Origin of the sequence: Stenotrophomonas maltophilia group sp. msm1, from assembly GCF_032025805.1 — a bacterium.
Classification (GTDB): domain Bacteria; phylum Pseudomonadota; class Gammaproteobacteria; order Xanthomonadales; family Xanthomonadaceae; genus Stenotrophomonas; species Stenotrophomonas hibiscicola.
Genome location: NZ_JAVSKH010000002.1, coordinates 57,672 through 115,342 on the forward strand (window position 1 = coordinate 57,672; position 57,671 = coordinate 115,342).

The following is a 57,671-nucleotide window of genomic DNA, read 5'->3' on the forward strand; positions in this document are numbered from 1 at the left end:
TCATTGCACGCACGATGGCGCATGCGCAGTGCCGTATTCGTATTTGCTCTTTGAACGGAACCACATGAAAGACCTTCGCAATTCCGCACGTCGCAACACCCTCGCTGTCGCCTTGATTTCCGCCCTGGTCGCCGCCTCGCCGGCAATGGCCCAGGACAAGGCCACCAACCTGGACAAGATCACCGTCACCGGTTCGCTGATCCCGCAGACCCAGGTTGAGACCCAGACCCCGGTCATGACCATCAGCGCTGAAGCCATCCAGTCGCGCGGCTTCAACAGCGTCGCCGAAGTGCTGCAGCAGTCTTCGCTGACCACCGGCGGCATCCAGGGTGGCCAGACCTCCGCCTCGTTCACCCAGGGCGCTGAAGCCGCTGGCATGTTCGGCCTGAATCCGGGGTACACCAAGTACCTGATCAACGGCCGCCCGATGATGTCCTACCCGGCGCTGTACAACGGCGGCGACGCGTTCAACAACATCAGCGGCATTCCGATCGACATCGTCGAGCGCATCGAAGTCCTGCCGGGCGGCCAGTCCTCCCTGTATGGTTCGGACGCGATCGCCGGCGTGGTCAACATCATTCTGAAGGACCACATGGAAGGCGGCAGCCTGTCCGTGCGTGGCGGCACCTCCACCGAAGGCGGTGGCAGCAGCTTCCGCATCAGTGGCGCGCACGGCTTCTCGGCGCTGGACGACCGCTTCAATGCGCTGGTCAACGTGCAGATCGAAAGCAGCAACCCGATCTGGGGCTACCAGCGTGACCTGACCAAGCAGAACAACACCCACGGCTATACCGCACAGCTGCCGTCGAACGACTTCGCCGTCATCGACGCCAAGACCAATGCGCTGTACATGATGGACCCGGGCAACTGCGCCAATGTCGCCGGCCAGTTTGGCGGCACCACCGTGCTGGCCAACCGCCCGACCGGCCAGTCCTGCGGCTCGGTGTTCGGCGCCGGTTACAAGACCCTGAAGAACGGCAAGGACAGCGGCCAGTTCTATTCGTCGATGACCTTCGACGTGAACGACAACTTCCAGCTGTTCGCCGACGTGCTGTACAGCAAGGAAAAGACCGAGTACACCTCGGGCTCGAACTACCTGTGGTGGGGCACCAAGAGCACCATGGGCGGCTTCTACGACCAGGCGTCAGGCAAGCTGGTCAACCTGCAGCGCGCCTTTGCTCCGGAAGACATCGGCGGCGAAGGCTACAAGAGCATCCTGAACAACGACAAGAGCCGTGCCTACCAGGTCACCCTGGGCGGCAAGGGCGCAGTGGGCAACTGGGACTACAGCCTGAGCTTCACCCGCGGCGAATATCGCCTGGATGAAAGCAAGTTCCAGCGCTTCGGCAATGCCATCAACAGCTACTTCGCCGACAAGGTGCTCGGCCCGCAGCTGGGCACCAAGGATGGCTTCGGCATCTACAACACCAACTGGGGCGCGTTCTACTCGCCGATCTCGCCGGAAGATTTCGCTGGCTTCACCGGTTACACCACCAACCACAGCCGCACCTGGCAGAACCTGGCTCGCGCGCAGGTCACCAACGGTTCGCTGTTCTCGCTGCCGGGTGGCGATGCGGGCCTGGCCGTGGTCGTCGAAGGCGGCAGCGAAGGCTGGGACTACAGCCCCGACCAGCGGCTGCTGGACGGCGACGTGTGGGGCTCGTCGGCTGTTGCCGGCAACGGCCATCGCAGCAACTATGCGGTGACCAGCGAACTGCGCATGCCGCTGCTGGAGTCGCTGACGGTGACCGCTTCCGGTCGCTATGACGCCTTCAAGATCGCCGACAACACCGTCGACAAGGCCACCTACAGCGTGGGCGTGGAGTTCCGTCCGATCGAAAGCCTGCTGTTCCGCGGCAAGTACGGCACCGCCTTCCGCGCGCCGACCCTGCCCGACGCCTTCCAGGGTCGCAGCGGCTACTATGCTGCCAACTCGACCGACTACTACCGTTGCGGCGAGCTGGGCTACACCCCGGGCAACACCGACGCCTGCCGCTACGCCGACAGCGTCTCGGTCTATTCCGAGCGTGCCGGCAACCCGGACCTGGAGCCGATCACCGCCGACGTCTGGAACGCGGGTATCGTCTGGGCACCGATGGCAAACCTGTCGATCTCGGCCGACTACTACAACTGGAAGATCGAGAACGAAGTCGATACGGCCAGCACCGACCAGCTGCTGCTGGCCGAGTACTACTGCCGCAACGGCCTGCCGAATGGCTCCTCGGCCACCTGCCAGAACGTGGCCGACTGGGTCGTGCGCGATTCGGCCGGCAACCTGAGCTCGCTGTACACCCCGAAGATGAACGTGGCCCGCCAGAACCTGCAGGCCGTGACCGTCGGCTTCAAGTACCTGCAGGACATCGGCCGCTTCGGTTCGCTGCAGTTCTCGGGCAACTACACCAACATGCTGAAGCGTGAAGTGCAGGCGCAGCCGGGTGAGGACTTCCAGGACCTGCTGGGCAACCCGAAGTCGATGTGGAACTACGACAGCTACGCCAAGGTCCGTTCCGACGCGTCGGTGGCCTGGTCGCTGGACAAGTGGACCACCACGCTGTACGCGAACTACATCGGCCACACCCCGAACTACCTGGCAGGCCTGAACGGCTACGAGTACACCCACGCCGCATCGGGCTACAAGGCAGGCAAGTGGGGTTCGTACACCACCTACAACCTGAGCGTGAACTACCGTGCGCAGGATGACCTGACCCTGTCGCTGATGGTCAACAACGTGTTCAACAAGATGCCCGAACAGCAGGCCCACAGCTACCAGGGCACCTCCGGCACGCCGTTCAACAACTACCTGTACAACGTCTACGGTCGCACCGTGTACGTGCAGGCCAAGTACGACTTCGGCAAGTAATCCCGTCGTTTTCCGGGTTTGATTCCGGACCAGGCCCCGCTTCGGCGGGGCCTTTTTTTTGGTCGCTCTCCCACCGCGGAGTTGGAGACACCCGATTCGTGGTTCCTGGCAGGCGCTTTGCCAGCGCCCTGCGCCAGGAGCAACCGGCATCTGCAGGTGGCGCCTCAAGCAGGGGCCAACGGCCCACCACGCGCTTGCGCCGCCGCGATCGGTGCCCGAGGAATCGGCTGAATGAACCGTTATGCCAGCCCTTCCGCCCCCGCTGGAAAGCAACTGTTGCGGACTACTGAAAGGCCTGTTTGCGCAAAGGGACCCGACTCCCCACATTCAGCTACGCGTCATCCAGCCTTTACCTGCAAATCACAACTGATACTAAGTGACTGTAATTATTGCACTTTCATGTACTTTTGGAGTGACTTCAGAGACATTGCGTGACATTGGCATGCATTTCTCGTTAAGACCGTGTTAGGTTCCATGAACAACGCCCGTTATCTGAACTCAGATGTAACGAACGGACGGAACGGCACGCTTCACTTCAATAGGGGATCCATCACGATGACGTACAACCGCTCACCTGGCCGCCACCCGCTGACCAGCGCCCTGCTCGTCGGCCTGCTGGCCGCGACTTCGGCGCCCGCCTTCGCGCAGGAAGCCTCCTCCAACCCGGTCGATCTGGACCGCGTCAGCGTGACCGGCTCGCGCATTGCGCGTACGGGCTTCGTGACCTCTTCGCCGGTTACCGCCATCACCGCAGAAGAAATCCGCCAGACCGGCGCGCTGACCATCAGCGACCTGATGAACAAGATGCCGCAGCTGGCACCGTCGTTCACGCTGGGCAACTCCACCCGCTACATCGGTACCGCTGGCCTGGGCCTGATGGACCTGCGTGGCATGGGCTACGACCGCACCCTGGTGCTGGTCAATGGCCGCCGCCATGTCGGCGCCAACCCGGGCAGCACCTCTGTTGACGTCAACACCATTCCGGTGGAGTGGATCGAACGCGTTGAAGTGATCACCGGTGGTGCCTCGGCCATCTACGGCGCGGACGCCGTGGCCGGTGTGGTCAACTTCATCATGAAGAAGAACTACGAAGGTTTTGAAGCCCGCGCCCAGAAGGGCATCGCGGGTGAAGGCGGCTTCAACCGCGGCTTCGTGTCGGCCACGGCGGGCACCAACTTCGCCGACGGCCGTGGCAATGTCGCCGTCGCCGTCGAGTACAGCGAGCAGGGTCGTTTCGGCCGTGGCGACCGTTCGATCGGTCAGCGCTATGACGTGACTGTGCCCAATCCGAACTTCGACAGGACCAAGCCGCCGAGCGAGAGCAACCCGCAGACCGTCTTGGCGCGTCCGGGTGGCAACTACTCCACCTCCTACGGCGGCACCTTCGACCTGGGCGGCAAGTTTGATTTCACCAAGCCGGGCACCTACAAATACCGCTACCACTTCAATCCGGACGGCAGTTTCAGCCGCAACCGCTTCGATGGCCCGGTGGTCAGCCCGAGCACCTGCGTCAACTGTGATTTCGCCGATCTGAACGCCGTTGCCGACCTGCAGCCGAAGTTCGACCGCGTCAGCGTCAACACCGTCGCCCACTTCGACCTGACCGACAAGCACCGCCTGTTCTTCGAAGGCAAGTACACCAAGACCGAATCCACCTTCTTCGGCCAGCCCGCTTTCGACAGCACCCTGCGCATCCGTCGTGACAACGCCTTCATCAGCCCGGAACTGGGCGCGCTGATGGACGCCAACGGTGTCAACCAGTTGCAGATGGCCCGCTTCAACGTCGATGCCGGCCGCCGTGGTGAAGAGGTCAAGCGTGAGACCAAGCGCTTCGTCCTGGGCATCGAAGGCATGTTCGGCGACAACTGGAGCTATGAGGCTTCGGGCAACTATGGCGAGACCGAGATCAACCGCGTCAACGTCAACAACCGCATCAACGAACGCTGGCAGGCCGGCCTGGATGCCGTCCGCGATCCGAGCGGCAAGATCGTCTGTCGTGTCGACCTCGACCCGAATGCCACCAACATCAATGCAGGTGGCCGCAAGTACAACCGCGACCTGATCGGCTCGGGCTGCATTCCGTTCAGTGTTCTGGGCAACGGTGCGGTGTCGCAGGAAGCGGCCGACTGGTTCAACACCCGTTCGCACTACTTCGGCAAGCTTCAGCAGACCGTGTTCAGCGCATCGGTCAACAACAACGCGCTGTTCTCGCTGCCGGCCGGTGACGTCGGTATCGCGGCCGGCGTGGAATACCGCAAGGAAAAGAGCCTGGAGCGCACCGATCCGCTGGCGGCCTCCGGCGCGACCTTCCTCAATGCCATCAACGGTGGCGGCGGCTCGTACAACGTCAAGGAAGTGTTCGCCGAAACCAACATCCCGCTGCTGGCTGACATTCCGGGCATCCGCCGCCTGTCGCTGGACCTGGCCGGCCGCTATTCGGACTACAACACCATCGGTTCAACCAAGACCTGGAACGTCGGCCTGGATTGGGAAGTGATCCCGTCCTTGCGCGTCCGCGGTACCCTGGCCAAGGCCATCCGCGCTCCCAACATCGGTGAACTGTACGACGAGCAGTCGCAGAACTTCGCCACCATCAACGATCCCTGCAACACCAACGCCACCAACTCCAACCGTCCGGCCACCGCTGGCGATCCGGCACTGCGCGCTGCCAATTGCGCTGCGCTGGGTATTCCGGCCAACTGGGTTGACTCCTACAGCGCCAACCGTCCTGGCCTGAGCGGCGGTAACCCGGACCTGAAGCCGGAACGCGCCGAGTCCACCTCGATCGGCTTCGTCTGGCAGCCGGAGTTCTTCGAAGGCTTCGGCATGTCGGTCGACTACTGGCGCATCACCCTGAAGGATGCGATCGGCTCGGTCACCGCGCAGACGCTGGCCACGCGCTGCGTCGACTCGCCGGGGGGCATCAACAACGCCTTCTGCGACAAGATCAAGCGCGCCCCGATCGGCGGCGCAACCGGGGCCAACGGCGCCGAGTTCCCGGCGTACAGCATCTACGACTGGACCGCACTGGCCGAGAACCTGGCCAAGAGCCGTCGTACCGGTATCGACCTGGAAATGAACTATGACTTCGGCATGTTCGGTGGCCACACCAACCTGCGCCTGGTCGGTACCCGCCTGCTGGAATCGCGTGAATGGGAGTTCCAGGACTTCCCGAGCGACTACAAGGAACGCTCGAACTACGTGACCAATCCGCGCTGGCGCGGTCAGTTCACTGCCAAGTACACGCTGGGCAACTTCCGCGCCAGCTGGGACATGGTGTACATCCATCGCAACCTGCGCGTGTTCCCGGAGAGCTACAACAGCAACCCGGGTTCGCAGAGCCCGATCTGGAACCCGTCGTACACCTACCACAACATGCAGATCGGCTACAAAATGGCTGATTCCGGTGTCGAGGTGTACCTGGGCGTGGACAACGTGTTCGACAAGGATCCGCCGGTCAACTACTTCGGTGCGGACCTCGGCTCGGCCTACTACGACAACGTTGGTCGCTTCATGTATATGGGCGTCAACTACAAGTTCTGATCCGTCCGGACTTGATGCAATCCGCAGACCCGGCTTTTGCCGGGTCTGCTTTTTTGTACCCGCAATGCCCCCCTTGCACCCGGCCATGACCTTCGACACCCTTGCAGGTCTGGCCGGCGGCGTATCGTTCGGCCCACGGCCGTCCCACGGCCTTTCCCTGACTCACTCGGCCTGGAGGCCATCAAAGTGACCCGTACTCCCAAGATCGTGCTGCTGACCCTGGCCGTTTCGGCCGCGCTGGTCGGCTGCGGCAAGACTGAAACCCCGGCCAAGGACGCCACCGCCTCCACGCCGGCCGCGGCCGAAGCCACCAACTACACGCTGGACGAAAGCAAGCTGCCGGCCTACAACGCTTTCCAGCCCAGCGATCTGGATACCACCAAGGACGCCTGCGGCGCCTTCGGCGACTATGTGAACAGCAAGTGGCTGGCCGCCAATGAAATTCCGGGCGACCGCACCAGCTGGGGTGCGTTCACCATCCTCGACGAGCGCTCGGTGGCCGTGCAGCACCAGCTGGCCGAACAGGTGGCGCAGGTCAAGAATCCGAACCACATCGAGAAAATCGTCGGCGACCTGTGGGCCACCGGCATGGACGAGGCCAAGATCAATGCCCAGGGCATCGAGCCGCTGAAGGCCGACTTGGCCGCCATCGACGGCCTGCAGGACAAGGCGGCCATCGCCGATTACCTGCGCACCAGCGCGGCCAGGGGCGACAACGTCCTGTTCGGCTTCGGTGCCGAAGCGGACTTCAAGAACTCGGCCGTGAACATGGCCTACGCCAGCCAGGGCGGCCTGGGCCTGCCGGACAGCACCTATTACACCGACGCCAAGAATGCCGACAAGCTGAAGGCCTACCAGGCGCACGTCGCCAAGGTGCTGGAGCTGTCCGGTGTCGCCGCTGCCGACGCCGCCAAGCAGGCCGAGGACGTGGTCAAGTTCGAGACCCGCCTGGCCAAGGCCTCCAAGTCGCGCGTGGAGCTGTCGCGCAACGTCGAGCTGTACTACAACCCGGTCACCCTGGCCGATGCCGACAAGCTGACCCCGAACTTCAGCTGGACCGAGTTCTTCAAATCGCAGGGCGTGGCCGCGCCGGAGAAGTTCTCGCTGGCCATGCCGGCCTTCCATGAGGAAGTGAGCAAGGCGCTGGGCGATACCGACCCGTCGGTGTGGCGCGCCTACCTGCGCTTCCACACCGTGGACAGCGCCTCGCCGTACCTGGCCGATGCCTTCGTGCAGGAAAACTACGAGTTCTACGGCAAGACCCTCAACGGCCAGAAGGAACAGAAGCCGCGCTGGAAGCGCGTGCTGGGCACCATCGAAAACGATGCGGGTGAAGCCTTCGGCCAGCTGTACGTGAAGGTTGCCTTCTCGCCGGAAGCCAAGGCGAAGATGGAAGAACTGGTGAAGAACCTGGCCGCCGCGCTGAAGGAGCGCATCCAGGGCTTGAGCTGGATGAGCGAGGAGACCAAGGCCAAGGCCATCGCCAAGTGGGAAACCTTCACCCCGAAGATCGGCTACCCGGACAAGTGGCGTGACTGGTCGGGCCTGCAGACCCAGCGCGACAGCTTCCTGGGCAACGTGCGCGCGGCCAACGAGTTCAACTACAAGTTCAACCTGTCCAAGATCGGCAAGCCGGTGGACAAGACCGAGTGGGGCATGACCCCGCAGACGGTCAATGCCTACTACAACCCGCTGCAGAACGAGATCGTGTTCCCGGCCGCCATCCTGCAGCCGCCGTTCTTCGACCCGAAGGCCGACGACGCATTGAACTACGGCGGCATCGGCGCGGTGATCGGCCACGAAATGACCCATGGTTACGACGACCAGGGCGCGCGCTTCGGGCCGACCGGCAACATGGAAGACTGGTGGACCGCCGCTGACAAGAAGAACTTCGAAGGCCTGACCGGCAAGCTGGTCAAGCAGTTCGACCAGTACAAGGTCGACGGCCAGGCGGTGAACGGCCACCTGACCCTGGGTGAGAACATCGCCGACCTGGGCGGCCTGGCTACCGCCTACGATGCCCTGCAGAAGGCCAGCGCCGGCAAGGAAGACCCGAAGGTGGACGGCTTCACCCGCGACCAGCGCTTCTTCTTCAACTGGGCCACCGTGTGGCGTACCAAGTACACCCCGGAGAACGCCAAGGTCCGCCTGGCGACCGACCCGCACGCCCCGGCACAGTTCCGCGCCATGGGTGCACCGTCGAACCTGCCGACCTTCGCGGCCGCGTTCCAGTGCAAGGCCGGTTCGCCGATGGCCCGCACCGGCGAGCAGCAGGTGGTGATCTGGTAAGTCCTGGCTGACGCTGTTGCAGACCTGCAAAGGCCCGGGAATTCCCGGGCCTTTGTTTTTCCGGGGTGTCTACGCATGGCGTGGATCTACTGATCCCGGCGCTCCCGGTAGCTGCCGACCTTGGTCGGCGAATGCACCGCGACGCGTGCATCCCGCGCCCATGCCTGGCTTGCTATAGTGCGCGCGCCCTCAATCCATCACGGATTCGTTCCACATGCCCAACTTCCGTCCGCTTGCCATCGCCCTGGGCATCAGCCTGGCGACCCTGGTCCCGACTCACGATGCGTTCGCCGCCAAGAAGAAGGCCGCACGCGCTCCGGCCGTCAGCGCCCAGTGCAGCGACTTCTACGACGCCACCAATGCAGGCTGGCTGAAGGCCAACCCGGTGCCGCAGACCGGCGCCGTCACCGCGCTGGGACAGCTGGTTGACCGCAGCCGCCAGCAGCAGCGTGAACTGCTCGACGCCGCGATGAAGTCGCCGCAGGGCAATGTGCAGAAGCTGCTGGGCGACTTCTGGGCCAGTGGCCTGGACGAAGCCGCCGTGGAAGCAGACGGCTCCAATCCGATTGCGCCGCTGCTGACCCGCATCAACGCCATCAAGAAGGCCAAGGATGTGCCGGCCTCGATCGCCGCGCTGCACCAGGTCGGCATCCCGGTGGCCTTCAACTTCGGCCCGGACGTCGACCTGAAGGCGCTGGATCGTCACATCGGCTACTTCATGCAGGGCGGCATGGGCCTGCCGGATCCGGCGTTCTATACCCGCACCGACGCCGACACCGTGGCGCTGATGGGCCGCTACCGCAACTACGTCAAGCAGATCCTGGCGCTGACCGGTACCCCGGCCGCCAAGCTGGATGCCGAGTCGCAGGCGGTGATCGCGCTGGAAACCGAACTGGCACGCAATGCGCAGTCGCTGGCCGGCATCAACAACCCGTTCAACAACTACGCGCCCATCTCCACCAAGGAGCTCAACAGCCGCTACCGCAACCTGCAGCTGGATGCCTTCCTGAAGGCACAGGGCGTGGACGATGACCTGGTCTCGCTGGCCGACCCGGGCCTGTTCAAGCAGCTCGATGGCATGGTCACCAAGCTCAAGCCGGAGCAGTGGAAGGCGTACCTGCGCTGGCGCGTGGGCGACTCGATGGCGCCGTACCTGTCCAAGGCCTACCGCGACGCCGAATTCGAATTCCGTGGCCGTGTGCTGCGTGGCCAGACCCTGCCGCCGCAGCGCTGGGAATCCGTGCTGGATGCAATCAATGTGGCCGCCGGCCCGATGGTCGGCCGCGAGTACGCCGCCCGCTACCTGTCGGCCGAAGATCGTCGCCAGGCCGCATGGATCGTCGACAAGGTGCGCGAAGTACAGATCGAGGCGGTAAAGAACAGCAGCTGGATGAGTGCCGAAGCCAAGACCGAAGCGCAGGCCAAGCTGGCTGCGCTGAAGATCGAGATCGGCACTCCACTGCGCGACCTGGACTACAGCGTGCAGCCGATGGGCCGCGGCTCGTTCGGTGGCAATATGCTGATCGCGTCGACCTGGCGCCACCGCGAGGAAATGAAGCGCATCGGCAAGGGCAACGCCGACCGTCGCTGGGACGTGCTGCCGCAGCAGCCGTCGCTGGCCTATGACCTGGCGCAGAACCGCCTGATCGTCACCGCCGCGATCCTGCAGGGCCCGGTGTTCAACGCCAAGGCCGACGCCGCCGACAAGTTCGGCAGCTTCGGTGGTCTGGTCGGCCATGAACTGACCCGTGCGATCGATGCCAAGGGCGCGCTGGTCGATGCCAAGGGTGAGCTGCGCAGCTGGTGGACTCCGGCCGACAAGACCGCCTGGACCCTGCTCGGCAATCGCGTGGCCGCGCAGTACAGCGCCTACGACTTCCCGGGCGTGAAGGGTGCCAAGGTCAACGGCACGCTCACCCAGGAAGAGAACCTGGCCGACATTGCCGGCCTGGAACTGGCCTGGGCCGCATACACCGCGCAGGAGCCGAAGGCCAAGCCGGCACAGCAGCAGGGCTTCTTCCGCGCCTGGTCGACGTTGTGGGCGCAGCAGCTGTCGCCGAACGAGGCCGCGCGCCGCCTGACCGCCGACATCCGCGCGCCGGGCCTGTGGCGCAGCAATGGCACGCTGGCCAACCTGCCGGCGTTCGGTGCCACCTTCAGCTGCAAGGCCGGCCAGCCGATGCAGCGCAGCGAATCCGAGCAGATCAAGGTCTGGCGCTGAGCCAGCCGTCACGCTGGGGATGCAGAGGGCGCCTTCGGGCGCCCTTTTTTTTGCGGATGCAGCACGATCCCGGGTTAACACCGCCCGTGCTATCGCTGCGCCTTCGTCCGCTGCGGAGCCCGACCATGGCACACAAGAACACGATCTGTATCTGGTACGACAACGGCGCGCTCGAGGCCGCCACCTTCTATGCCAACACCTTTCCCGACAGCGCGGTGAGCGCTGTCCACCACGCCCCGGGCGACTACCCGGACGGCAAGGAAGGCAACGTACTGACGGTCGAATTCACGGTCTGCGGCATCCCCTGCGTCGGCCTCAACGGCGGCACCGCGTTCAAGCACAGCGAAGCATTTTCTTTCCAGATCCAGACCGAGGACCAAGCCGAGACCGACCGCCTGTGGAACGCGATCGTCGGCAACGGTGGCCAGGAGAGCCAGTGCGGTTGGTGCAGGGACCGATGGGGCGTTTCCTGGCAGATCAGCCCACGCATGCTGATCGAAGCGGTGACCAGCCAGGACAAGGCACTGGCCAAGCGCGCCTTCAACGCGATGATGCCGATGAAGAAGATCGACATCGCCACCATCGAAGCGGCAATCAAAAAAGGGGACGGAGGGGATTAAGTCGTTATTCCCCATTGTCTGTGACCCAATGCGAATTGCGACTTAATTCTCTCCGTCCCCTTTTTCCGAGGTGCTGATGTCCTGGGATGCGATCATCATCGGTGGCGGCCACAACGGCCTGGTCTGCGCTGCCTATCTCGCACGCGCTGGCAAGAAGGTGCTGGTGCTGGAACGTCGTGGCGTTCTCGGCGGCGCGGCGGTCACCGAGGAATTCCACCCCGGGTTCCGCAACTCGGTGGCGTCCTACACGGTGTCATTGCTGCTGCCGAAGGTGATCGACGACCTGCAGCTGCATGCGCATGGGCTGCGCATCATCAATCGCCCGGCCAACAACTTCCTGCCATTGCCGGACGGCCGCTACCTGCTGTCCGCACCGGGCCGCACCCAGGTCGAGGTCGCGAAGTTCTCCGAGCGGGATGCACAGCGGCTACCCGAATACGAAGCGCGCCTGGAGATCTTCGCCGACGTGCTGCGCGCCTGGGCCCTGCGCGCGCCACCGGACCTGGGTGTAGTAGGCGGTTGGCGTGCGCTGCCCGCGCTCTGGCAGATGGGCCGCCTCGGCCGCGAACTGGCAACGCTGGATGCTTCGCTACGCCAGGAACTGCTGGACCTTTTCACGCTGTCGGCCGCCGAGTACCTGGACCGCTGGTTCGAAAGCGAGCCGATCAAGGCCCTGTTCGGCTTCGACGGCATCGTCGGCAACTACGCAAGCCCGTATACACCGGGCAGTGCCTACGTGCTGCTGCACCACGTATTCGGCCAGTGCAATGGCATGAAAGGTGCGTGGGGCCATGCGATCGGTGGCATGGGCGCGATCAGCCAGGCCATCGCCGCCGCTGCACGCGCGGCTGGCGCGGAACTGCACGTGGACGCCGGCGTGCGACGCGTACTGGTTGAACACGGCAGTGCCGTGGGAGTGGAACTGACCAACGGTCAAATCCTGCGTGCACGCGCGGTGATCGCCAACGTCAATCCGAAGCTGTTGTACGAGCAGATGCTGGCCCCGGCACAGGTACCGGACGCGACCCGCGAACGCATGGCGAACTGGCGCTGCGGTTCCGGCACGTTCCGGATGAACGTGGCGCTGTCGCGGCTGCCGGACTTCCGCGCCCTGCCCGGGCCCGGCGATCACCTCAGCGCCGGCATCATCATGGCGCCCAGCCTGGAGTACATGGACCGCGCCTGGCTGGATGCGCGACGCGACGGCTGGTCACGCGAACCGATTGTGGAGATGCTGATTCCCAGCACGCTGGACGCTTCGCTGGCGCCGCCCGGCCGGCATGTGGCCAGTCTGTTCTGCCAGCACGTGGCACCGGTGCTGTCCGATGGACGTCACTGGGATGATCACCGTGACACGGTGGCCGATCTGATGATCGCGACCGTCGACCGGTATGCACCGGGCTTCGCCGACAGCGTGCTTGGCCGACAGGTGCTGTCACCGCTGGACCTGGAACGCACCTTTGGCCTGGTCGGCGGTGACATCTTCCACGGCGCACTGAGCGCCAACCAGCTGTTCTCGGCACGGCCGATGGTCGGCCAGGCCGGCTATCGCGGCGCCCTGCCCGGGCTGTACCTGTGCGGTTCGGGCACACACCCCGGCGGTGGCGTCACCGGTGCGCCGGGGCACAACGCGGCACAGGTAGTGCTGCAGGATCTCTAGAGGCGTACCGACCAACGGTCGGCACCTACCGCGTCAAATGATCCTGGCGAGGTGTGCCAACCAAGGTTGGCACCTGCAGCGTCAAATGATCCTTCGGATCATTTGACGCTGCGCAGATGGTTCGGGCGCTTCGGTGGACCCGGCGGGCGGCGCTTGTTGAACGGCGGTTGCCCGCGCCAGTAGCGGATCAGCAACCAGCCGAACAGCATGCCCCCGAGGTGCGCGAAGTGGGCCACGCCCGGCTGCCAGCCGGTCATGCCCAGCACCAGTTCGCCCACGCCGAACAGGATCACGAACGTGCGCGCCTTCATCGGGATTGGTGGGAACAGCAGCATCACCCGCTGGTTCGGGAACAGCATGCCGTAGGCCAGCAGCAGGCCGAACACGCCGCCAGAGGCACCCAGCACCGTGGCCGGGTTCTCCAGCAGCGTACCCACCAGCAGCTGGCAGACACCGGCACCGGCCACGCAGACCAGGTAATACAGCAGGAAGCGCTTCTCGCCCCAGGTCTGCTCCAGCGGCGCACCGAACATGAAGACCGCCAGCATGTTGAAAAACAGGTGGCCGAAGCTGCCATGCAGGAAGCCATAGGTCAGCAGCTGCCACGGCTGGAAGTTGCCGCCCGGCGAGAACGCATCGAAGCCCTGCTGCAGCGGTTGCAGCATGAACGGCTCGAAGGTCTGCATGCCGAGCAGGAACGGCTGCTGCAGCAGGAACAGGATCGCGTTGGCGATCAGCAGGGCCTTGGTGACGGTTGGCAGTCGCGGGAACATGGGAGCACCGGCATGGAACGACCTCCATCATAGCCGCAGCACCGCGCCTTGTTGGCGACCCGCAGGTCCGGCCTGTTCAGTCGCCAGCGGCGCTCAGCCCGGCCCCCATACGGCAGCATCCAGCGCTACCGTCGGATCGGTCGTGGGCATCCGCACCCGGCCGTTCTCAACCACCACGCCCTCGGCACGCAGCCGCTGCGATTGCTCACGCCAGCCCGCCGACCCTTCTTCCATGGCAATGCGCCCATCCGAGCGCAGCACGCGGTGCCAGGGCAGGTCCGGGTCGTCGTTCTGGCCCAGGATGCGCGCGGTCAGGCGTGCTCGCCCGGGCAGGCCCGCGCGCATCGCCACCTGTCCGTAGCCCATCACCTGCCCGGCCGGGATCGCGCGGATCACCGCCAGGATGCGCGCACGCGCCTGCTCCGGCGTCAGCGCCGCAGGCGGGTCACCAGCAGAACGCCGATCAGCACCAGCACGGTACCGGCGATCTGTGCCGGCCCCATCGGTTCGTCGAGCAGCCATAGGCTCATCACGATGGTGGAAACAGGGCCCAGCATACCGACCTGCGCGGCAAGCGACGAACCCACGCGCTGCACCGCCAACATGATCGCCAGCACCGGCAGCACCGTACAGACAGTGGCATTGACCAGCGACAGCCACTGTACCGGCGCCGGTGCCTGCCACAGCAGTGGCAGCGGATGGGTCACCGCGAAATGCAGCAGCACCAGCACGCTGGCCACGCAGCTGGCATAGGCGGTCAGCCGCACTGCACCGATGCGCGCGACCACCTGCCCGCTGCCGAACAGGTACAGCGCATAGCTGAGCGCACTGCCCAGCACCAGCAGGCTGCCGACGATGATCTGGCCGCCCTCGCGCTGCAGGTCGTGCCCGAAGGCCAGCAGCACGCCGAGGTAACTCAGCACCAGCGCACCGATCTGCCAGCGGCCCGGCCGCTGGCGCGCCAGCAGCACGTTGATCAGCAGTACCAGGGTCGGGTTCAAGTACAGGATCAGCCGCTCCAGGGTCACGCTGATGTACTGCAGGCCCTGGAAGTCGAGCAGGCTGGACAGGTAGTAGCCGGTGAAGCCCAGCCACAGCACGCGGGCGCGATCAGCCCAGGACAGCGGCTCGGCCCGGCGTGCGGCCCACAGGGCCATCAGTACGAACAGCGGCAGCGCCATCAGCATGCGCAGCGCGAGCAGCGTGGTGGCATCGACGCCATGGCGCAGGCCGAGCTTGACGATGATCGCCTTGCCCGACGCGGCAATGGCACCGATCGCGGCGAGGCCGATGCCGCCCAGCGCAATGCGTGGGGAAGCCGTAGCGATGCGGGAAGCGGGAGTGGACATCAGGACGACGGCGGGCCGCGCAGGTCGGCCCGGTAAGACGTGGGGACGCCCATTGTCGCACGGGGGCGCCCGCTGCCCTGTAGAGCCAAGCCCGCGCTCGGCTTCGCCAGGCCGGGGCGAAAGGCAGCCGAGCAGGGCTCGGCGCCACAACGGCCCGGCTCAGCGCATCAGCACCACTTCTTCGGCCGAGGTCGGGTGGATCGCCACGGTGTCGTCGAACTGGGCCTTGGTCGCGCCCATCTTCACCGCCACGGCAAAGCCCTGCAGGATCTCGTCGGCCGCTTCGCCCAGCAGGTGGATGCCCACCACGCGTTCTTCCGGGCCGGTACAGACCATCTTGAACAGGCTGCGCTGGGGGCCGTTGGCCAGCGCCTGCAGCATCGGGCGAAAGCGGCTGTGGTAGACGCTCACCTGGTCGAAACGCCGGCGCGCTTCCTCCTCGCTCATGCCCACCGCGCCCAGCGGCGGATGCGAGAACACCACGCTGGCCACGTTCTCGTAATCCATCTTCGACTGCGGGCGGCCCCCGAACAGCCGGTCCATCAGCCGCCGCGACGCGGCCACCGCCACCGGGGTCAGGCCGACCTTGCCGGCGATGTCGCCGACCGCATGCACGCTCGGCACACGGGTGGTCTGCCACTCGTCCACCTGCACCTGCTCGTGCTCGCCGATGTCGATGCCGAGCGCTTCCAGACCCAGGCCACGGCTGTTGCCGCGGCGGCCGGCAGCGAAGAACACCGCATCGAACACGCTGTCGAGCGGGCCATCATGGCCGAATGCACGTACGCGCTCACCATCGCGCTGCAGTTCGCGCAGGCGATAGCTGAAATGGATGCGCACGCCCTGCTGCTTCAGGTTCTCGGCCAGCTGATCGGTCAGCTCGTAGTCGAAGCGATCCAGCAGCCGCTGACCGCGCACCAGCAGGCTCACCCTGCTGCCCAGTGCCTGCAGCAGGCCAGCCAGCTCCACCGCGATGTAACCGCCACCGATGATCGCCACCTCGGCCGGTGCCGCGCGCAGATCGAAGAAATCATCGGAAACCAGGCCCAGTTCCGCGCCGGGAATGTCCGGGCGCAGCGGGTGCGCGCCGGTGGCGATCAGGATGTGTTCAGCGCTGTAGCGCACGCCATCGCTGCAGGCCACGGTGTGCGCATCGAGCAGATGGCCGCGCGCCGGAATGCGCACCACGCCGGTTTCGTCCAGGCGCTTGTGGTAGCTGGTATGGATATTGCTGATGTAGGCCTGGCGATGTATCACCAGTTCCTTCCACGACAGCGCCGGGCGCGCTTGGACATCGAAGCCCATCGCACTGGCCAGGCCGATGCGCTCATGCAGGTCAGCTGCCAGCCACATGGCCTTCTTCGGCACGCAACCGACGTTGACGCAGGTCCCACCCAGTTCGCCCGGCTCCAGCAGCGCCACGCGCTTGCCGTGCTGCGCGGCGCGGATCGCACCGGCCAGGCCGGCGGAGCCGCCGCCGAGGACGATCAGGTCGTAGTCATAGGGTGCAGTGCTCATCGGAATCGCTCGGGTCGGTAGGGGGCAGGGTCGATCACCGGCGTACGGACGCAGACGAGATCGGCGATCAGCTGGCCGTTGCCGGCGCTCATGCTGATGCCGAGCATGCCATGCCCAGATGCAAGCCAGACGTGAGGATGCGCGCCCTGCATCGATCAGCCCTGCCCGGCTCCACGCCGCATCGGTGGCCACTGGCGATAGGTCATTGCACGCCATAGCCATTCCACCGGACCAAAGCGGAAGCGCGCCAGCCACGCGTGCGAAACAGCCACCTGCGCTGCGAATACCAGCAGCGCGAACAGCAACTGCACGCTGCGCGGCATCCGCTCGAACCCGCCCAGGCCATAGTGGTAGAACAGCCAGGTACACAGCAACGACTGGGCCAGGTAGTGGGTCAATGCCATGCGCCCCACCGGCGCCAGCCATCCCAGCCGCGCGCGCCAACGCACGATCCACGCCAGGTAACCCAGGCACATCGGCAGCCCGCCGATCGTCACCAGTGCCATCGCTGCGGTCACCGGCAGGTCGTAGGCGCCCGGTGCCAGATACGGCTTCCAGGCAACGCCGAGCAGCGTGACCGCCACGCCCAGCGGCAGCGCCACCCAACGCAACAGCACGTACAGCCGTGGGAAGCGCTCGGGTGATACCAGTGCACCGCTGCTGGCGAACCAGCTGCCGATCAGGAACATGCCCAGCACTTCCGGACCGGTAATCAGCAGCGCGCCCATCGACGATCCGAACTCGTGCAGGCGCTGCGCGGTGGCCTGCATCCAGCTGCCGTGCCCGTACACCAGGCGCTGCTGCGCGATGGCCTGCTGTGCTTCGGCAAGCATCTTCTGCATGTCTTCGGCCGAAGCCATCGACACCATCGCACCCACCAGCAACATCATCGCTACACCGCCGAGGTAGACGATCACGCCCATCCACGGCAGCCAGCTGCGCGGCGCCTCGCGGCAGGCCAGCAACGGCAACGAGACCAGTGCATACATCACCAGGATGTCGCCGGACCAGACCAGCAGTGCATGGCACAGGCCGATCAGCAGCAGGCCGGCGCTGCGGCGCAGGTAGAACGGGGTGAAGTCGCGCCCGGCCACCTCGGCGCGTTGCGCCATCACCGCAAAGCCGGCACCGAACAGCAGCGAGAACAGGGTGAAGAACTTGCCCTGCACGAACACATAGACGAAGGCGTCGGCCCAGTGATCGATGCCCCGCCAGTGCACGTCAATGCCGGTGAAGGCCAGGTCCAGCGGACCGCTGAAGGCCTCGATGTTCATCAGCAGGATGCCCAGCAGCGCGGCACCACGCAGCACGTCCAGCACGGCGATGCGTTCGCCGGAAGCCACCGGCTGCAGGGAAGGAGAGACAGCGTTCACGGGGCGTCCGTCAGGCAGGTCCGCCATTATGCCGCCGGCCCGCGCGCCATGGATGGCCGCGCCATGTTCCAGAAACGCGCCGGCCCGCCGAAGCGGGCCTCGCATCCATCACGATCGCGCTGCGATCAGTGCTGGTGACCACCGTCGCCGTGGACGTGGCCGTGGTCGAGCTCTTCCTTGCCGGCTTCGCGCACATCGACGATTTCCACGTCGAAGTGCAGGTCCTTGCCGGCCATCGGGTGGTTCAGGTCGACGTCCACGACGCTCATGCCGACCTTCTGCACGGTCACCGCACGCGGGCCGAAGTTGGTCTGCAGCACCACCTGCTGGCCCGGGGCCAGCTTGGTGTTGCCGAAGTGCTTTTTCGGCACGCGCTGGGACAGGCCCTCGCGGCGCTCGCCGTAGGCATCGGCCGCCTTGACGTCGACGCTGAAGGTCGCGCCGGCTTCCTTGTCCATCATGGCGTTTTCCAGGCCCGGGATGATGTTGCCATGGCCGATCAGGATCGCCAGCGGCTCGCCGCGGTCCTTGGACGATTCAATCGGCTCCTGGCCGACTTCGGAAACGGTGTAGTGGAAGCGGACAACGCGGTCTTTTTCGATCTTCATGCGCAACTCTGTCTGGATCTGCCGGAGGCAGGCGGGTTGGGGCGGGTTGTCGCCCGACGGGGACGCCGCCATCATGACGGCCATTCCAAGGTGGCGCATTATCCGGAGATCATGCACATCACGCCAGTTTCGTCCGGCCCGCGCCGGTTTCTCGCCCCGGCCCTGCTGCTGGCCCTGCCCGTGTTGATGACCGCCTGTGGCGGCGGCAAGGCCACCCGCCCGGCGCCGCCCCCGCCGACGGCGAACTGGCCGAAGACCGTGCCGGACAACCCCGAGGCCGCCAACTCGGTGCTGATGCGGGCCATCAGCCTGGTCGGCACGCCCTACCGCTATGGCGGCAACACCCCGGACTCGGGCTTCGACTGCAGCGGGCTGGTCGCCTATGTCTATCGCGAGATGCTGGACCTGCGGCTGCCGCGCACCTCGCGCGACCTGGCGGCGGTACAGGGCCCCAGGATCGATCCGCAACGCCTGGCCACCGGCGACCTGGTGTTCTTCGGCAGCCGCGGCAGCGTCACCCACGTGGGCATCTATGTAGGTGAAGGGCGTTTTGTGCACGCGCCGAGTACCGGCGGTACGGTTCGCCTGGACTCGCTCAGTGGCCCCTACTGGAAAGACCACTACACGGGCGCGAAACGTGTCCTTCGCTAAGCTGAACAGGCGATATGTCTAAAACTGTGACATACGTCACTATATAAATAACGATTTTATAACGGAATTTTTAACTTATCCGCGCTTTTACAGGGCATGATGCCCCATCGTTTTTTTCCTGTGACCGACGCGTGACGACTGACGACCTGAAAAGCGAAGGCCAGACTTCCGTATCTTCACGTAGTGCCCGCCCGCTGTTGCTTGGCCTGGCACTGTGCCTGACCAGCCTTCCGGCCTGGTCGCAGACTGCTCCAAACCGTTCCGATGTGACCCCGGCCCCGGTGGCCGAGAGCACCGCCCGACCGGCCGCCAAGGCCGAGGCTGCCGTTCCGCAGCGCAGCCGCGTCGATGCCGCCGCCAGTGCCACGCTGGCCGCCCTGCTGCCGCACCTGGCCGCCAACGACACCATTCCGCTGATGGATCGCTCGGCCGTGGTGGCCGGTGACCTCAGCCGCCTGCTCGCCAACTACGACACCAGCAGCGCCGCCAATGGCAGCGTCGTCGGCACCGCCGCCGACAACGGCAAGGTGCAGTCGCTGCTACGCCGCGCGATGACCCTGCTGGGCACCCCGTACCGTTGGGGTGGCAGCAACCCGGACAGCGGTTTCGACTGCAGCGGCCTGGTCGGCTATGTGTTCCGTTCGGCGCTGGGCATCGAGTTGCCGCGCGTCTCGCGCGAGATGGCGCACGATGACAACGCCGAACTGATCAACGACCGCACCGCGCTGGCGGCGGGCGACCTGGTCTTCTTCGGCCGCAAGGGCCGCGTCGACCACGTCGGCATCTATGTCGGCGACGGCCGCTTCCTGCACGCCCCCAGCTCGGGCAAGGATGTGCGCGTGGACACCCTGCTCAGTGGCTACTGGGGCAACAAGTTCATGCAGGCCCGCCGGGTGGATCTCTGACCCCTGGCGCTATAGCGCCGCCTGATGCAAGAAGCCGCTGCCCTGCAGCGGCTTTTTTGTTGGGCCCGTAATGGTGGGTGGCTGCCGACCTTGGTCGCCACCGGCTCCATCCATGCATGGTGTGGATCAACCGGAGGCCGCCTTGGCCGACACCGCCTCGGCCATCCCCCAAACAAAAGGCCCGCCGGTCAGGGCGGGCCTTTCAATTCAGCACACCACCTCAGGCGCGTGGTGGTGTCGGGTCGGGATCATCCACGCCCACGTTGCTGGACGGGTTGTCGTACACCGCCTGGTCAAGCAGCCCGGTCTCCTTGGCCACGATCACCGGTACCAGCATCTGGCCCGTCACGTTCGTCATCGTGCGCATCATGTCCAGGATGCGATCAATGGCATACAGGTAGCCGATGGTCTCCAGCGGCAGGTTGGCCGCGCTCAGCACCACCGTGGCCATGATCACCGCAGTACCCGGCACGCCGGCGGTACCGAAGCTGCCCAGCACCGAGGCGATCAGCACCACCACGTACTGCTCCGGAGTCAGCGGCACACCGCTGTACTGCGCGATGAACACCGCGCACAGCGCCGGGTAGATCGCGCCGCAGCCGTCCATCTTGATGCTGGCGCCCAGTGGCACCGCGAACGAACCGTAGTCCTTGTTCACGCCCAGGTTGTGGGTGATCGAGCGCAGCGCCACCGGCATCGCGGCGAAGCTGGACGAGCTGACAAACGCGACCTGCATGCCCGGCGCCGCACCGCGGAAGAACTTCAGCGGATTCAGGCCATGCGCCAGCAGCAGTGCGCTGTAGACCACCACGATGTGCAGGGCGCAGGCCACGTACAGCGCCAGCACGAAATGCCCCAGCGGCAGCAGCTTCTCGAACCCGTAGCTGCCGACCAGACCGGCGATCAGGCCAAAGGTGCCGATCGGGGTGACTTCCAGCACGAAGCGGGTCACCTGGATCATGATGTCGCTCATCTGGCCGACCAGCTTGCGCGCCTCGGTCACCTTCTCGCCGAGCTTGACGATGGCGAAGCCGACCAGGCCAGCGAAGAAGATGACCGGCAGGATCGAGCCACGGCCGGCGGCCAGCACGGTTTCGCCGGCCGCGTTGACCTTGGTGCCGATACCGGACAGCGCATAGAAGACATTGGCCGGTACCACGTCCAGCAGCACCTGCACCACGCTGGGCACTTCGCGCGGCACGTAATTGCTGGCCATCGTCAGCTGCAGGCCACCGGCGCCGGGCTGCAGCACGGTGCCCACGCCCAGGCCGACGCACACCGCCAAAGCAGCAGTGATCACGAACCACAGGAAGGTGCGGCCACTGAGCGCGGCAACCGACTTCTGGCCGTGCAGCGACGAGATCGCATTGATCACCGCGAAGAACACCAGCGGCACGGCGATCATCTTGATCAGGGTGACGTACAGCTCGCCAAGCGGGCCGAACCACGTTTCCGCGGCCGGGCCGAGCGCCCAGCCGGCCAGCGCGCCGAGCACGAAGCCACCGACCACGCGCTGCCAGAATGGAATCCGCAGCCAGGCAGAGACCAGCTTCATAGGCAATCCAGAGGGAAGGAAGGGATGCTGGCACGATAGCCCATCAACGGCTGGGGAACGACCGCCCGACCGGCAAATCAGTGTGTCATCGGCGTGCCTTGCGAGGGCGGGCATAATGAACGTCCCGTTACAGTTTGTGAGATCCCAGCGTCCATGCGCCGTTCCGTCTCCCTGTTGGCCGCCTGCGCCACCACCCTGCTGCTGGGCGCCTGCGCCAGCACCACCCCCGCCTCTGCCCCGGCCGGCCTGAAGGTCGCCGTCGATCCCGTCGCCCACCCGGCCGGCGAAACCCCTCAGTGGTGGTACCGCAGCGGCGCTGCCCAGGCCGCCGCCAACGGCGCGATGTCCGGCAAGGCCAAGAACGTCATCCTGTTCCTCGGCGACGGCATGAGCCTGACCACCGTGGCCGCCTCGCGCATCTACGAGGGCCAGCGCAAGGGGGGCTCCGGTGAAGAGAACCTGCTGTCCTGGGAACGCTTCCCGGCCACGGCGTTCAGCAAGACCTACAACACCGATTCGCAGACCCCGGATTCGGCCGGCACCATGACCGCCATCACCACCGGTGTGAAGACCCACATGGGTGCGATCGGCGTCAGCGCCGGCAGCCGCACCGACTGTGCCGACAGCCTGTCGAAGGGCCTGCTGACCTGGCTTCAGCTGGCCGACAGCGCCGGCCTGGCCACCGGCGTGGTGTCCACCGCGCGCCTGACCCATGCCACCCCGGCCGCGACCTACGCGCACTCGCCCGAGCGCAACTGGGAAAACGATACCGACCTGACTGAAGCGGCGAAGGCGGCCGGCTGCAAGGACATCGCCCAGCAGCTGCTGTCGACTTCGCGCTACGGGCGCGGCCCGCTGGTCGCCCTCGGCGGCGGGCGCGGGGAATTCACCACCGTGGAAGAGCGCGACCCGGAGTACGACGACAAGGTCGGCCAGCGACTGGATGGGCGCAGCCTGGTGCAGGAATGGCAGCAGGCCCATCCGCACGGCGCCTACGTGTGGAACAGCAAGCAGCTGGCCGCCGCCGCCAACGCACCGGCGATCCTCGGCCTGTTTGAACCGGACCACATGCGCTACGAGTACGAGCGCCCGCAGGATCCGGGCGGTGAGCCGAGCCTGGCCGAACTGACCGCAGCGGCGATCAAGAATCTGTCGAGGCACCCGGAAGGCTACGTGCTGATGATCGAAGGCGCACGCATCGACCACGCCAACCACAGCGGCAACGCCTACCGTGCACTGACCGAAACCGTGGCGCTGTCCGATGCGGTGCGCGTGGCCAGCGAGCTGACCTCGGCCGACGACACCCTGATCATCGTTACCGCCGACCACTCGCACACGCTGAACTTCGTCGGCTACCCGGCGCGCGGCAACCCGATCCTGGGCAAGGTGAAGGACAAGGGCGGCGAAGATGGCGCCGGCAAGCTGGACTACGCACTGGACGGCACCGGCCAGCCGTACACCACGCTGAGCTACGCCAATGGCCCGGGCCACACCGGCAGCAGCAACCAGCAGCCGGCCGGCCCGAAGCGCTATCCGCACAACCCGAGCAGCTTCGAACCGGCCAACGGCCGCCCGAACCTGCGCGAGGTCGACACCGAGCATCCGGACTACATGCAGGAAGCGCTGGTGCCGATGAAGTCCGAATCGCACGGTGGCGAGGACGTCGGCATCTGGGCACGCGGCCCGGGCAGCAAGGCGATCCGCGGCACGCTGGAACAGAACGCGATCTATCACATGATCGTGCAGGCCACCCCGGCCCTGCGCGAGCGCCTGTGCCAGGCCGGCACCTGCGATGACAAGGGCGTGCCGGTGCAGCTGCCGGCACCGACCGCGTTCGAGCGCAAGGCCGAGGCCAAGTGATCGCACGGCAGGCCCGCCCTGACGCTGCCAGCGGCTGCTTCGCGCGGTCGCTGGCCCTGCTTGGCATGCTGGTCAGCGCCACTGCAGCGGCACAGGCACCGGCATGCAAGCTGCTGACCGACGAACACGGGTTGTGGCCGCTGCCCAACTGCGAGGTGATCGATCACCGGCCGAAGATAAGTACCGAGACGTTGAAGGGCCTGAACTACGACGACCACGGTCTGGCGGTGGTGTACGCCGACCAGGGTTTCCACTACGTCGACCGCAAGGGCCGCAGCCTGCCGGTGCTGACCTGGGACAACGGCCCGGAGACGCCGCAGGAAGGCCTGTTGCGCGGCCGCGTAGGCAACCGCGTGGGTTACTTCGACCTGACGTTCCGCCAGGTGGTACCCGGCACGTTCGATTTCGCATGGCCGTTCCAGGACGGCGTCGCCGAGGTCTGCAATGGTTGCCGTCGTGGTACGCCGGATGCCGATGGCCACACGCCGATGGAAGGCGGAGAGTGGTTCCGCATCGACCGTTCGGGCCGTCGGGTGAAGTAGGTTTTCGGCAGGGCTGCGCCCTGCACCTGCAGACGCAACGGCAACGGCAACGGCCGGAAGCAACAGCAACAGCGTGCATTCCGTGGGATGGCGGGGCACTGTGGGTGTGCGGGGACGGCGCGAGTACGTCCATGTAGCCTTGGTCGCCGCATCCATGCGGCTCACACCCCGCAAACCCACAGTGCCCAGCCTTCGACAGTTTTCCGGCGGCTGTTGGTAGGTGTCGACCTTGGTCGACACATCTGTCAGATATCGAATGAGTCATCCACGCATGGCGTGGATCTACTGTGTCCACCAAGGTCGACACCTACCAAAGCGGTGCAAGACGCCGTTCCGACAGATCGCGGCAATCTGTCGAAGGCGGGGTGGGTCCGGTTGCGGGGGCGTGAGCCGCATGGGCCCGAGGCATGCCTCGGGCGGGTTGGGCAGGACGCCCAACCCCGGTCTTGCCGTGTGCGCAGGACTGCGCACACGTGCAAGCGGCGACCGAGCTTACATGGGTGAGGGCGCTTTGCTTGCGAAGCACTGCTTCGCAAGCGCCCGAACGCACAGCCGCCAGCGGCTGGGCCGGGCCCCGGAGGGGGACTTGCAGCGTCCCCCGCAACCGGACCCACCCCGCCATCCCTCAGCAGACCAGCTGTTGCTGTTGCTCTGGCTCGTAGCAGGTGCAGGGCGCAGCCCTGCCAAGCAAACCCCACCCTATACTTGCCGCCGTGACTGCCTTCCCTGCCCTCGTTCCGCTGGATGCGCCGCTGCTGGTGGGTTACAGCGGCGGTGTCGACTCGACCGTGCTGCTGCACTGGCTGTGGCGCTGCGCCCAGCCCACCGGCACGGCGCTGCGTGCGGTGCACGTACACCATGGCCTGCAGGCCGATGCGGACGCCTGGGTGCTGCATTGCCAGCAGCAATGCGCGGCACTGGGCATTGAACTGGCCGTGCATCACGTGCAGGTCGACAAGCGCGCGGGCCTCGGCCTTGAAGGCGCGGCGCGGCAGGCACGACGTGCAGCGTTCGCCGCCGAACTGCGCGACGGCGAAACGCTGGCACTGGCGCAGCACCAGGACGATCAGGCCGAGACCTTCCTGCTGCGCGCGCTGCGCGGTTCAGGCGTCGACGGCCTTGCAGCGATGTCTGCACACAGCCATCTTGGCGAACATCCACTGTGGCGACCACTGCTGTCGACGTCACGCGACGCGCTGCTCCACTACGCCCGGCAGCACGCGCTTCAATGGATTGAAGACCCCAGCAACGCGGAAGACCACGCCGATCGCAACTTCCTGCGCCTGCAGGTGTTGCCGTTGCTGCGCCAGCGCTGGCCGCACGCGGCGTCGGCATTGGCCGGCAGCGCGACGCATTGCCGGCAGACCCGCGAACTGCTGGACGAGGAAGACGCCGAGCTGATCGCGCATCTGGAAGTGGCACCGCGCGTGCTGTCATTGGAACTTCTGCGCCAAGTGTCGCCGGGCCGCGCCGCACGCGTGCTGCGCGCCTGGGTGCTGGGCCATGCTGCAGCACCGTTGCCGGCCACGGTGCTGAAACAGGCGCTGGACGAACTGCTGCCGGCCGGCAACGATCGCCAGGCCCGTGTGTGCTGGCACGATCACGCGATCCAGCAATGGCGCGACCACGCCTACCTGCTGCCAGCCCGGCTACCTGCGCTCCCCCCCGCGTGGCAGGCCGAATGGGACGGACGCGCGCCATTGGCGCTGCCCGATGGCGGACAACTGCGCCTGCAGGGCGCCCCGGCCTTCGAACGCCCATTGCAGGTACGTGCGCGCGCGGGCGGTGAGCGCATCCTGCTACCCGGTCGCCAGCATTCGCACGCGCTGAAGGACTGCCTGCAACGTGAGCGTCTTGCCCCGTGGCGCCGCGCGCAGCTGCCGTTGATCTTCGATGGCCCGCAGTTGCTGGCCGCCGCCGACGTGGTCATCGCCGCGCCCCTGCAGGCCTGGTTGCAGGCGAACGGGGCACAGCTGCGTTGGCGTCCCGGCGGCTGGTGAATTGACCCCCGCGCGCAGCCCGTCCACACTTGCCGCATGGCCAAGAAGTCCCCCGAAAACGCCTCCCCGGTCGCCCAGTTCGAGCAGTCGCTTGAATCGCTGGAACAGCTGGTGGAGCAGATGGAAACCGGCGAGCTGAGCCTGGAAGCCTCGCTCAGTGCTTACGAACGTGGCGTCGGTCTGTATCGCCAGTGCCAGCAAGCGCTGGAACAGGCCGAACTGCGCGTGCGCCTGCTCAGCGATCCGGCGCAGCCGGAAGCATCCGAGCCGTTCGATCCGCCCAGCCATGACGGCTGAAGCCCTGTTCGCGCGCTGGCGCGACCGCATCGAGAGCCAGCTCGACGCCGCCCTGCCCTCGCCCGCCGAGGCCCCGCAACGCCTGCACCAGGCCATGCGCTACTCGGTGCTGGGTGGCGGCAAGCGCATGCGGCCGCTGCTGGTGTACGCCAGTGGCCACCTGTTCGGCGCGCAGCCGGAACAGCTGGACGCGGCGGCGATGTCCGTCGAGCTCATCCACGCCTATTCGCTGGTGCATGACGACCTGCCGGCGATGGACGACGATGCCCTGCGCCGCGGCAAGCCGACCACCCACATCGCCTTCGACGAAGCTACCGCCATCCTCGCCGGTGACGCCCTGCAGACCCGTGCCTTTGGCCTGCTGGCCGATGCGCCGCTGACGGCCACGCTGCGCGTGGCCTGCCTGCAGACCCTGGCCCACGCGTCCGGTGCCTCCGGCATGTGCGGCGGCCAGGCGCTGGACATCGATGCCACCGGCCAGCAACAGACCCTGGCGGCACTGACCCGCATGCATGCACTGAAGACCGGCGCACTGATCCGCGCGGCGGTGCGCATGGGTGCGCTGTGCGGCCAGGCCCACGAACCGCAGCTGGCCCAGCTCGACAGTTTCGCCGATGCACTCGGCCTGGCCTTCCAGGTCCGCGATGACATCCTGGATGTGGAAGCCAGTTCTGAACAACTGGGCAAGACCGCCGGCAAGGACCAGGCACAGGAAAAGAGCACCTTCCCGGCGCTGCTGGGCATGGACGGCGCCAAAGCACAGCTGCGCGAACTGGCAGCGCGCATGCAGGCAACCCTGGCCGGCCATGGCGAGGAAGCCGATCCGCTGCGCGCGCTGGCAACGCTGGCGGTGGAGCGCAATCACTGATTGCTGGCGGCGACGCTGCCGCACTGCGCTCACCGCGCTTGGCCCGGCACGAGCGCCAAACAACAACGCCCGGCAATGCCGGGCGTTGCATGTATCCGCGTGCGGACGAACTTACTTGATCAAGCGCAGCGCGAACGGGTAGCGGTACGCCTCGCCGTTGTTGGCCTTGACGGCGGCAATGATGCAGAACACCAGGCTGACCAGACCAACGATCGGCATCAGGATCGCGCCGATGACGACGATGGTCAGGATCATGCAGATGACCATGGCGATGGCCACGGTGATCTGGAAGTTCAGCGCTTCCTTGGCCTGGTCGGTCACAAAGGCCTTGCCCGCATCATCCTTGTTGATCAGCCAGATGATCAGCGCGCCGATGAAGCCGGTGAAGATGCCCAGCAGGTGCGCAGCCAGCGCCATCGTGCGCTGGTCGGCCGGGGCCTCGGTGGTCGCCGGCGGCGGCGGGACGTTATCGAATTCGCTCACGACAAAACTCCTTTTCATTGGGTGGTCTTGACCCACCAGCACCAAGCTGGCTGCGTCAGGCGGGCATAGCTTACGCCATCGACGCCATCAATCATTACCGGCAATGGTCATCCGCCCCACCAGGATCGAGCCGGTGCGGATGTGCGAGCGCGGGTCAACATCACTGCCCACCGCTTCGATGCTGCTGAACATCTCGCGCAGGTTGCCGGCGATGGTGATGCCATCCACCGGATACTGGATCTCGCCATTCTCGACCCGGAAGCCACCGGCGCCCCGCGAATAGTCGCCGGTCACCCCGTTGACGCCCTGCCCCATCAGCTCGGTCACCAGCAGGCCATTGCCCATCTGCCGGGCGATGTCCTGCAGCGCGCCAGCATTGGCGGCCAACTGCAGGTTGTGCACGCCACCGGCATTGGCGGTGGTCTGCAGGCCCAGCTTGCGTGCCGAATAGCTGCCCAGCACGTAGCGCTGCAGGACGCCGTCACGGACCAGCGCCGAAGCTCGGGTGGCCACGCCATCGCCATCGAAGGCGGCCGAACGCAGGCCACGGCGCAGGTGAGGCAGTTCCTCGATCTGCATCCAGCCGGGGAACAACTGCAGGCCGGCGCTGTCCAGCAGGAAGCTGGCCTGGCGGTACAGGGCACCGCCGGACACCGCCGACAACAGGTGGCCGACCAGGCTGCGCGCCACTTCCGGGGCGAACAACACCGGCATGCTGCCGGTGGCCATCGAGCGAGGCTGCAGGCGGGCGACGGTGCGCTCGGCAGCACGACGACCGACCAGGCCCACCTCCTCCAGATCCTCGCGGGCCAGCGCACTGGTGTACCAGCCATCGCGCTGCATGCCATCGCCCTGGCCGGCAATCAGCGCACAGCCCACCGAATGATGGGTGCCGCGCTCACGGCCGATGAAACCATGCGAATTGGCATAGACCGACAGGCTCTGCATGCTTGACACCGAAGCGCCGTCGGAATTGCGGATCTGCGCATCGGCCTCGCGGCCTGCGTTCTCACAGGCCAGGGCCAGGTCCACCGCCTCGTCGGCCTGCAGCGCCCACGGGTGCCAGGCATCCAGATCCGGGAAGTCGGTGGCCATCAACGCGGCCTCGGCCAAGCCGGCAGCCGGGTCATCTTCGGTATGCCGGGCGATCGCACAGGCCTGTTCGACCGTGGCGGCAAGGCTGGCCTCGTTCAGGTCGCCAGTGCTGGCACTGCCCTTGCGTTGCCCGAAATAGACGGTGACGGCGATACCGCGGTCACGGGTGGACTGCACGGTCTCAACCTCGCCAAGGCGGACATTGACCTCCAGGCCACGATCCTCGCTGCAGCTGACCTCGGCCTGGCTGGCGCCCAGCGCGCGGGCACGGTCGAGCAGCTGCTGGGAGAGGTCGGCCAGCCGTTCCAGCCGGGCCGCGCTGTCGTCGCCGACGGCCACTTCAGGGGCGATCACGTTCAATGCTTTATCCTGTACGGGTTGGGCCCGGCATCACGCCGGGCGACTTTTTTGAAATCAGGTATGGACGATGCGCGGACGCGACGAAGAAACCGGTGAATTCCACGACAAGAGCCGCAGCCAGAACCGGCGCGACGCGCTCGACGTCCTGGCCCTGGGCGAGAAGCTGGTGTCGTTGACCCCGGCCCAGCTGGCGCGCCTGCCGATCCCGGAAGACCTGCTGCCGCATATCGCCGAGTGCAAGCGCATCACCGCCCACATCGCCCACAAGCGCCAGCTGGCGTTCCTGGCCAAGCACATGCGGCGCGAAGAAGAGGCCACGCTGGATGCGATCCGCGACGCGCTGGACGCCAACAGCGAGACCGGCCGCCGCGAAGTGGCAATGATGCATCGCGTTGAGGACTGGCGCGACCGCCTGCTGGCCGAGGGTGACAAGGCACTGGCGGCCCTTCTCGACGATTATCCGCAGGCCGATCGCCAGCAGCTGCGCACGCTGGTGCGCAACGCGCAGGCCGAAAAGGCCAGGAACAAGCCGCCGCGCGCCTACCGTGAGATTTTCCAGGTGCTGCGCGGCCTGATGCTGCCGGCCGCGCTGGGCCTGAAGACGGCGGGCGACGAAGACGCCGGCCACGTCGAGACCGACGAAGCCGACGAGGACTGAGTCCGCGCCGGTCGGGGCGGTGGCGCTGGCCATCGCCCGGCTCAGGCCTGGGTACCGCCGACGGTGATGCCCTCGATCAGCAGCGAGGGCTGGCCGACACCCACGGGCACGCTCTGCCCGTCCTTGCCGCAGACGCCCACGCCCTCGTCCAAGGCCAGGTCATTGCCGACCATGCGCACCTTCTGCATGGTTTCCGGACCGTTCCCGATCAGGGTCGCGCCCTTCACCGGCGTGGTGACGCGGCCATCCTCGATCAGGTAGGCCTCGGTCGCCGAGAACACGTACTTGCCGCTGGTGATGTCGACCTGGCCGCCGCCGAAGTTGACCGCGTACAGGCCCTTCTTCACCGAACGGATCATCTCCTGCGGGTCGTGCTGGCCGGCACGCATGTAGGTGTTGGTCATGCGCGGCATGGTCATGTGCGCGAATGATTCGCGGCGGCCATTGCCGGTAGGCGCCACGCCCATCAGGCGCGCATTGAGGCTGTCCTGCATGTAGCCGACCAGGATGCCGTCCTCGATCAGCGTGGTGCACTGGCTGGGATGGCCCTCGTCGTCGATGTTCAACGAACCGCGACGTCCGTCCAGCGTGCCGTCATCGACGATGGTCACGCCCGGGGCGGCAACGCGCTCACCGATGCGGCCCGCGTAGACGCTGGTGCCCTTGCGGTTGAAGTCGCCTTCCAACCCGTGGCCAACCGCTTCATGCAGCAGCACGCCCGGCCAGCCCGGACCGAGCACCACCGGCATCACCCCGGCCGGAGCCGGAACGGCGTCCAGGTTCACCAGCGCCTGGCGCAGCGCCTCGCGGGCGAAGGCCTCGGGGCGCCCGTCCGCAAACAGTTCTTCATACCCGTAGCGGCCACCGCCGCCTGCATAGCCGGACTCGCGGCGACCGTGGTGCTCGACGATCACCTGTACGTTCAGGCGCACCAGCGGCCGCACATCAGCACCCAGCACACCGTCGCTGCGTGCGATCAGCACCGTGTCGACGCCGCCGGACAGGCTCACCATCACCTGCTTCACGCGCGGGTCGGCGGCACGCAGGTAGCCATCCAGGCGCTTGAGCACCTCGACCTTGGCCTCGTTGCCGATACCATCGATCGGGTCCAGCGCCGGGTACAGCGCGCGCGCGTTGCCACGCAGTAGCGATCGCCCGGATTGGGCACCGCCTTCGCGTGAGATCGCACGTGCCGACTGCGCCGCCGCCAGCAGCGCGTCGGCGTGGATGTCATCGGAATAGGCGAAGCCGGTCTTTTCGCCGGAAATTGCCCGCACGCCCACGCCCTGTTCGATGGAATGGGCGCCATCCTTGACGATGCCGTCTTCCACGCTCCAGCTCTCGCGGCGGGCATGCTGGAAGTAAAGATCACCGAAGTCCACACCGGGGCCAAGCAACTGGCCGAAGGTGCGCTCCAGGCCAGCGGTATCCAGGCCGCCGGGGCGCAGCAGGCGGTCTTGGGCAAGCGTCAGGGCGATGTCAGTCATGGTTCTCGATCTGGGGATGCGGGGGCGCTCAGGCAAGCCCCGTGAACAGGAAGGCCGCGCTCACCGCGGGCGCGGCAGGCCGGTGACGGTCGGTGGAATGGCCGGCGCCGGTGCCGGCGCGGGTGGTGGAGCCTTGTCGCGGCTGCGTTCGATCACTTCCACCTTGGGCTCCTTCCATGGACCGGTCACCTTGTAGGTACGGGCGCCAATCTCGCCCAACGGCTTGGACAATACCGCATTGGTGGCCGCGCCCAACGCCGCTCCCACCGGGCCACCGGCCACTGCCCCCACCACGGTCAGCAGATTGCCGGCACGCGGGTTGACGTCGATGGTCTGGTCGAACTGCTGGTTGCGCAGGTCGGCCTGGCCGCGGATGGTGATGTTGGCTGCAGGGCCTTCGATCAGCACCTTGTCGGTGCGCGCCATGCCCTGGCCGAACTGCATGCTGCCGTCGATCTGGTTGAACGCGAAGCCCTTGGAGAAGAAGTCGCGGAAGTCGAACATCAGGCGCCGCGGCAGCTGGGTCACGCTGAGCAGGCCCAGCACGCGGCCAGCACCCGGCTCCAGCTCCAGCAGCTGGCCGTTGCGTGCGTGCAGGTCCAGGCGGCCCTGCAGGTTGCCCAGCTGGAAGTCCGACGGCCCCCCGCTCCAAGTGGCCTGCAGCTGGGCCTGGCCGGAGCCACCACGCAGCTGGCCGCCGTAGTCCAGGTTCTGCATCAGTCCGCCCAGATCCTCGCTGCGCACCTGGGCGGTCAGCTCGGTGCGGGCTCCGCCGGCACGGCCCAGCCAGCGACCGCTGATGTCGATCTCCTGGTCCGGCGCGCGGAAGCGCAGCTCGTCCACGTTCAGGCCATTGGCCAACGGTCGTGTGCGCAGCACCGCCTGGCCCAGCACCACCTTGCCGAACTTGAGGTCGGCGATGTCCAGCGCGAACGGCGGCAGCTTGGCCGGGTCCATATCGTTGGCGCCGGCCTGGACCCGGGCCGGTGCGGCCGGTGCATCCGGAGCTGCCGGCAGCGATTGCCAGTGCACACGGTCGAGCTGGCCGCTGATGGTGCCGCCGTCAGCATTGGGGACAGTCAGGCGCCCGGCCAGCGACGGGCCCGCCAGGCGCACGTCCAGCGCCTGCGCGCCGGGATGCAGCTGCAACCGGGTCTGCTCGAAAACGCCACCGATCAGCTTCAATTGACCGACCTGCACGTCCACCGCACGCAGCGGCATCGTGTTGTCATCGCTGCCGCCCCGCGCCAGGCCGATCCACTCCAATGCGTCCAAGGTCGGGCTGCGGCCGTTGACGGTCAATCCGCTGGGCGGCGGCTCGCGATCGACATGGTCGCTGCCCAGCGTCACCTGCACGCCGGTCTGGTTGTTGTGGCTGCGCGCGGCCAGCGCCAGGCGCTGGCCGAACGCCACATCGATGCGGCCGGCACCCATCGGCAGCTGTGCGGCCACGGTGGTCGCCAGCGGCTCGGCAGCCGGTTTGTCCAGCGGCGCCGGCAGATCCAGCCGGGTGCCGACCAGATCGGAGCTCAAGCGCAGCTCGCTGGGCGGCGCAGGAGCACCTGGCGCCACCTTGGGCAGGTTGACCGCGATGGTCCACGGCGAGGTCCCGGTGATGTAGGGCTTGAGCCAGGCCATCTCCGGTGCGCGGTCGATCAGCACGCCGGAGTCAAGCGTGGCCGACAGCTTCGATTCGAAGGCCAGTCTGCTGTCGTGCACGTAGCCACCAGCACGCAGGCTCAGGCGGCCGTCCTGGCCGAGGTGGCGCACCGACAGTTCCTCGGCATCGAAACCGCCATTGCTGTAGCGCGCCTGCCCGTGCATGTTGTCGAAGGCGAGCTGGAAACGCTTGTCGACCAGCTTCACGCCGGCCAGGTCAACCGTCCCCTGCAGATGGCCACCGCCTTCATCGTGGTGCAGCGGTTGCAGCAGATCGAAGGTCACATGCGCCGGGCCCGCTGCGGTGAGGTTGTCCAGGGTATCGCCATAGTCCTTGTGCAGCGGGCTCTGCCGCAGCATGGCCAGCAGTCTGCCGGCCTCGCTCTGTGCATCGGCGCGCACGTACAGCGGCTGCTGCCCGAAATCCTGGATGCCCGCCTCGAACTTCTGCACCGCCACGCCGGCCAGGTCGCCGCGCCCATGCATGTCGAAGCCGGGGCCGATGAAGGCGATATCGGCATCGACCTGGCTCATCAGCGGCCAATCATGCTGGAAGCGGATGTCGCCATTGGTGATGTGGCCGGTGGCCTCGAAGCGGCCATCGTTGTTGTCGAACGGCCAGTCGTCCAGGTCACCGGTGACCAGGCCGACGCCGCCACGTACCTGGCCGCCGGCCAGTGCCATGTCCAGCCAGTCGGTGGCGCCCTTGCTCATCTTGGAGTGGATCCAGAAGCGCTTGGCCGCCGTCATCGGCACGTCGTCCAGCTTGGCGGCCAGCTGCAGCCACGGCCGCGTACCGTCGCCCTGGAACCACACACAGCCGCGCACGTCGGCCGCATAGTCGGTACCTTCCACACGCATCGCCGGCGTCCCGATCCGCCAACCACCGCCCTCGTCGCGCCAGCCCACGATCTGCCCGGCCAGCTGCAGGTCGTGGCGCACGCCGAAGCCGGTGGGCCAATCGAACTGCAGCTGCCGTTGCGGCTGCAGCTGCAGGCTGAAGCCGTTGGCATCGCCTTCGAAACGCCCGCCAAGGCCGCGCAGCCCCGGTGAATTGCCGACGCTTGCAAAGCCCAGCGACTGCAGTTCACCCTGCGCCCACAATGGGCCATCGCGTTCGCCGGCCAGCTGCAACGCGCGCACGTCCAGCTGCGGCCTGGACAGGAACAGCCAGCGACGCAGGCCCGGCTCAAGGCGATCGCTCAGAGCCAGCGCACGCAGCACGATGCCGGCCTGCACTTCACCGGAACGCACCCGCAGCTGTTTGCCGACCTGCAGCTGCAGGCCATCGAGGCGCTGCTCGCCGTCTTCATTCTTCAGCCGCAGCCGCGGTACCTGCAGCGCCCAGCCCTCGGCCTGGCGCTGCCAGCGCAGGCGGGCCTGCAGTCGCTGCAGCTGCAGCTGCGGCGCCGCCATGCCGGGTATCGGTGCGCCATCGATGCGCACGTCGCGCAGGTCCGAATCCGTGGTCACCGCCACCGGCACGAAATCGCGCAGGGTCAACCACAGGTTGAGTTCGCCCTTGCCCTCGCGCAGGCGCACACCGCCGGCCGCCAACAGCGGAGACCAGGCATGGAAATCGACCGGATCGGCGCCCAGCCAGGCCTCGCCGTTGCCACGCGTGCGGTCCACATCCAGCACCGCAGTCAATGGCAGCGCTTCGGCCTGGGCCCAGGCGCGCACGCCCACGCGCAGGCGATCGCCATTGACCCGCAGGCGCAGGTCGATGCGCGGCAGCGTGGTGTCGATGTCCAACGTCGGCGAGTGCACGCCCAGGCGCCCCTCGATCACCTGCAGCTCGCCCAGCCGGCGCAACGCATCCAGCGGATCTCCACCGTCGGCGGACTGTGGCAGCCCACGCACCGACCAGCGACCGCTTGCATCCTGCTGCAGATCCAGCGCCAGCCCACGCAGGCGCAACTCGGTCAGCGAACGGCCAGGCAACAGGCCGCTGTACATCGATACCAGCACCTCGGCCTCGCCAATGGCCAGGCCGCGGCCCGCGCCGATATGCAGGCCTTTGAGCTGCAGCAACGGGCCACGACGGGTCCAGGCCGTCTGCAGCTGGTCGAAACGCACCGGCTGGCCGGCACGTTCGCTCAGCCAGGCCGCAATCCTGTCGGGGTGGCGCTCGGCCAGCGGCAGCAGCTGGCTGAGGGTGCCCACCAGCAGTGCCAGCCCGACCAGGCCCACCGCGCAGGCGGCAATGAGATGACGGCGGATCCTTCGCAGTCGCAGGCGCGGCGGCGCGCTCATCGGCCACCGCCGGCCTGCAGCCGGCGAGGATCAGAGCAGAACGACATCGAACTGCTCCTGCAGGTATTGCTCGTCCGCCTGGAAGCGGATGCTCTTGCCGAGGAATTCCTCCAGCTCGGCCACCGCCGCCGATTCCTCGTCGGTGATGCGCGCGACCACCTTGGTCGAGGCGATCACCAGCAGGCGCGCGGCGTCGAACTGGCGCACCGCGCGGGTGATCTCGCGGAAGATCTCGTAGGTCACCGTCTCGGTGGTCTTGATGCTGCCGCGGCCGCTGCACTGCGGGCAGGTTTCCGACAGCTGGCGCTCCAGGCTTTCCACCGTGCGCTTGCGGGTCATCTCCACCAGGCCCAGCGGCGAGAAGTCATAGACTGTTGTCTTGGCATGGTCGCGCGCAAGCGCCTTTTCCAGCGTGCGCAGCACCTGGCGGCGGTGCTCGGCATCATCCATGTCGATGAAGTCGATGATGATGATGCCGCCCAGGTTGCGCAGCCGCAGCTGCCGCGCCACCGCCTGCGCAGCCTCCAGGTTGGTGCGGAACACCGTTTCTTCCAGGTTGCGCTGGCCGAGGAACGAACCGGTATTGACGTCGATGGTGGTCATCGCCTCGGTCTGGTCGATCACCAGGTAGCCACCGGATTTCAACGGCACCTGCTTGTCCAGCGCGCGGCCGATCTCGTCCTCCACCCCGAACATGTCGAAGATCGGGCGATCGCCGGAATACAGCTCCAGCTTCTCGGCCAGCACCGGCATGTACTTGGCGACGAAGGCCTGCAGCTGGCCGAAGGTTTCCTTCGAGTCCACCTTCACCTTGTCCACATCCTTGCGGATCAGGTCGCGCACCGAACGCAGCGGCAGGCTCAGGTCTTCATAGATGATGCTGCACGAGGGCGCTTCGCGGCCACGGCGCTCGACCACGTTCCACACGCGCGACAGGTAGGCGATGTCCTCGGCGATGGCCTCGGCCGGCTGGCCTTCGGCGTTGGTGCGCACGATGTAGCCGTAGCCGCCGTGCTGCGCCGACAGCTCGGTCACCAGCGCCTTCAGGCGGGCGCGCTCGGCTTCGTCCTCGATGCGCGCCGACACGCCCACCACCTTGGACTGCGGCAGCAGCACCATGTAGCGCGAGGGAATGCTGATCTGCGTGGTCAGGCGCGCGCCCTTGGTGCCGATCGGGTCCTTCACCACCTGCACGACGATGTCCTGGCCGTCACGCAGCAGCTCGACAATCGGCACGCTGGCCGGCGGCGGCAGGGTGGTGTTCTCGGTATCGGCACTGGCCACCGGCGCCGGCCGCACCACGTCATTGGCGTGCAGGAACGCGGCGCGCTCCAGCCCGACTTCGACGAAGGCGGCCTGCATGCCGGGCATGACCCGCTGCACCTTGCCCTTGTAGATGTTGCCGACCACACCCCGGCGCCAGCCACGCTCGATGTGCAGTTCCTGCAGCATGCCATTTTCGATCACCGCGACCCGGGTCTCGCGCGGGGTCACGTTGACCAGGATTTCCTCAGACATCTGCAGCCTCCCTGGCGGCATCGGCGGTGGGGGCCGGCACGCCGCAGCGCGCCAGCAAACGATCGGTGTGCAGCAACGGCAGCCCCATGACGCCGGAGTAGCTGCCGGACAGGTGCTCGATCCAGCGCTCGGCCCCGCCCTGGATGGCGTAGGCACCGGCTTTGTCCAGCGGTTCGCCGGTGGCGACATAGGCGGCGATGTCGGCAGCGTCGATCGGGGCGAAGGTCACTTCGGAAATGACCAGTTCGCTGTCCAGCCCGTCCGCGCCGACCACCACTACGGCTGTCATCACCTGGTGGGTACGCCCGGCAAGACGCGCCAGCATCCCCCGGGCATCGGCAGCGTCGGCGGGCTTTCCAAACACCTCGCCATGCAGCACCACCTCGGTGTCCGAACCAAGCACCCGCGCCTGCGGGTCATTGGCCAGCACCCGGGCCAGGCCGGCGCGCGCCTTGTCGGCGGCGACCCGGCAGACGTACTGTTCGGCGCTTTCAGCGGGCGCACGCTGCTCGACGACCTCCAGATCCAATGCCTGGAAGGGGCGTCCGAGTCGGGCCAGCAGCTGGTTGCGTCGGGGGGAGCGGGAAGCTAGGTAGAGCATCGGCACAGCATAACCTGAGGCCGCCACCTGAATCGTCGGCAACCCGTCCCGGAACGCGTTCAACCCCGAACGGACTCACAACGCGTTCATCGCTACGGCACCACCCTCAACGGCACAACAAGGAGATCCCATGCGCCTGACTGCCACCCCGCTGCTGCTCGCCCTGTCCCTCGCCCTTGGAACCTCGATGACCGCCCATGCCGCTCCGTCCTCGCCATCGATCGCCGCACCGGCCGAGGGCACGCTGCTGAACATCTCGGCCAATGCCGAGGCCACCCGCGTGCCTGACGTGGCCACGCTGTCGGCCGGCGTGGTGAGCCAGGCTGCCGATGGCAACAGCGCCATGCGCCAGAACGCCCAGCAGATGGACAAGGTGCTGGCCGCGATCAAGGCCGCCGGCATCGCCGAGCGCGACGTGCAGACCAGCGGCGTCAGCCTCAACCCGCAGTACCGCTACGCCGACAACGAAGCGCCGAAGATCACCGGTTACCAGGCCAGCAACACGGTCAGCCTCAAGGTGCGCGACATCGCCAAGCTCGGCAAGGTGCTGGACGCGCTGGCCGCGCAGGGCGCCAACCAGATCAACGGCCCGAGCTTCGAGATCGACCAGCCGGAACCAGTGTATGACGAAGCCCGCCTGGCTGCGCTGAAGAAGGCCCAGGCCCGCGCCCAGACCTATGCCAAGTCACTGGGCCTGCAGGTGCGCCGCATCGTCAGCATCTCCGAGAACAGCAATGGCGGTTTCCGCCCGATGCCGATGATGCGCACCATGGCGGCCGGTGCGGCGATGGACAAGGCCACCCCGGTCGCGCCGGGTGAATCCACCGTCTCGGTCAACCTGGACGTGGTGTTCGAACTGGGTCGCTGAGCCGTTGGTCATTGCCGACAGAGGCGGGTTCCCCAGGGGACCCGCCTTTTTTCGTGCATTCCGACGGCAGTGGCTGAAGGCCAGCCCAACACGGGTGCCCCTGCCTCTATGCAGTGGCCGCCCGGGCGCGCTACTGATGCACTGCCAGCCGCGTGCGGCAACCCCGCCACGGGCCCTGGTGCGTTGAGGACTTCGTCACTGGCATGGAGGTGGACCATGGTTCGTACGTATCCCGTTGCATCCCTGCACTTCGACCCCGCCCGCGTTGCCGCCTGGAGCGCGGCGATCGCCCTGCACCTGCTGGCCTTCCTGTTGTTGCTCATCCCTGCGACCTACCAGGCCGTGCAGGCCCCGCGTGAAAAGACCACGGTCAGGCTGATCGAGAAGATCCCGCCAACGCCGCCGCCCCCGGTGCTGGAACAGCCCAGGGAGGTCGCCCGGGTCGTACCGAAGCCACAGACGCAGCCGGCCGCGCCGCCGCTTCCAGCTCCTACCGCAACCGTGGAAGAAGCCCAGGGCATCGCGCTGCCGGCCGCCGAACCGGCCCCGCCCCAGCTTGCACCGAGCATCGATACCTCCGCACCACTGGCCGGTGCCCAGCTGCAGTACCGCAGCGCCCCGCCGCCGGCCTATCCGCTGGCGGCATTGCGCAACCGCGAACAGGGCACTGTGCTGTTGCGGGTAGAGGTGGACACCCGCGGGCAGCCGACGGGGGTCAGCATCGAGCGCAGCAGCGGTTCGCGCAGCCTGGACCAGGCCGCGCGCCTGCAGGTGCTCCGGCACTGGCGCTTCGAGCCGGCCCAGCGTGATGGCGTGGCGGTACCGGCCATCGGCATGGTGCCGGTGCAGTTCTCGCTGCCGGAGTGAAGTGATCGCCGGCCCGGCCCCCTGCCGGGCCGGCGCTTCCCTGCACGTGCCAACGGACGGAACCGGATCAACCGTTACCGATTAAGCAAAAATTCACGGCTTCGTCACCTATCGGAAACCTAGATTGATCCGTCCCGGAATCTTCCGGAGACAGCCCTCAACGCTACGGTTTTCCAGTTAGGAGAGAAGCTGTGAAACACCTGATCCAACGGCCCGCCAGCCGCCGCCGCAGCACTCTGGCATCGTCCATCACCCATATCCTTACCGGCAGCACCCTGTTGCTGGTTGGCGCCGCGGCTTCCACCTCCGCCTTCGCGCAGGACAAGGCCACCAACCTGGACCGCATCACGGTCACCGGTTCGAACATTCCGCGCACCAACACTGAAACGCCGTCGCCGGTGCAGGTAGTAACCCGCCAGGAAATCGACCGCACCGGCAAGACCACGGTTGCCGAATACCTGCAGACCCTGACCGCTGATGGCTCCGGCTCCATCCCCAAGACCTTCGGCAACGGCTTTGCCGGTGGTGGCGCCGGCATTTCGCTGCGCGGCCTGGGCGCGGGCTCGACCCTGGTCCTGTTGAACGGCCGCCGCATGGCCACCTACGGCCTGGCCGACGACGGCCAGAAGGTCTTCACCGACCTGAGCACCATTCCGCTCGATGCCGTCGAGCGCGTGGAAGTGCTCAAGGACGGCGCCTCGGCAATCTATGGCTCCGATGCCATCGCCGGCGTGGTCAACATCATCCTGCGCAGCGACTTCCAGGGCGCCATCCTGCGTGGCTCCTATGGCCTGTCCGGTGACAGCGATGGCGACGCGAAGAAGGCGACCCTGACCGCCGGCACCGGCGACCTGGCCACTGACGGCTGGAATGCCTTCTTCAGCCTGGACGTCGGCAAGACCGACGCGATCAAGATCAGCGATCGCAAGAACCGCAAGTGGATCGGCACCGGCGACATCCGTCCTTGGGGCTATGGCAACAATGCCCAGTTCCTCGGCGGCGCCTACCTCAATGGCCGCACCAGCGGAGGCGTCGGTCCGAATGGCTCGGTGTATGACGACCGCAATGTCACAGCGACCAATCCGGCAAGGCTCGTGCCACTGCCCGGCTGCCAAGGCCTGACCACCATCCCGGGCCAGACCGACGCGTCAGTGGCGGCCCAGGGCTGCCTGTGGGATCCGGCGCAGCAGTTCCGTGATCTCACGCCTGAAGAGAAGTACGTCAACGTGTTCGGCCGCGCCAGCTTCGCCTTCGGCGAAGGCGGCGAGGTCTACACCGAGATCGGCTACTCGAAGAAGGAAACGATCTTCAGCAACACACCGTCCGGCGTCTCCGGCAGCTGGGGCTATCCCCTTGGCCCGCGCAATGCCAGCAGCGGCCCGGGCGCCGTGGTGCTGTCGCCGACCCATCCCGACAATCCGATCCAGGGCCAGGCCTCGCGCCTGCGCTACTCGGCCTGGGATGTCGGCCCGCGCGTGACCAACAACACCAATGAGTTCAACCGCTTCCTGGTCGGCGTCAAGGGCAACTGGGGTGACTGGAGCTACGACACCGCCTACCTGCACTCCGGTACCGATCTGGTGAACAAGCGCACCGGATTCCTGCGCTACAGCGCTGTACAGTGCGCGCTGGGCAACCCGAACTGTGCCGGCGGCGTGTGGCGTATTGGCGACAATGCCAACCTCAACTCGCAGGCGCTGTACGACTACATCTCGCCGACCATCAGCGCACGCGCCAAGTCCAGCCTGGACATGTTCGACTTCACCGTGTCGCGCAGCCTGATGGACCTGAAAGGTGGTCCGCTGGGCCTGGCAATCGGTACCGAGTGGCGTAAGACCAGCAACAGCCTGACCCCGCAGACTTACACCGACCAGGGTGACATCATCGGCCTGGGCTATTCGGCCTATGACGGTACGCAGAATGTCTACGCCGGCTACGTCGAACTGTCGGCACCGGTGCTGGAGCAACTGGAACTTTCCGGCGCGCTGCGTTACGACAAGTACGAAAGCGGCGAAGGCAAGGCCACGCCGAAGCTGGGCATCAAGTGGACCCCAGCCGACTGGATCGCTCTGCGTGCCAGCTACGCCGAAGGCTTCCGCGCCCCCAACCCGGCCGAGAACGGCGATGGTGGCCTGGCCGCCTTCTCCAACGCCCGCGATCCGGTGCGCTGCGCCGTCAGCCCGCCGGCCGATGTCGGCACCAACTGCAGCTCGCGCCCGGTCGCGATCATCACCCGCCCCAACAAGGACCTGAAGCCGGAAGAGTCCAAGAGCTACTCGGTGGGCATCGTGCTGCAGCCGACCTCCACCACTTCGATGACCGTGGATGCCTGGCAGATCAAGCGCACCAACGAAATCGCCCAAGGCTCCACGGCCGATGCCATCGCCGCCGGCAACGTGCTGCGTGACATCGACCTCATCAACGGCATCGTTGGCACCGGCAGCATCCTGGCGGTCAACACCGCGTACATCAATGCGGCATCCACGCGCGTGCGCGGTATCGATACCGATATCCGCCAGACCTTCGATATCGGCCCGGGCCAGCTGGAAATGGACCTGCAGTGGAGCCATGTGCTGAAGTACGAGCGCACCGACTCCGACGAGACCTTCGACTATGCAGGCACCCACGGCAACTGCGACGTGACCAACTGCATCGGTACGCCAAAGGATCGGATCAACTTCGGTACCACCTGGCGTCAGGGGCCGTGGAGCGTGAGCGGCGTCGCCAACTACATCTCCAAGATGGACAACAAGGATTTCCGTGGTCCGGAGGGTTCGTACCAGTTCTCCTACGCCGACGGTACCGACGTCACCAAGATCTCCTCGTTCACCACCTTCGATCTGTCCGGCCGCTGGAACATCACCGAAGCCTTCGAACTGAACGCCTCGGTGCAGAACGTGTTCGATCGCATTGCGCCGCTCGATCCGACCACCTACGGTGGCGTGAACTACAACCCGCTGCACTTCAGCGGCGCCATCGGTCGCTACTTCACCGTCGGCGCCAAGTACACCTTCAAGTAATACCGTTCAACGCATCAACTTCGGAGGCCCGGGCAGCAGCCCGGGTCTTCGTCGTTGCACGCCTTGCATGCACGTTCACAGGCACGTGGCTACCGTGTGCAAGCGGCACTACCGCCGCAGGGGATCACCATGGCCACGACATCGCAACGCCTGGGCCTGCCCGCGTTGACTGCACTGGTAGTTGGCTCGATGGTAGGCGCCGGCATCTTCTCATTGCCGCAGAACGTGGCGCGCAGCGCCGGGCCGGCCGCCGCGCTGATCGGCTGGGCGGTCAGTGGCGCCGGCATGCTGACGCTGGCCTTCGTGTTCCAGGCCCTGGCCAACCGCCGGCCGGATCTTGATACCGGCATCTACGCATACGCGCGTGAGGGCTTCGGCAACTACATCGGGTTCTCTGCGGCCTGGGGCTACTGGGTCGCCTCGGTGCTTGGCAATGCCAGCTTCTTCGTGCTGATCTTCAGCGGCCTCGGCCATTTCCTGCCAGTGTTCGGCGAAGGCAACACGTCTGCCGCCGTGGCGGCGTCGTCAGTGCTGCTGTGGACCGTGCACATGCTGGTGCTGCGTGGCCTGCGTACGGCGGCCATTGTCAATGGCCTGGTGACGGTGGCCAAGCTGCTGCCGATCACGCTGTTCCTGATCCTGGCAGCAGGTGCGTTCCGCATGGAGGTGTTCCGTGCCGATTTCCTTGGCACGCCCGCGCTCGGCGATCTCGGCCAGCAGCTGCGCGGCATGATGCTGGTGACCGTGTGGGTATTCATCGGCATCGAGGGCGCCAGCATCTATTCACGGCGTGCGGCGCGCCGCGCCGACGTTGGCCGCGCCACGGTGATCGGTTTCCTGGGGGTCTGGCTGCTGCTGGTGCTGGTCAGCCTGCTGTCGATGGGCGTGCTGTCGCAGGCCGAACTGGCCGGGCTGCCCAATCCGTCGATGGCCTATGTGCTGCGCGCCATCGTCGGCGAATGGGGCGCGACGGTAATCATCATCGGTTCGATCATCTCCGTCCTCGGTGCATTGCTGGCCTGGGTGCTGCTGTGCGCCGAAGTGCTCTATGCCGCCGCGGGCGACGGCACCATGCCCGCCTTCCTCGGCCGCGAGAACGCGTGTGGTGTGCCGGCCAATGCACTGTGGTTGAGCAATGGCCTGATCCAGTTGTTCCTGCTGCTGGTGCTGGTCAGTTCGGGCAGCTACACCGGGCTGGTGCTGCTCGCTGCGTCGATGAGCCTGGTGCCCTACTTCCTGTCCACCGCGTTCGGCGTGCAACTGGCCTGGCGCGGACAGTCCTACGCGGGTGAGCCACGCGTGCGCTGGCGCGATTTCGTGGTCGCGCTGCTGGCCAGCGCCTACGCGCTGTGGCTGGTGTATGCCGGCGGCCTGAACAACCTGCTGCTGTCGGTGCTGCTGTACGTGCCCGGCGTTGTTCTGTTTGCGCAGACCCGGCGCCAGCGCGGCGAGCCGGTTTTCACGCGCTGGGAGTGGGCGCTGTTCGGCGCGATCCTGGCAGTAGCAATCGCCACGCTGGTAGCGTTCTGGAAGGGCCGGATCACGCTGTAGCGCCGAGCGCGTGCCCGGCTTGGAGGATGCAGCCGAGCATGGGCTCGCCGCCACAACACGGCAAAAAAAAACCTGCATCTCGCGATGCAGGTTTCTCAAGGTGGCGCCCGAAGTTGGACTCGAACCAACGACCCCCTGATTAACAGTCAAGTGCTCTAACCGGCTGAGCTATTCGGGCAGACGACTAGTATAACCATTCTTCACGCGCGATGGTAGGGGTGATTGGCGATCATTGCGGCAGCCCGATACAGCTGCTCGGCCACCACCAGCCGCACCAGCATGTGCGGCAGCGTCAATGGTCCAATCGACCACTTCTCATCGGCCAACGCGGATACTTCCGGCGAATGCCCTTCCGGGCCACCGATCAGGAACGCCAGGTCCCTGCCCTGCCCGCGCCAATGCTCCAGGCGTTGTGCCAGCTGTTCGGAGCTGAGCTGGCGGCCCGGCACATCCAGCGCCACCACATAAGCGTTCTTCGGCAGCGCAGCGATTACCCGCCTGCCTTCATCCTCCGTGGCGCGGCGCGGATCGCGGCCCTTGCCGCGCAGGCCAGGCTCGATTTCGACCAGCTCGAACGGCAGCCAGTGCGACAGCCGCTTCTGGTACTCGGCGAAGCCCTGCGCGACCCAGCTGGGGGCGCGTTCACCGGTGGCGATCAGGCGGGCTTTCATCAGCGGTCCTCCAAAACGTCGACGGCGCCCCCGGCGCCGTCGAAGGGATGCATCATCGTGTGGCTCAGGCCACTTCGTCGTCGCTGGACGGCGGCTGGTCGCCGACGGTCCACAGGCGCTCGAGGGCGTAGAACTCACGCACGCGCGGCAGCATCACGTGGACGATAACGTCGCCCAGGTCGACCAGCACCCACTCGGCCTCGCGCTCGCCTTCCACGCCCAGTGGCATCACGTCCAGGTTCTTGGCGAAGCGCACGACTTCATCGGCAATCGACTTGACGTGGCGGGTCGAGGTGCCCGAAACGACGATCATGTAATCGGCAACGCTGGACCGGCCGCGCACGTCGATCTCGACCAGGTCCTTGGCCTTCAGGTCTTCGGTGGCTTGGCGGACGCTGGCCAGCAGTTCCGGCACGGACGGCGGCGGGCTGGGAAGATCGACCTTGATGGTCTGGGGCTGGGTCTGGTTGCTCAAAGTGGATCGACTCGATAAACGTGGGGGCGATTATACGGGGATGGCGCGGCCGCGCCATTCACGCCGTGGCCGGGCGGTACAGCCCGTGTGCAGCGACATAGTCGGCCACGGCCGGTGGCAGCAGTGCGCGCCAGGGCCGCCAGCGGCAATCTGCGAGCGCACGGCGCTGGCTGATTCCTCGCGCAGCGGGTGGTGCAGGCGCAGGACGCGCCCGGCCGGGCTGGCGAACAGGGCCTGCTCATTGTCGGCCCAGCGCCCTTGCAGGGCACGCCCCAGCTCGCCATCGATCGACGCCTGCAACGGACTGCCCGGCCGTTCGGCCACCACGAAGTGGGCCAGGTCGAACAGGGCCTCCCATTCGTGCCAGCCGGACAGGCCCAGCAGGCTGTCGGCGCCCACCAGCCAGGCCAGCGGCCGGCTCGGGCCCAGCTCGCCACGCAGCTCGCGCAGGGTGTCGACGGTGTACGACGGACGACCGGGGCAGCGGGCGGCACGATCCAGTTCGCGGCGGTCCAACAACAGCCCCGGCTCGTCGCCGATGGCCAGCGACAACATCGTGCAGCGCTGCTCAGCGGTGGCACCGGGCACCGCGCGGTGCGGCGGATCGGCGGCCGGCAGCAGGCGCACGGCGACCTGCAGTTCATCACGGGCCGCACGCGCGATCGCCAGGTGCCCAGTGTGCACCGGATCGAAGGTGCCCCCGTAATAGATCCGCAGGCTCATTGCTCAGGCCCGCGCCAACAGGCGCACGGCACGCGGTTCGGCCACCACCACCAGCAGGCGCTCCAGCGCCAGCCAGGCATCACCCTCGGCGCGGCCCTTGGCGATGCGGTCAACCAGCCCGGCTTCGGCCACGAAGCGTTCCCAACGCTTGCTTTCCGGATGCCGCTGCAGCGCGCGCTTGTACGGGGCCTGCCGCGATTCCCAGATACCGCGCGATTTCATTTCAGCCGCCAGGTTGCCGCCACGGGCCTGCACCCGGGCCAGGCCAGCGCCCGCCAGCAGCTCGCGGATCACCATCGGCATCAGCGCAGCCACCGCCTCGCCCTCGCCGCGCAGTCCGGCCAGCATGCGCAGCACCGCCGGCGGTTGGCCGGAAAAGGCCGCTTCCACCAGCCGGAACACGTCATAGCGGGCGGCATCGGCCACCAGCGACTCCATGCGCTCCACGTCCAGCGGCTGGCCATCGGCCAGCAACGCCAGCTTATCGATTTCCTGGGCAGCAGCCAGCAGATTGCCTTCCACCCGCTCGGCCAGGCGCTGCACGGCGGCAGGATCGGCACGCAGTCCCTTGCCACGCAGGCGGCGCTCGATCCAGTCCGGCAATTCATGCGGCTTGACCGCCCAGGCCACCGACAGCACGCCGATGCGGTTGATCGCTTCGGCCCACTTGCCCTGGTGGGCCTTGCTCCATTCACTTGCGGTGATCATCAGCACCACGTCCGGCGCCGGGTTGGCACAGAACTGGCTGATCACTTCGGCCCCGTCCCTGCCAGGCTTGCCGCTGGGCAGGCGCACCTCAACCAGGCGGCGGGCACTGAACAGGCTGGGCGCGTTGAAGCTGGCGTCGAGCTGGTTCCAGTCGAAATCACGGCCATCGGCGTCGAACACTTCACGTTCGCCGATGCCGGCGGCGCGTGCGCGTGCGCGGATGGCGTCAGCTGCCTCCAGCACACGCAGGGTTTCCGGGCCGGCAATCAGGTAGACCGGCGCCAGCGCGGTATCAGCGCCCTGGCTGGCCAGCTGCTCCGGACGCAGTTCCATGGCCGCGGCTCAGTGCTTGGCTGCGGGGACCGGCTCGGCCGGTACCGCGCCTTCAATCGGCTTGGCTTTCGGCGCCGACAGGCTGCCGCCCTTCTCGAGCTCGGCACGCACCACGCTGTCGATGCGGCGGATGATCGAGGCGGACATTTCCCGGCGCAGCTCGTTGGCCAGGATCTCGCGTTCGGTGGTGGTACCGGTGGCGTCGGTCGGTGGCGACACGTAGTCACGCGAGAGCTCGATCACCTGCTGCGGCACCAGTTCGCTGCCATCCTCGCGACGGAAGATGAAGATCACCGCATAGCGCAGGCTGTACTCCTGGGCGCGGCCCTGCGAGTCGATGGCGATCGGCAGGTCGCCCCAGCGCTCGGACAGCACCTGCAACTGGGTACTGGGTTCGTTGCTGTCCTCATCAGCCAGCCTGGCACCGGAAGCCAGCAGGCTGCGGTTGAGCAGCTTGACCAGTTCACTGTACGGGGCGGTGGATACCACCTTCACCGGGGCGGTGTCGGTGGGCAGCATCAGCTTGTTGCGCAGATGGAAGCCGCAGCCGGCAAGGCCGAGGACAAGAACGAGGGCAAGCAGGATTCGGGTCATGGAGACAGTCTGGCGGAGCCGGGCGATCACGGCAACACACAGCCTGCCCGAAGCCGCGTGAATGCAGGGCCATCAGACGCCTGGCCCTGCACCGGAATGGCACCGGCCACCTCGCGGGCGCCGGTGCGGATACATCAGGCGGCGACGATGTCACGATCTTGCCCGGCACGATGATGATCTTGCGCACCGTCAGGCCTTCCAGGAACTTGGCCGCGTTGGGCTCGGCCAGCGCCAGTGCCTCCACCTGCTCGCGCGCGGCGTCGGCCGCCACGTCGATGGTGCCACGCAGCTTGCCGTTGACCTGCACCGCCAGGGTCAGCGCGTCGCGCACCAGCGCACTGGCATCGGCCTGCGGGAACGGCTGGTCTTCCAGCAGCGTCTCCGCGTGACCCAGCACCTGCCACAGGGCGTGGCTGGCATGCGGGGTGATCGGGTTCAGCAGCAGCACGATGGCCTGCAGCGCTTCCTGGCGCACCGCACGGCCCTGCTCACTGCCGTCCTCGAACTTGGCCAGTGCGTTCATCAACTCCATCACCGCAGCGATCGCGGTGTTGAAGCTGTGGCGGCGGCCGTAGTCGTCACCGACCTTGCCGATGGTTTCGTGGGTCTTGCGGCGCAGCGCCTTCTGGTTGGCGTCCAGTGCTGCAACATCCAGCGCCGGGGCGGCGCCGTCGGCGGCATGCTTCTGCACCTGGGCCCAGAGGCGGCGCAGGAAGCGGGCCATCCGTCCACGCCGGCCTCGTTCCACTCCAGCGACTGCTCCGGCGGCGCGGCGAACATCGAGAACAGGCGCACGGTGTCGGCGCCGTACTTGCCGACCATCGCCTGCGGGTCCACGCCGTTGTTCTTCGACTTGGACATCTTCTCGGTGCCACCGACCACCACCGGCTGGCCGTCGGCGATCAGGGTGGCGCCGGTGATGCGGCCGCGCTCGTCGCGCTGCACTTCCACATCGGCCGGATTGATCCAGTCCTTCGAGCCGTCCGGGTTCGGGCGGTAATAGGTTTCGGCGATCACCATGCCCTGGCACAGCAGGTTGCGCGCCGGTTCGTTGCTGTCCACCATCCGCGCGTCGCGCAGCAGCTTGTGGTAGAAGCGGAAATACATCAGGTGCAGGATCGCGTGCTCGATGCCACCGATGTACTGGTCCACCGGCAGCCAGTAGTTGCCGCGCTTGTCGACAGCGTCACGGGCACCCGGCGAGGTGTAGCGGGCGTAATACCAGCTCGACTCCATGAAGGTGTCGAAGGTATCGGTCTCGCGCTCGGCCGCACCGCCGCAGTCCGGGCAGGTGGTCTTGCGCCATTCCGGGTCGATCTTGATCGGCGAACCGGTACCCGAGAACGCCACGTCCTCCGGCAGCACCACCGGCAGTTGTTCTTCCGGCACCGGCACCGCGCCGCACTTGGCGCAGTAGATCACCGGAATCGGGCAGCCCCAGTAGCGCTGGCGGCTCACGCCCCAGTCGCGCAGGCGGTAGTTGACGCGGCGCTGGCCCTGGGCCTTGCGCTCGAAGCGTTCGGCCAGCGCTTCGAACGCGCCCTGGAAGTCCAGGCCGTCGAATTCGGCCGAGTTGACCAGCTCGAAGGCACGGCTCTTGTCGTACCAGTCAGTCCCCAGCGGCTGCCGTCCCAGGTGCGCTCTTCGTCGGTGCGCGGATCCTTCAGCGCGATGACCTGCTTGATCGGCAGCCCGTACTTGTTGGCCACTTCATTGTCGCGCTGGTCATGGCCCGGCACCGCCATCACCGCGCCGGTGCCGTAGCCCATCAGCACGAAGTTGGCGACCCACACCGGGACCGGCTCGCCGGTCACCGGGTGCAGCGCGCGCAGGCCGGTATCCATGCCGCGCTTTTCCTGGGTTTCCAGCTCGGCTTCGGACACCCCCTGCTTCAGGTCGACCAGCAGCGCGGCCAGTTCCGGATTGTTCTTCGCCGCGTGCAGCGCCAGCGGTTCGGCGGCAATCGACACGAAGGTCACGCCCATCACCGTGTCCGGGCGGGTGGTGAACACACGCAGCGGGTCCAGCGCGCTGCCGTCGACATCGCGCACGTCGAACTGGATCTCCAGGCCTTCGGAACGGCCGATCCAGTTACGCTGCATGGTCTTTACCGATTCCGGCCAGCCGTCCAGCTCGTCCAGGCCATCCAGCAGCTCCTGGGCATAGTCGGTGATGATGCGGAACCACTGCGGGATCTCGCGCTTCTCGACCAGGGCACCCGAGCGCCAGCCGCGGCCGTCGATGACCTGCTCGTTGGCCAGCACGGTCTGGTCGACCGGGTCCCAGTTCACCACCGCATTGCGGCGATAGGCCAGGCCCTTGCGCATCAGGCGGGTGAACATGCGCTGCTCGTGGACGTAATAATCCGGGCGGCAGGTGGCGAACTCGCGCGACCAGTCGATGGCGTAGCCCAGCGACTTCAGCTGGCTGCGCATGTGGTCGATGTTCTTGTAGGTCCACGCCGCTGGCGCGGTCTTGTTCTTGATCGCGGCGTTTTCCGCCGGCAGGCCGAACGCGTCCCAGCCCATCGGCTGCAGCACGTTGTGGCCGGTCATGCGCTTGTAGCGGCTGATCACGTCGCCAATCGTGTAATTGCGCACGTGGCCCATGTGCAGCGCACCGGACGGGTACGGAAGCATCGACAGGCAGTAGTACTTCGGCTTGTCCGAAGTCTCGTCGACCTCGAAGGCACGGGTAGCGTCCCAGTATTGCTGGGCGGCGGATTCAACCTGCTGCGGGTCGTAGGCGTTGGTTTCAGCGCTGGTCATGGAACACGCGGATGCGGCGGCAAAGCGGTACAGCGTACCGCAGTGCGGCAAACGTCTCCAATCCTGCCCGCCGGAGGCAGGCGCCGCGACGCCCCGGGAGGCGTCTCAGCGTGGGCGCGACAGCGGCAGGGCCGCCCCCAGCCAGACTGCCCAGCACGCAAACGCCAGCCGTTGTGCCAGCGGCGCCGGCAGTACGCCCTGCGGGGCAAACGCGGCCAGCGCGGCCAGCATGCCGCAGCCCAGCGCCAGTACGCCCAGCGCGCGGCCATGCACCTGGCGCAGACCGGATACGGCCAGCAGCAGGGTTCCGGCGACAAAACCCAGCACCCAGATCATCCAGGCGCTGGCATGCAGTTGGCTGGCCGGCCCGTGCAGGTCATCCACATCCAGCGGCAGCAACCCCATCGCGGCGAAGCCAACCCGGCCAGCCAGCAGCATCTGGCTGCCCACCCGTGGCGCCCAGCCGGCGGTTGCCGGCAGCCCGCGGCGCAGGCACTCGGCCACGATCGCCGCCAGCAGGCCCGGCAGCACGAAGCCCAGCAGATTGAAGGCCAGCGCATGCGGCACCCCCTGCGCGCCCAGCAGTGCCACCGGATGACGGGCTTGTGCGTAGCCGTCCAGGCCGGCGCCGAAACCGATCACTGCCAGTACAAACAGCAGCGCGGCGACCAGGCCAGGCAGGCGCAGCAACGGGGACAGGGACGACATGCAGACTCCGGAAAGTACGGCGAGAGGAAGACTGCATTGTCAGGCATTTACCACAACCCGGGTTGAGACCGGCATCGATCGTCACCATAGAATCGGACTCCAGACGCCAAACGATGCCTCCCCCATGACCGAGACGACCTACGTATTCGACGCCACCACTGCGACCTTCGAGGCCGAAGTCCTGCAGAAGTCGCTGCAGACGCCGGTGCTGGTCGACTTCTGGGCCACCTGGTGCGGGCCGTGCAAGACCCTGGGCCCAATGCTGGAAAAACTGGCCGCCGAGTACAACGGCGCCTTCGAACTGGCCAAGGTCGATGTCGACAAGGAACAGCAGATCGCAGCGGCCTTCCAGATCCGCTCGGTGCCGACCGTGTTCCTGGTCAAGGGCGGCCAGCTGGTGGATGGCTTCCCGGGCGCGATTCCGGAAGGCCAGCTGCGTGAGTTCCTGGCCCAGCACGGCATCGTGCCGGCCGATGTCGGCGACGCCGCGCCCGAAGATGACGCCCCGCTGGACCCGCAGGCGCAGGTCGATGTGCTGCGTGCCCAGATCGCCGCCGAGCCGGACAAGGACGAGCTGAAGCTCGACCTGGCCCTGGCCCTGCTGCAGATCGGTGGCGTGGACGAAGCCGGCACCCTGATCGACGGCCTGCCCGCCAATCTGGCCACCGACGACCGCGCCGTGCGTGCCCGCGCCCGCCTGGCCTTCGCCTTCGCCGCCGCGCTGAAGGATGCCCCGGCCGCTGAAGTGCTGGACGCCCGCATCGCCGCCGATGGCAAGGACCTCAAGGCCCGCCATCTGCGCGGCGTGCAACTGTTGCTCGGGGGCCATGACGAAGCTGCGTTGGCCCAGTTCCTGGAAATGCTGCGGATCGACCGCACGTTCGAGGAAGGGCTGCCGCGCAAGGCCCTGATCGACGCCTTCAATGTGATCTCCGACGAGGACCTGGTCGGCCAGTACCGTCGCCGGATGGCCTCGCTGCTGTTCTGAACGGGAGCCGTCCTCGTTCAGAATCCCTGCACTGAACGCGGGCAATAATGCACTGGATGGCGGCCGTGCGGCCGCCACGATCCGTTCGGGGGATGAGGTCGGGGCCATGGGGTCTTGCAGCTGCGCCCCCGCATTGCCGGGATTGCAAACTGTGACCTTCGTCCGCTCGCTGTCGTTCGCCATGCGCTTCCAGGGCGCTGCTGCTCTGCGCTCTTCTCTTCCTGCCGGCCATTGCCGCGGCCGACTGGAACTACCGGGTCCGTCCCGGCGATACCCTGTGGGACCTGGGTGGCCTGTATCTCAAGCCCTCGGTACGCTGGCAGCAGCTGCAACAGCACAACCGCATCGACAACCCCTACCAGCTGCCGCCGGGGCAGCTGCTGCGCTTCCCGATCAGCTGGCTGCGCATCGAACCAGCCCCCGCCCGCGTGCTGTCGGTAAGGGGCAAGGTCGAACTGTCCGGCGCCGATGGCAGCGCCACGCGCGCGCTACTGGCCGGGGAACAGCTTCGCATCGGTGACACGGTGCAGACCGAGGGCGACTCCAGCGTCACGCTTGAATTCGCCGACGCTTCCCGCCTGCAGCTGCGCGAGCATTCCCGGCTGCGCCTGGACCAGCTCAGCCGTTACGGCCACACCGGCATGGTCGATACCCGCGTGCGCCTCCAGCAGGGCCGCGCCAGCAACCGGGTGACGCCTGCCCGTGGCCCCGCCTCGCGCTACATCATCGATGCACCTACGGCGACCAGCAGCGTACGCGGTACCGTATTCCGGGTCAGCGCCGGTGACGCCGGCCATGTGGCTGCCACCGAAGTGCTGCAGGGCAAGGTGCAGGTCGGCAACATCCACGGCAAGCGCCTGGTCCAGCCTGGACAGGCCAGCCTCAGCAGCAGCGCCGATACGGCGCCGGATGCTGTCTCCGCCCTTCTTCCAGCACCGCAGCTGCGCAGCGACGGCATGCGCCTGGCGCCCTTGCCGGCCCTCCTCGCCTGGGACCCCGTCGACGGCGCCGCCCGCTACCGCGTTGAAGTGGTGCTGTCGGCAACGCCGGAAATCCTGCTGTTTGCCGCCACCACCACCGATACCCGGCTGGCGATCGGCGACCTGCCCCCGGCCAGTTGCGCATCCTGTTGCGCGCCGTGGATGCGCAGGGTGTGGAAGGCCTCGACGCCAGCGCCGATTTCGAACTCGGCGACCAGCCCCGCCGCCACTGACGGTGGCCCCGCTGCACGGGCAGACCATCAACAGCGACCGACCGCGCTTCCGTTGGAGCCAGGCGCCCGGTGCGCGCAGCAGCGTGCTGCAGATTGCCGCCGAGCCGAACTTCGAGCAACCGCTGCAGGAACAAAGCACCCCGGGCACCGACCTGCGCCTGGCGCAGCCGCTGCCGCCCGGCCAGTACTTCTGGCGGGTGGCCTCGCGCGATGGCAACGGCCACCAGGGCCGCTATGGCCAGGCCCTGCCCTTGCAACTGAGCAATGAACCGGTCGACCCGGCCCTGCAGCCGCCGCCTGAGGCCACGCGTGGCGAACTGACCCTCCGCTGGCAGGCCGGCAGCGAAGGCCAGCGGTACCGGGTGCAGGTGGACCGTCGAGGCGACTTCCGGGCCCCCTGGTCGACCAGACCGTAAGCGAGCCGCAGGTCAGCTTCAAGCAGCCGTGGAGCGGCACCCTGCATGTGCGCGTGCAGTACATCGACGACGACGGGCATGCGGGCGAGTACTCGCCGGCCCAGCAGATCAAGCTGCCTTGCCGTCTGTGCTACGGCGCTGGTGGCGGCGCCCTGCTGCTGTTGCTGTTGTTATGAGGCGCTCGCCGCTGCCGTGGTCGAAGCGGATTCTGCTGGCACTGCTGGCCGGCGTGCTGACGGTGATCGCCAGCCACGGCCAGTGGCTGTGGCGCCGGACGAAGCCGCCTATGACGCCATGGTTGGAAATTGGGAGTACCGCCCCGACCCCAGCGTGCTGATCGTGGCCATCGACGAGGGCAGCCTGCAGCGCATCGGCCAATGGCCCTGGCCCCGTTCGGTCCATGCGCGCCTGCTGGACCGGCTGACCGACGCCGGTGCCGAGCGCATCGCACTGGACCTGATGCTGTCTGAGCCGGATCGACGCGACAGCCAGCAGGACGATGAACTGGCCACAGCGATCCGCCGCAGTGGCCGGGTGGTGCTGCCAGTGCTGGCGGCGCCGGCCGCCGGCGACCGCATGGCCGAGGAAATGCTGCCGATTCCGCAGATCGCGAGCAGTGCTGCGGCAATCGGCCATACCGATGTGGAAGTGGACGGCGATGGCGTCGCGCGCGGTGTGTATCTGCATGCGGGCATCGGCAAGGCCCATTGGCCGGCATTGGGCCTGGCGCTGGCCGACCTGCCGCCGGGCACGGTGCACGGCCTGCCCGATCCCGATCCGCAGATCGGTTCGCCCTATCAGTGGCGACGCGACGACTACGTGCGCGTGCGCTATGCGGGGCCGCCCGAGCGCCTGCCGCAGGTGTCCTATGCCGACGTACTTGATGGTCACGTGGACACGGCGATGCTGCATGGCCGCCGCATCGTGGTGGGCATGACGGCCAGCGGCATCGCACCGCGGCTGTTGACCCCGACCACCCGCGAGTACTGGATGAGCGGCAGCGAATACCAGGCCAACATCGCGTCGATGCTGCTGCAGCACAAGCAGATCGATCTGCTGCCACGCCTCTGGCAGCACGCCATCAGCGGCGTGCTGGCCGCGTTGTGCGTGCTCCTGCTCGGCCTCGCCTGCCATGGCTTGCCGCACTGTGCTCGCTGCCGCTTCCACCGCTGCTGAGCTGGTTGCTGTTGCGTGCCGGTGACCTGTGGTGGGCACCGGCAAGCGCAATGCTGGGCATCCTGCTGGTGTTGCTGTCCTGGGCGATCTGGCGGATCTCGGCCTGGCACCGCCAGGCCAACCGTGATGCGCTGACCGGCCTCGGCAATCGCCTGCGTTTCGAGCAGTCACTGCAGCAGGAATGCGATGCCGCGCGCCGCAGTGGCAGGTCCTTGAGCCTGGCACTGATCGACGTCGACCATTTCAAGCGCCACAACGACCGCCACGGGCATCAGGTCGGCGACCGCGTGCTGCGCGATGTTGCACGGCTGATCGGTGCGCATGCACGGCGCCCACGCGACATGGCCGCGCGCTACGGTGGCGATGAGTTCGCACTGGTGCTTCCGGATACCCCGGCCGAAGGCGCACGCCAGGTCGTCGAGGACCTGATCGCCTGCGTGCGTGTACTGCCGGCCCCCGGTGATGGCAGCGACGGTGCCGTCACCCTCACCATCGGCGTGTTCACCCGCGTGCCTGACGGCACGCTGCAACCGCATCATTTCGTCGAAGGCGCCGACGCCGCGTTGTACCAGGCCAAGGCCAACGGCCGCGACGGGTATGTGATCGACGACAAGGCGTGACCCTCGCCGCCGCCGGGGTGCAACATACGCATGCGAATGGCTAGACTGGGCGCCTCGCCCTGCGTCCCCGCACCCGCACCCGCATGAACGCTCACCTGTTCCGCTTCGGTATCAATCTCTGGCCACCGTTCCTGTTCACCGGCATCCATGTCACCCGCATCACGCCGGACTACCGGCAGATAGATGTCGAGCTGCGCCTGCGGCCATGGAACCGCAACTACGTCGGCACGCACTTTGGCGGCAGCCTGTTCGCGATGACCGATCCATTCTGGATGCTGGGCCTGCTGCACATCCTCGGGCGCGACTACTACGTGTGGGACCGAGCAGGCGCCATCGACTTCCCCGGCCCGCCGCGGCACCGTACGCACGTCATTCCGCATCGACGACGCGCTGCTGGATGAACTGCGCACGGAAGCAGCCAGTGGTGAGAAGGTGCTGCGCTGGTTCAGCAACGACGTGGTCGATGAGAGCGGCGAAGTGGTCGCCCAGGTGCGCAAGCAGGTCTACCTGCGGTTGAAGCCACACGCTGAGCGAGCGCGCCTCAATCGCGCGCCAAGGCAGCCGAAGCTGGCTCCGCCTGCAGCGGTACCGTCAGCCACGGGTTCTCATCAGCGCTGCGCGCTGGAGAGCGCCGCGGCACCTGCAGATGGTGGCCATCTGCGGACAGCTGCGGCGACCGCACCGGCGAGCGGAACTGCGCAGGCAACCGCTGCAGCGCCTCAGCCGGGTCTTGCGCCTGCTGCCGCAACCAGCGCTGGGCGCCAAGCAGGCGCAGCATCGCCGCCGCGTCCTGGGACCGTGACGAATACGCAGGATAGACGGGCGCGGCAATCTCGGTCAGCACGCACCCCATCACATTGGACAGGCAACCGAAATCCCGCTGCGGCGGCGCTTGTAACGGCAGCGGCCGATCGGCCTCCAGCGCGGCCGTGGCGGCTGCGCCACAGGCCCAGCCAAGATTGCCGGCCACGCGCGCCAACGTGCTGCTCCGATCCAGCACCAGGACGCCACCAAATTCCCGGGCCGAGGACTCGATCGCCGCCCGGCTCATCGCGTACTCGCCCTGCATCGCACGGCACAGGCTCTGTTCCTCGGCCCGCAACGGCTGCATGGCCTGTTCGCACTCGGCCGGCAGGGGGTGGTCGGCAGGCAGTTCAACCAGCATGTCGGCCAGCAGCTGGGCATTGGCCTGCACCAGGCTGGCACCGATGATGCTCTCGACCAGATAACTGCTGCCGGGCACCAGCCGCCGGCCCAGCTGCAGGCCACGGCAGGCACCACGCAGGGCACCGTCAATGTCACCCTGCACATAGGCCAGCGCGCGTGCACTGGTGGCGTCCATCATCACGCCATAGGCCGGCAACGGGACCAGAATGCCCTCGCCCTTCGGCGGGAACGGCGACGCGAAGTAGTCGGCGTCGGCCAGCTGATCCAGCCGCGCATGCAACTGCTGGTGCCCGGCGTGGGCCTCCACGAAGCGTTGCGGGTCCGCGCGGACCTGGGCGAGACAGCTGGCGCTGGCGGCCGGCCCGCAACTGGCCCCGGGCCGCGAGTGCAGCTCGGCATGGTTGGCTACCAGGTGTGTCCGGCCGCTGCTTCCGCCATGTGCATCGGCTTCCCAGCGCCGTACATCCTCGGCCAGCGCCTGCTCGCGCTGCTGGGCATCCAGATCGTCGAACGGCAGCGTCCACAACAGTGCATATCCATTGCGGCCGCTCACCGGCAGGCGTGCTTCCAGTCGCTGCTGCGCCTGCAGGCGCGATTCGGGCACCGGCCACATGCGCGAGGCGCACCACACCACGATGGCCAGCACCAGCAGGCCTGCCAGGGTCCAGCCCAGTCCGCGCAGAATCTTCAACACAGCTTCCCTTCCATGTGCCGTTGCCGCAGTCGATTCCCCAGCGTAATCGACCGGCCGTGACCGCTACAATGCGCGCATGTCGCTCGAAGCCCCCGCCCTGGTCCCCCGCCCCTCCCTGCAGCGCCTGTTCCTGACCGGCCTGCTGACCCTGCTGCCGATCTGGCTGACCTGGGTCGTGGTCAAGTTCGTGTTCGTGCTGCTGTCGGGTATTTCCAGCCCGCTGGTGGTGCCGCTGTCCGAACAGATCGCAACCAGCTTCCCGCACTATCTGGGCTGGGTCCGCGCCGAGTGGATCCAGGACACCATCGCCCTGCTGGCGACCCTGCTGGTGATCCTGGCGGTGGGCGTGGCCAGCCGCCGCGTGCTTGGCCAGCGCCTGCTGCGCTGGGTCGGCGCGGTCATCAAGCGCATCCCCTTGGCCAGCATCATCTACGACAGTGCCAAGAAGCTGCTGGACATGCTGCAGACCGAGCCGGGCAGCACCCAGCGCGTGGTGCTGATC

General features: G+C 66.9%; 42 protein-coding genes, 1 tRNA gene and 6 pseudogenes (1 of these 49 only partly in view). 25 read left to right on the plus strand and 24 right to left on the minus strand.

The annotated features are described in order from the left end of the window. Positions 1 to 64: 64 nt before the first annotated feature. The 6 genes from ROV95_RS07910 (at position 65) to ROV95_RS07935 (ending at position 13,193) form a co-directional block, all read left to right on the plus strand. Positions 65 to 2,860, plus strand: a complete 2,796-nt coding sequence (locus tag ROV95_RS07910; protein ID WP_019660618.1) for a TonB-dependent receptor — start codon at positions 65 to 67, stop codon at positions 2,858 to 2,860. A gap of 555 nt (positions 2,861 to 3,415) precedes the next feature. Beyond that, positions 3,416 to 6,403, plus strand: coding sequence for a TonB-dependent receptor (locus ROV95_RS07915; RefSeq protein ID WP_197591924.1), 2,988 nt, complete (start codon positions 3,416 to 3,418; stop codon positions 6,401 to 6,403). 186 nt (positions 6,404 to 6,589) lie between these two features. Beyond that, positions 6,590 to 8,692 (plus strand): M13-type metalloendopeptidase, encoded by a 2,103-nt coding sequence (locus ROV95_RS07920; RefSeq protein ID WP_019660623.1) that lies wholly within the window; start codon positions 6,590 to 6,592, stop codon positions 8,690 to 8,692. Between the two features lie 214 nt (positions 8,693 to 8,906). After that, positions 8,907 to 10,913 (plus strand): M13 family metallopeptidase, encoded by a 2,007-nt coding sequence (locus tag ROV95_RS07925; RefSeq protein WP_312543886.1) that lies wholly within the window; start codon positions 8,907 to 8,909, stop codon positions 10,911 to 10,913. 125 nt (positions 10,914 to 11,038) lie between these two features. Then, complete coding sequence (locus tag ROV95_RS07930; protein WP_312543887.1) at positions 11,039 to 11,533, plus strand: VOC family protein; 495 nt, start codon at positions 11,039 to 11,041, stop codon at positions 11,531 to 11,533. Positions 11,534 to 11,609: 76 nt separating this feature from the next. Continuing rightward, positions 11,610 to 13,193: an NAD(P)/FAD-dependent oxidoreductase gene (locus tag ROV95_RS07935; RefSeq protein ID WP_312543889.1), complete on the plus strand. Its 1,584-nt coding sequence runs from the start codon at positions 11,610 to 11,612 to the stop codon at positions 13,191 to 13,193. 98 nt (positions 13,194 to 13,291) lie between these two features. Here the strand turns inward: ROV95_RS07935 and ROV95_RS07940 are convergent, their stop codons facing one another. The 7 genes and pseudogenes from ROV95_RS07940 to ROV95_RS07970 form a co-directional block, all read right to left on the minus strand. Continuing rightward, a complete protein-coding gene (locus ROV95_RS07940; RefSeq protein ID WP_005410509.1) occupies positions 13,292 to 13,966 on the minus strand; it encodes a rhomboid family intramembrane serine protease in 675 nt (224 codons plus the stop codon). A gap of 93 nt (positions 13,967 to 14,059) precedes the next feature. Continuing rightward, positions 14,060 to 14,398 carry an MGMT family protein gene (locus tag ROV95_RS07945; protein WP_239502454.1) on the minus strand — a complete coding sequence of 113 codons (339 nt, stop codon included), beginning with the start codon at positions 14,396 to 14,398 and terminating at the stop codon, positions 14,060 to 14,062. Beyond that, a complete protein-coding gene (locus tag ROV95_RS07950) occupies positions 14,395 to 15,315 on the minus strand; it encodes a DMT family transporter (protein WP_019660628.1) in 921 nt (306 codons plus the stop codon). Before ROV95_RS07950 ends, ROV95_RS07945 begins: the two co-directional genes overlap by 4 nt. A gap of 159 nt (positions 15,316 to 15,474) precedes the next feature. Further along, positions 15,475 to 16,833: a glutathione-disulfide reductase gene (gorA, locus tag ROV95_RS07955; protein ID WP_312543891.1), complete on the minus strand. Its 1,359-nt coding sequence runs from the start codon at positions 16,831 to 16,833 to the stop codon at positions 15,475 to 15,477. Further along, positions 16,830 to 16,973: pseudogene (locus tag ROV95_RS07960) on the minus strand (amino acid dehydrogenase); the annotation flags it as partial. The pseudogene ROV95_RS07960 and the gene gorA, both read right to left, overlap by 4 nt. A gap of 15 nt (positions 16,974 to 16,988) precedes the next feature. After that, positions 16,989 to 18,233, minus strand: coding sequence for a DUF418 domain-containing protein (locus ROV95_RS07965; protein WP_312543893.1), 1,245 nt, complete (start codon positions 18,231 to 18,233; stop codon positions 16,989 to 16,991). 98 nt (positions 18,234 to 18,331) lie between these two features. Continuing rightward, entirely contained in the window at positions 18,332 to 18,814 is a 483-nt protein-coding gene (locus tag ROV95_RS07970) for a peptidylprolyl isomerase (RefSeq protein ID WP_111098588.1), read from the minus strand. A 111-nt stretch (positions 18,815 to 18,925) separates the two neighbouring features. Between ROV95_RS07970 and ROV95_RS07975 the strand changes: the two genes are divergently transcribed. Continuing rightward, the gene (locus ROV95_RS07975; RefSeq protein WP_031270212.1) at positions 18,926 to 19,465 is read left to right on the plus strand and encodes a C40 family peptidase; all 540 of its coding nucleotides are present in this window, start codon (positions 18,926 to 18,928) and stop codon (positions 19,463 to 19,465) included. Positions 19,466 to 19,596: 131 nt separating this feature from the next. Next, positions 19,597 to 20,370, plus strand: coding sequence for a C40 family peptidase (locus ROV95_RS07980; RefSeq protein WP_312543895.1), 774 nt, complete (start codon positions 19,597 to 19,599; stop codon positions 20,368 to 20,370). A 220-nt stretch (positions 20,371 to 20,590) separates the two neighbouring features. Here ROV95_RS07980 and ROV95_RS07985 read toward each other — a convergent pair whose 3' ends face one another. Beyond that, positions 20,591 to 21,925, minus strand: coding sequence for a dicarboxylate/amino acid:cation symporter (locus ROV95_RS07985; RefSeq protein ID WP_019660634.1), 1,335 nt, complete (start codon positions 21,923 to 21,925; stop codon positions 20,591 to 20,593). Between the two features lie 153 nt (positions 21,926 to 22,078). Here ROV95_RS07985 and ROV95_RS07990 point away from each other — a divergent pair, with 153 nt between their 5' ends. The 5 genes from ROV95_RS07990 to ROV95_RS08010 all read left to right on the plus strand — a co-directional run bounded on the left by ROV95_RS07990 (position 22,079) and on the right by ROV95_RS08010 (position 27,492). After that, entirely contained in the window at positions 22,079 to 23,785 is a 1,707-nt protein-coding gene (locus ROV95_RS07990) for an alkaline phosphatase (protein ID WP_019660635.1), read from the plus strand. Next, positions 23,782 to 24,327 carry a WG repeat-containing protein gene (locus tag ROV95_RS07995; RefSeq protein ID WP_021203387.1) on the plus strand — a complete coding sequence of 182 codons (546 nt, stop codon included), beginning with the start codon at positions 23,782 to 23,784 and terminating at the stop codon, positions 24,325 to 24,327. Before ROV95_RS07990 ends, ROV95_RS07995 begins: the two co-directional genes overlap by 4 nt. A 713-nt stretch (positions 24,328 to 25,040) precedes the next feature. After that, entirely contained in the window at positions 25,041 to 26,327 is a 1,287-nt protein-coding gene (tilS, locus tag ROV95_RS08000) for a tRNA lysidine(34) synthetase TilS (RefSeq protein WP_312543898.1), read from the plus strand. A gap of 36 nt (positions 26,328 to 26,363) precedes the next feature. After that, the gene (locus tag ROV95_RS08005) at positions 26,364 to 26,624 is read left to right on the plus strand and encodes an exodeoxyribonuclease VII small subunit (RefSeq protein ID WP_005410522.1); all 261 of its coding nucleotides are present in this window, start codon (positions 26,364 to 26,366) and stop codon (positions 26,622 to 26,624) included. Continuing rightward, complete coding sequence (locus ROV95_RS08010) at positions 26,614 to 27,492, plus strand: farnesyl diphosphate synthase (protein ID WP_312543899.1); 879 nt, start codon at positions 26,614 to 26,616, stop codon at positions 27,490 to 27,492. Before ROV95_RS08005 ends, ROV95_RS08010 begins: the two co-directional genes overlap by 11 nt. A 111-nt stretch (positions 27,493 to 27,603) precedes the next feature. Here the strand turns inward: ROV95_RS08010 and ROV95_RS08015 are convergent, their stop codons facing one another. Then, positions 27,604 to 27,975, minus strand: a complete 372-nt coding sequence (locus ROV95_RS08015; protein ID WP_019662100.1) for a DUF4870 domain-containing protein — start codon at positions 27,973 to 27,975, stop codon at positions 27,604 to 27,606. Between the two features lie 87 nt (positions 27,976 to 28,062). Further along, on the minus strand, positions 28,063 to 29,430 hold the full coding sequence (gene pmbA / locus ROV95_RS08020) for a metalloprotease PmbA (RefSeq protein ID WP_312543901.1): 1,368 nt from the start codon (positions 29,428 to 29,430) through the stop codon (positions 28,063 to 28,065). Between the two features lie 67 nt (positions 29,431 to 29,497). On the opposite strand from pmbA, the gene yjgA reads away from it, so the two are divergent. Next, a complete protein-coding gene (yjgA, locus tag ROV95_RS08025; RefSeq protein WP_019662102.1) occupies positions 29,498 to 30,088 on the plus strand; it encodes a ribosome biogenesis factor YjgA in 591 nt (196 codons plus the stop codon). A 41-nt stretch (positions 30,089 to 30,129) separates the two neighbouring features. On the opposite strand, the gene tldD is transcribed toward yjgA, so the two are convergent. Genes tldD through ROV95_RS08045 form a run of 4 tightly spaced genes read right to left on the minus strand, consistent with a single transcriptional unit; the run spans position 30,130 to position 37,609 of the window. Further along, positions 30,130 to 31,575 carry a metalloprotease TldD gene (gene tldD / locus ROV95_RS08030; RefSeq protein WP_019662103.1) on the minus strand — a complete coding sequence of 482 codons (1,446 nt, stop codon included), beginning with the start codon at positions 31,573 to 31,575 and terminating at the stop codon, positions 30,130 to 30,132. A gap of 60 nt (positions 31,576 to 31,635) precedes the next feature. Further along, positions 31,636 to 35,490 carry a YhdP family protein gene (locus ROV95_RS08035; RefSeq protein WP_312543903.1) on the minus strand — a complete coding sequence of 1,285 codons (3,855 nt, stop codon included), beginning with the start codon at positions 35,488 to 35,490 and terminating at the stop codon, positions 31,636 to 31,638. 30 nt (positions 35,491 to 35,520) lie between these two features. Then, entirely contained in the window at positions 35,521 to 37,008 is a 1,488-nt protein-coding gene (gene rng, locus ROV95_RS08040; RefSeq protein ID WP_019662105.1) for a ribonuclease G, read from the minus strand. Then, on the minus strand, positions 37,001 to 37,609 hold the full coding sequence (locus ROV95_RS08045; protein ID WP_021204306.1) for a Maf family nucleotide pyrophosphatase: 609 nt from the start codon (positions 37,607 to 37,609) through the stop codon (positions 37,001 to 37,003). The genes rng and ROV95_RS08045 overlap by 8 nt, the downstream gene beginning before the upstream one ends. 130 nt (positions 37,610 to 37,739) lie before the next feature. Here ROV95_RS08045 and ROV95_RS08050 point away from each other — a divergent pair, with 130 nt between their 5' ends. From ROV95_RS08050 to ROV95_RS08065, 4 genes are all read left to right on the plus strand, one after another. Continuing rightward, the gene (locus ROV95_RS08050) at positions 37,740 to 38,477 is read left to right on the plus strand and encodes an SIMPL domain-containing protein (protein ID WP_021204307.1); all 738 of its coding nucleotides are present in this window, start codon (positions 37,740 to 37,742) and stop codon (positions 38,475 to 38,477) included. A gap of 216 nt (positions 38,478 to 38,693) precedes the next feature. Next, positions 38,694 to 39,344, plus strand: a complete 651-nt coding sequence (locus ROV95_RS08055; protein WP_019662108.1) for an energy transducer TonB — start codon at positions 38,694 to 38,696, stop codon at positions 39,342 to 39,344. Positions 39,345 to 39,535: 191 nt separating this feature from the next. After that, positions 39,536 to 42,364: a TonB-dependent receptor gene (locus ROV95_RS08060; RefSeq protein ID WP_312543905.1), complete on the plus strand. Its 2,829-nt coding sequence runs from the start codon at positions 39,536 to 39,538 to the stop codon at positions 42,362 to 42,364. A 129-nt stretch (positions 42,365 to 42,493) separates the two neighbouring features. Beyond that, positions 42,494 to 43,915 carry a basic amino acid/polyamine antiporter gene (locus ROV95_RS08065; protein ID WP_312543907.1) on the plus strand — a complete coding sequence of 474 codons (1,422 nt, stop codon included), beginning with the start codon at positions 42,494 to 42,496 and terminating at the stop codon, positions 43,913 to 43,915. A 101-nt stretch (positions 43,916 to 44,016) separates the two neighbouring features. Here the strand turns inward: ROV95_RS08065 and ROV95_RS08070 are convergent. The 8 genes and pseudogenes from ROV95_RS08070 to ROV95_RS08105 form a co-directional block, all read right to left on the minus strand. Continuing rightward, a tRNA-Asn gene (locus ROV95_RS08070) sits at positions 44,017 to 44,093 on the minus strand. Positions 44,094 to 44,115: 22 nt separating this feature from the next. Continuing rightward, complete coding sequence (gene rlmH, locus ROV95_RS08075; RefSeq protein WP_019662111.1) at positions 44,116 to 44,586, minus strand: 23S rRNA (pseudouridine(1915)-N(3))-methyltransferase RlmH; 471 nt, start codon at positions 44,584 to 44,586, stop codon at positions 44,116 to 44,118. 64 nt (positions 44,587 to 44,650) lie between these two features. Then, entirely contained in the window at positions 44,651 to 45,061 is a 411-nt protein-coding gene (rsfS, locus tag ROV95_RS08080; RefSeq protein ID WP_005410536.1) for a ribosome silencing factor, read from the minus strand. A 58-nt stretch (positions 45,062 to 45,119) separates the two neighbouring features. After that, positions 45,120 to 45,784: pseudogene (nadD, locus tag ROV95_RS08085) on the minus strand (nicotinate-nucleotide adenylyltransferase). A 3-nt stretch (positions 45,785 to 45,787) separates the two neighbouring features. Next, positions 45,788 to 46,825: a DNA polymerase III subunit delta gene (gene holA, locus ROV95_RS08090; RefSeq protein ID WP_312543908.1), complete on the minus strand. Its 1,038-nt coding sequence runs from the start codon at positions 46,823 to 46,825 to the stop codon at positions 45,788 to 45,790. Positions 46,826 to 46,834: 9 nt separating this feature from the next. Then, entirely contained in the window at positions 46,835 to 47,419 is a 585-nt protein-coding gene (gene lptE, locus ROV95_RS08095) for an LPS assembly lipoprotein LptE (protein ID WP_019662114.1), read from the minus strand. Between the two features lie 151 nt (positions 47,420 to 47,570). Beyond that, positions 47,571 to 50,187, minus strand: a pseudogene (leuS, locus tag ROV95_RS08100) (leucine--tRNA ligase); the annotation flags it as partial. 105 nt (positions 50,188 to 50,292) lie between these two features. Further along, positions 50,293 to 50,895: a DUF998 domain-containing protein gene (locus tag ROV95_RS08105; RefSeq protein WP_312543910.1), complete on the minus strand. Its 603-nt coding sequence runs from the start codon at positions 50,893 to 50,895 to the stop codon at positions 50,293 to 50,295. 124 nt (positions 50,896 to 51,019) lie between these two features. Between ROV95_RS08105 and trxA the strand changes: the two genes are divergently transcribed. Together trxA and ROV95_RS08115 are read left to right on the plus strand one after the other, a co-directional pair. After that, entirely contained in the window at positions 51,020 to 51,883 is an 864-nt protein-coding gene (gene trxA, locus ROV95_RS08110) for a thioredoxin (RefSeq protein WP_312543912.1), read from the plus strand. A 293-nt stretch (positions 51,884 to 52,176) separates the two neighbouring features. Beyond that, a pseudogene (locus ROV95_RS08115) lies at positions 52,177 to 52,656 on the plus strand (FecR domain-containing protein); the annotation flags it as partial. Positions 52,657 to 52,898: 242 nt separating this feature from the next. Here ROV95_RS08115 and ROV95_RS08120 read toward each other — a convergent pair. Then, on the minus strand, positions 52,899 to 53,093 hold the full coding sequence (locus ROV95_RS08120; protein WP_312543914.1) for a hypothetical protein: 195 nt from the start codon (positions 53,091 to 53,093) through the stop codon (positions 52,899 to 52,901). Positions 53,094 to 53,098: 5 nt separating this feature from the next. Here ROV95_RS08120 and ROV95_RS08125 point away from each other — a divergent pair, with 5 nt between their 5' ends. The 4 genes and pseudogenes from ROV95_RS08125 to ROV95_RS08140 all read left to right on the plus strand — a co-directional run. Then, positions 53,099 to 53,512, plus strand: coding sequence for a hypothetical protein (locus ROV95_RS08125; RefSeq protein ID WP_312543916.1), 414 nt, complete (start codon positions 53,099 to 53,101; stop codon positions 53,510 to 53,512). Between the two features lie 53 nt (positions 53,513 to 53,565). Further along, complete coding sequence (locus tag ROV95_RS08130) at positions 53,566 to 53,688, plus strand: hypothetical protein (RefSeq protein WP_312543917.1); 123 nt, start codon at positions 53,566 to 53,568, stop codon at positions 53,686 to 53,688. After that, a pseudogene (locus ROV95_RS08135) lies at positions 53,685 to 55,308 on the plus strand (CHASE2 domain-containing protein). The gene ROV95_RS08130 and the pseudogene ROV95_RS08135 overlap by 4 nt, the downstream one beginning before the upstream one ends. Before the next feature lie 83 nt (positions 55,309 to 55,391). Continuing rightward, positions 55,392 to 55,830 (plus strand): annotated as a pseudogene (locus ROV95_RS08140) (DUF4442 domain-containing protein); the annotation flags it as partial. 19 nt (positions 55,831 to 55,849) lie between these two features. Here ROV95_RS08140 and ROV95_RS08145 read toward each other — a convergent pair. Then, on the minus strand, positions 55,850 to 57,169 hold the full coding sequence (locus tag ROV95_RS08145; protein WP_312543918.1) for a hypothetical protein: 1,320 nt from the start codon (positions 57,167 to 57,169) through the stop codon (positions 55,850 to 55,852). A gap of 76 nt (positions 57,170 to 57,245) precedes the next feature. Here ROV95_RS08145 and ROV95_RS08150 point away from each other — a divergent pair, with 76 nt between their 5' ends. Next, positions 57,246 to 57,671, plus strand: partial view of a DUF502 domain-containing protein gene (locus ROV95_RS08150; protein ID WP_197651462.1) — the 5' portion only. Its footprint extends 282 nt past the window's final position; the window shows 426 of its 708 coding nt (coding positions 1-426); it begins with the start codon at positions 57,246 to 57,248; its stop codon lies off the right edge, out of view.

Coding starts and splice junctions, on each gene's coding strand:
- ROV95_RS07910 (WP_019660618.1), top strand. CDS start 65: ATGAAAGACCTTCGCAATTCCGCACGTCGCAACACCCTCGCTGTCGCC.
- ROV95_RS07915 (WP_197591924.1), top strand. CDS start 3,416: ATGACGTACAACCGCTCACCTGGCCGCCACCCGCTGACCAGCGCCCTG.
- ROV95_RS07925 (WP_312543886.1), top strand. CDS start 8,907: ATGCCCAACTTCCGTCCGCTTGCCATCGCCCTGGGCATCAGCCTGGCG.
- ROV95_RS07930 (WP_312543887.1), top strand. CDS start 11,039: ATGGCACACAAGAACACGATCTGTATCTGGTACGACAACGGCGCGCTC.
- ROV95_RS07935 (WP_312543889.1), top strand. CDS start 11,610: ATGTCCTGGGATGCGATCATCATCGGTGGCGGCCACAACGGCCTGGTC.
- ROV95_RS07940 (WP_005410509.1), bottom strand. CDS start 13,966: ATGTTCCCGCGACTGCCAACCGTCACCAAGGCCCTGCTGATCGCCAAC.
- ROV95_RS07950 (WP_019660628.1), bottom strand. CDS start 15,315: ATGTCCACTCCCGCTTCCCGCATCGCTACGGCTTCCCCACGCATTGCG.
- gorA (WP_312543891.1), bottom strand. CDS start 16,833: ATGAGCACTGCACCCTATGACTACGACCTGATCGTCCTCGGCGGCGGC.
- ROV95_RS07965 (WP_312543893.1), bottom strand. CDS start 18,233: ATGGCGGACCTGCCTGACGGACGCCCCGTGAACGCTGTCTCTCCTTCC.
- ROV95_RS07970 (WP_111098588.1), bottom strand. CDS start 18,814: ATGAAGATCGAAAAAGACCGCGTTGTCCGCTTCCACTACACCGTTTCC.
- ROV95_RS07975 (WP_031270212.1), top strand. CDS start 18,926: ATGCACATCACGCCAGTTTCGTCCGGCCCGCGCCGGTTTCTCGCCCCG.
- ROV95_RS07985 (WP_019660634.1), bottom strand. CDS start 21,925: ATGAAGCTGGTCTCTGCCTGGCTGCGGATTCCATTCTGGCAGCGCGTG.
- ROV95_RS07990 (WP_019660635.1), top strand. CDS start 22,079: ATGCGCCGTTCCGTCTCCCTGTTGGCCGCCTGCGCCACCACCCTGCTG.
- ROV95_RS08005 (WP_005410522.1), top strand. CDS start 26,364: ATGGCCAAGAAGTCCCCCGAAAACGCCTCCCCGGTCGCCCAGTTCGAG.
- ROV95_RS08010 (WP_312543899.1), top strand. CDS start 26,614: ATGACGGCTGAAGCCCTGTTCGCGCGCTGGCGCGACCGCATCGAGAGC.
- yjgA (WP_019662102.1), top strand. CDS start 29,498: ATGCGCGGACGCGACGAAGAAACCGGTGAATTCCACGACAAGAGCCGC.
- tldD (WP_019662103.1), bottom strand. CDS start 31,575: ATGACTGACATCGCCCTGACGCTTGCCCAAGACCGCCTGCTGCGCCCC.
- ROV95_RS08035 (WP_312543903.1), bottom strand. CDS start 35,490: ATGAGCGCGCCGCCGCGCCTGCGACTGCGAAGGATCCGCCGTCATCTC.
- rng (WP_019662105.1), bottom strand. CDS start 37,008: ATGTCTGAGGAAATCCTGGTCAACGTGACCCCGCGCGAGACCCGGGTC.
- ROV95_RS08045 (WP_021204306.1), bottom strand. CDS start 37,609: ATGCTCTACCTAGCTTCCCGCTCCCCCCGACGCAACCAGCTGCTGGCC.
- ROV95_RS08050 (WP_021204307.1), top strand. CDS start 37,740: ATGCGCCTGACTGCCACCCCGCTGCTGCTCGCCCTGTCCCTCGCCCTT.
- ROV95_RS08055 (WP_019662108.1), top strand. CDS start 38,694: ATGGTTCGTACGTATCCCGTTGCATCCCTGCACTTCGACCCCGCCCGC.
- ROV95_RS08065 (WP_312543907.1), top strand. CDS start 42,494: ATGGCCACGACATCGCAACGCCTGGGCCTGCCCGCGTTGACTGCACTG.
- rlmH (WP_019662111.1), bottom strand. CDS start 44,586: ATGAAAGCCCGCCTGATCGCCACCGGTGAACGCGCCCCCAGCTGGGTC.
- holA (WP_312543908.1), bottom strand. CDS start 46,825: ATGGAACTGCGTCCGGAGCAGCTGGCCAGCCAGGGCGCTGATACCGCG.
- lptE (WP_019662114.1), bottom strand. CDS start 47,419: ATGACCCGAATCCTGCTTGCCCTCGTTCTTGTCCTCGGCCTTGCCGGC.
- ROV95_RS08105 (WP_312543910.1), bottom strand. CDS start 50,895: ATGTCGTCCCTGTCCCCGTTGCTGCGCCTGCCTGGCCTGGTCGCCGCG.
- trxA (WP_312543912.1), top strand. CDS start 51,020: ATGACCGAGACGACCTACGTATTCGACGCCACCACTGCGACCTTCGAG.